Here is a 56,189-nt window from a genome sequence, read left to right as displayed (position 1 = left end):
AAACCAGGTCTGACCGTACTTCGCGCCCAGGCGCGATACGACTGCCTTTTTGATGATCTTCTGGCAGTCCGGAATCGAGTGCAGCGTGGAGTCCAGACTGTGACCCTTGACCGGAAATGCGCCGTCTGCCGAAATGAACTGCTCCCACGGGAGTGCTTTTACGCCCTCGAACAACTGGTCGAACGTTTTGGCTTTGAATGTGCCGATGCGGATGAGCACACGCTCGGCGCACCGCAGGTTCAGGTTCGCCCATGCAAGCGTGTTTTCGTCACCGGTGAACAGCACGCGGCCGTTTTCCGCGTGCACGTCGGTCAGCCTGCCGCCGAAGCGCAGCTCGTCCGCGACGATGCCCTCCAGCCCGAATAAAGTCGGACAGCATAATGTAAGTTCCATCGTGTTTCCTCCAAAAAGGCTCCCGCCGTCATAGCAGGAGCCGAAAGTCCTTTTTAACCTTTATATTGTATCGGTTTTTAAGGATTTTGTCAAGATTTGCGACGAGATAACGCGGTTTTCTGAATGCCGCTATTCGGAGCGTTATCGCTTGAGAAGCGATAACGCTCTTGCCTGCCCTGCATGGGCGCAAGAGGGAGACACCAAGGTTTGCCCGTAGGCCACTAAACCTTTTTCCCGCGCCGTGTGCGGATTAAAGCAGTGTTCGATTTGTGCAGGTAGAGCCAGCGCATTCATGTAGGCAAACAGATAGAATCGGCAATGGGTAAAGAGGGCGTTGTCCATTGCAAATTCCAAACAGGAGTGTTTCTATGAACACAGTGGGTATTGATGTTCCAAGCAGAAAGAGCACGGCTGCATCGCTTCGTTCTTTGGGCGAGGTTGTTCAGCTGCCGTTGGATGTTGTCCGCAACGCGGGAGGATTGGCTTCTCTCGCCGAGCACTTGAAGGCACTTGACAGCGAAACCCGCGTTGTGTTGGAACACGCATCGTAGTTCGTGAACGCATCGTCATCCGGCGGTTCCGGCCAACTCCACTGCTCGATCGGCTCATTGATATGCACGTCAAAGAACTTTGTTTCCGGTTCGCCGCACTCGCAGTTCGTTTCAAAGAAGTAATCCGGCATGAACTCTGTTCCGTGCCAGCCTTTACCTTCTCCAGTTTCGGCATTGTACTGCGTAAAGTACCAGCCGATACCCTCCGCTTCTCCTTCTTCCTGCTCAAAACGAACATATGGGAGATAGATCATTTTTTCATTTTTCACACCTTTTTCCTCCTTATTTGAGGCCTATTTTTACTGCGGACAAATAAAAAGTGCCGGTAATGAGAATTTCATTACCGACACTTTCGATAAGGAAGGCTCTTTAGGGTCTTCCTTTTCTTTTTATCAAGAACTACCCCAATTACAGGAGTTATCGCCTATGCCCAGCAATATACCATCAAAGTCCGATGAAAACGGCGCAGCCGAATTCATCAGTACCAGAAACTATGTGACTTGGATTACTATTCCCGCTTTTCGCACGAGGAACTGGAATCCAAGCACGCCGACATTCTGCATTTATACGAGGCCCTTAAGAAAGACACCCGCGTTTGGATTGCCTTATCGTTCGCCCTGATTCCGGTTAGTGCGTTTATCTTAAGGGACTTTTATCTGCTTCTCACCAATCCCACCTATGCCTTCTACACATCAAAAAATATGAACATCGCGGAGATTATAGCTCTTCTCATACATATCAGAGCCCTTCTGCTGCACGCAGCATTCATCGCATTTTCCGTTTCTGACGGTTTCTATCTCGGCTTTCTTCGCCGGCAGAAAGAGACGATCGAGGAGCTGCTTACCATCAACGAAGCCAAGTAAAGGATCTTCTCTATGCATTTCTGCATTTTTAAGCGCAACGAAACGCTGGACGTACTTCTGCTCCCCCACAAGGGAACAAACATGTACAGCTTCGTGAATCTTAGCAAAGGCCATATCTGCCCTTGCTTATTTCCCAGTATTGATGCCGCTATTGCTGACCTTGACGACCGGCAGAAACGTGGCTTAATCCTGAAATACGATGTTATTGCTTAAAATCAAAAGAAAACCTCTGCTCATTTTGAGCAGAGGTTTTCTTTTGCCGCAAGCCGCCCTTCGCCTGCGGATCCGATTCTTCATTTCTTTATCATTTTTCGGAACACACATTCCCTTGCCGATTCCTTTCCTTTGGGCAAAGAAAAAAGCACCAGCAATGAGAAAAGTCATTACTGGCACTTTTAACGTGTCATTTATTGATTTTTTATCGTTACGGTATCACTGCTCACGCATCTTTGCGAAGCACTCGCTGCAATATACCGGGCGGTCAGATTTCGGCTCGAACGGAACGCGAGCCTCGCCGCCACAAGCAGCACAGGTAGCGGTGAAGAACTCACGCGGACCGCGTGCAGCGTTCTTGCGCGCGTCACGGCAGCTCTTGCAGCGCTGCGGCTCGTTCTGGAAACCGCGCTCTGCGTAAAACTCCTGCTCGCCGGCGGTGAACACGAACTCCTTACCGCATTCCTTGCATACTAAAGTCTTGTCTTCGTACATGGTTTTTACCTCTCTTTGATACTGTTCCCTCGGGAAACTTGAAATATATGCGTACAGACACTGCGCCTGCTATCGCCTAAATAGGTTTAATGGCTGCCGATTTTCGCTTGATGCGTTGGACGGCATTATCCACAGATTTGATTGGTTTGTGCAGCGCTTCGGACATCTCTTCATACGATAAGCCGTCCAAAAACAACGTCAAAACCTGTGCCTCAAATTCAGACAAAAGCGAGTAGAGCTTCTTTTTCCGCTCTTCCCTCTCCTCATTGCCGATAACAAGCGATTCAGGATCACCATTCGGTGCAGTTACCCGGGTACGCGATTCCGCAAGGTCTTCAAACAGAGGTCGATCGATTGACATGGACTGATTGAGCGGGTCGTGCTTGAGCGACGCTGCCGCCTTCACTGCGGAATAAATCTTCCGCGTGATGCACAACCGTGCAAACGCTCCAAAGGGTATGCCCTTGCTCTCGTCGTACTCCCGGACGGCATTCAGCAGCCCGAGCATGCCCTCCTGCATCAGATCCTCTGCATCGGCGCCTGCCAGAAAGTAGGGCCGCGCACAGGTCTTGACCAGACGGGTATAACGACGGATCAGATTCTCCATCGCAGGTCCGTCTCCTTGCCGTGCCAGACGGCACAGCTTTTCATCCGGAATCCCGTTCGATGGCTGTATTTGATAATCATTTCTCATGTCAATAGCTATTATACGCGGTAGAATTGGAAATGTCAAGAAACGATTGTCATCTTTACCTATATCACACAAAAACACGCTTCTATTTTTGTGTAATTATGACAATATTGTTGACGTTTTACTCTACAGTTACCGACTTTGCCAGGTTGCGCGGCTTATCGACATCACAGTTGCGCTCCACTGCGATATAGTATGCCAAAAGCTGCATCGGAATAATCGAAAGCGAAGCGGAAAATTCATACAGGCACTTCGGCAGGCGCACGATGTGCTGGCAGACCGACTCATCCCCGGTGAAATCGTCCGTGGTGACGAGCACGACGCTTGCGCCGCGCGCTACAACCTCACGGATATTGGAGACTGTTTTCTCAAACAGTGCCGGCTGCGTTGCCAGAGCAACAACCAGAGTACCCTCCTCGATCAGAGAAATGGTGCCGTGCTTAAGCTCACCGGCAGCGTACGCCTCCGAATGAATATAGGAAATTTCCTTCAGCTTGAGCGAAGCCTCGAGCGCGGCGGCATAGTCCAGCCCGCGGCCAAGGAAGAACACGCTCGAGCGGTTTGCATACAGCGTAGCGATACGCTGCATATCCGACTGGCATTTCAGGGTCTGCTCGATGCACTCCGGCAGGCGCTGGAGCTCAGCGCAGAGCGCACGCTCGTCACCGATGGAGATGAGGCCGCGCACACGCGCGATCTTAACCGAGATGAGATACAGCGCGGAGAGCTGCGCGGAGTACGCCTTGGTGGTGGCGACCGAAATCTCCGGGCCGGCCCAGGTATACAGCACACCGTCTGCTTCGCGCGCAATCGTCGAGGAAACGACGTTTACGATCGCAATCGTGAACGCACCTGCCTGCTTGGCCAGACGCATGGCAGCCAGCGTATCCGCCGTCTCGCCGGACTGGCTGATAACGATGCACATATCCTTTTTACCGATGATCGGGTTCTCATAACGGAACTCGCTGGCAACCTCTGCCGTGCAGCGAATGCGGCACATCGCCTCAATCACGCGCTTGCCGACCATGCCTGCGTGCAGTGCAGAGCCGCAGCCGATGATATGGATATGCTCGATCTCACGCAGACGCTCGTCGGTCAGACCGTTGTCCTCGAATACAACCGCATCGTTTTTGATACGCGGCTTAACCGTATCGGCAACTGCCTTGGGCTGCTCCATGATCTCCTTGAGCATAAAGTGCTGGTAGCCGCCCTTTTCCGCTGCGGACATATCCCACGTTACGGTCATGATTTCCTTCTCTACCGTATCGCCGAACTCGTTCATGACAACTACGCTGTCCGGGCGAACGATTGCAACCTCGTTATCATCCAGAATAATGTAACGCTTGGTGCGATTGATAATAGCGGTAATATCGGATGCGATCATGTTCTCGCCCTCACCGATACCGATAACCAGCGGGTTGCCGCGGCGTGCAGCAACAATCTCCTGCGTGTTATCCATCGAGACTACGCCCAGTGCGTAAGAGCCGCGCAGACGCTGCACGGCCTGCAGAACGGTCTTTGCCAGATCCTCCTGCTTGCCGGTGTGCAGATAGTCCACGAGGTGCGCGACAGTCTCCGTATCGGTCTCGGACTTAAACTCGTAGCCGTGTGCCTCCAGACGCTCACGCAGCTCCTTGTAGTTCTCGATAATGCCGTTGTGTACAACTGCTACCTTGCCCTTGCCGCCCAGATGCGGATGTGAGTTGCGGTCGGACGGCTCACCGTGCGTTGCCCAGCGGGTGTGACCGATACCGCAGGTGCAGTACATGTCGCCGCCTTCCTCCTTGATCTTCTCCTCAAGGTTTGCAATGCGGCCGCGCGCCTTGACAACGCGCAGACCGTCCTCGTGAAGGCAGCCACACCGGCAGAGTCATAGCCACGGTATTCCAGACTGTACAGACCCTTGATGAGAATCGGAAGCGCGTTCTCGCGTCCGGTGAATCCAACGATTCCACACATAAAATAATACTCCTTTGCAACGGTAAATATAACATATCTTCCGCAACATTTCAGTATGAGCCTTAGGCAGCACGGAACAATGAAAGCTGCGGCTTCTTGCACGAACTCCGGTCGCGCTGCCGCGCCGCTTTGTGAAGATTTTACGTCCTGACTGCGTTGCGATTTTACGATAATACATCAAGCATTACCGCCAAACACGCCTTATTGGTCCGTAAAACTCTCTCACAAATCGCTCTTGTTTAATTATTCCGTATTGCCTTACCTCAATATATGCGGTGAATTTCTAATTTTGGGTATAAAAATAGTGCGTTACGCATAACTGCTCTGTCGATACGGTCGCCCGTATGTTTTAACAGCCTGCTGACGATCAACCCACTTGTGACCGAAGGGCACCCGCCGAATACTTTCGATTAACCCTTTCCTCGTCAACTGCGATACCGGCTGCACCGCAGTTCTGGCGCTTAGCATGTTATGGAATTGTGCGCAAATGCTCCCACCTCCCTATTCAGAATGAAGAAAGTGGGTGTGCAAACCACACCCACTCCCGTTGGCTCTTTTATATTATACAACAGACTCGATGACTTTGGCAACCTTTTTTGCCAAAGTATCTACCTGCTCACTGTTCGTGCCCTCTACCATGACGCGCACAAGCGCCTCCGTACCGGACGGGCGAACCAGGATTCGGCCGTTATTGCCCAGCTCTGCGGAAGCCGCATCGATAGCCGCCTTGACCTCGGGCAGCTGCTGCAGGGTAGCCTTCTTATCGTTCGGCACCTTGACATTGATCATCAGCTGCGGCCACGGCTCAACCTCAGCTGCGATCTCCGAGCACTTCTTGCCGCTCGCCTTGAGGATAGACATAAACTGCAGTGCAGTCAGCTCACCATCACCGGTGGACGCATACTCAAGAAAAATAACGTGTCCGGACTGCTCGCCGCCCAGAATGTAGCCCTTCTTGAGCATCATTTCGAGCACATAGCGGTCACCTACATTGGAGCACTCGATCTTCATGCCGTTCTTATCGGCGTAGGCGTGCAGACCCATGTTGGACAAAATGGTGGCAACAAATGCGCCGCCGCGCAGCTTGCCTTCCTTCTTCATGTGCGCCGCGCAGACTGCCATAATGCGGTCGCCGTCCAGCTCCTCGCCGGTCTCGTCTACGATCAGGCAGCGGTCAGCATCGCCGTCAAAGGCAACGCCAAGATCAAAATTGCCTGAGCGGACACGCTCCTTCAGCTGACCGAGATGGGTGGAGCCGCAGTTATCGTTGATGTTGATGCCGTCCGGCTCATAGAAGCGAATTTCCGCCTTGCACTCGACCAGACGCATAAGGCGCTCCACCGTCGTGGAGGAGGAGCCGTTTGCACAGTCCACCGCCACGCGCAGACCGGACAGGTCGCCCTTGATGGTATCTGCAAGGTGGTCGGTGTACTCGACTACCGGATCGATCTCGCTTTTGAGTACACGGCCGATCTTCTCGTGGGTCATCTTCGGAATAGACTCGAAATCGTCGATCAGGTCCTCAATTCTTGCCTCGGTTTCGTCCGGCAGCTTGTAGCCGTTGCCTGCAAAAATCTTGATGCCGTTGTACTCAAAGGAGTTGTGGCTTGCGGAAATGACAATACCCGCATCTGCCTTGTGCTTGATGGTGAGGAAAGCGACCGCCGGCGTCGGGATAACGCCGAGCAGCTCTACATCCGCGCCAACCGAGCAGATGCCCGCGACGAGCGCGTTCTCCAGCATATCCGAGGATACGCGGGTGTCCTTGCCGATCAGCAGCTTCGCCTTGCGGCCGTGTGCAGACTCCTGCGTAAGTGCGTATGCCGCTGCCGCGCCGATCTTGAATGCCAGCAGTGCATCAAGTTCCGAGTTCGCTACACCGCGAACGCCGTCTGTTCCAAAATATCTACCCAAATGAAACACCTAACTTTCTTGTATGATAAAGGCGGGGAAACGATTGCATTACAGCATTTGCTGTCCGTCCGCCGGTTCCAGATTTAAATGACGGTAAGCCTGCAGCGTCACGCAGCGTCCGCGCGGCGTGCGGCTGAGAAAGCCGATCTGCATGAGATACGGCTCATAAACATCTTCCAAGGTGATTGCTTCTTCGCCGATGGTCGCGGCCAGCGTGTCCAGTCCGACTGGACCGCCGCCGTAGTTCTGGATAATGCTTTTGAGCATTCTGCGGTCTACGTTATCCAGACCTAACTCATCAATCTCGAGTGCGCGAAGCGCAATGTCGGCACTTTTTCTGTCAATCGTACCGGTGCCGATTACCTGTGCGAAGTCTCGCACACGGCGCAGAAGCCGGTTGGCGATTCGCGGCGTACCACGGCTGCGCCGCGCAATCTCGAATGCGCCTCGTGCTCGCACGGTACATTAAGAATGCCTGCCGAGCGTTCAACAATGCCGCACAGCTCCTCCGGCGAATACAGCTCCAGACGGAGCATGACGCCGAAGCGGTCGCGCAGCGGGCTCGTCATCTGACCGGCACGCGTAGTCGCGCCGATGAGCGTAAATTTCGGCAGGTCGATACGGATCGAGCGCGCCGAAGGCCCCTTGCCGATGATGATATCGAGTGCATAGTCCTCCATCGCAGGATAGAGAATCTCCTCTACCGCACGGTCGAGACGATGGATCTCGTCAATAAACAAAATATCATTCTCTGAGAGATTTGTCAATAAAGCCGCCAAATCTCCCGCTTTTTCGATCGCCGGACCACTCGTAACACGGATATTCACGCCCATTTCTGCGGCAATGATGCCCGCGAGTGTGGTCTTGCCCAGACCCGGCGGACCGTACAGCAGCGTATGGTCGAGCGATTCACCGCGCATTTTCGCGGCCTGTATGTAAATGCTCAGGTTTTCCTTGGCTTTTTTCTGACCGATATAGTCCGCCATGGATTTCGGACGGAGCGAATTCTCGGTCTCGTCCTCGCTGAGCTGGCGGGTGGAGATGATGCGCTCATCATCCGTCATGCCGCCGGAAAATTCAATACTCAAAGGTACACTCTCCTACTTGATCAGGCTTTTATCGTCCAAAATCAGGACTTGACCAGCTTTTTCAAGCACTGACGGATGATCTCGTCCGCCTCCATGCCGGCAGCATCCAGACCCTCCATCGCGTGCAGCGCCTCTGCCTGCGTATAGCCGAGCACCATAAGCGCCGCGACTGCCTCCTGCGTGTGGTTGACACCGCCGGAAACGGCGGCTGCCGCCGCCGGAGACGCTGCAGATGCGGTCTCCAGCTGCTCCTTGCTCATCTTGTCGCGCAGCTCGAGTACAATGCGCTGTGCGATCTTCTTGCCGATGCCCGGCGCCTGCATGAGCATTTTTTCATCGCCGGTGATGATGCTGAGCGCCAGTCTGTCCGGCGGTGCGACCGACAGGATGGACAGCGCCGCCTTCGGGCCAACACCGTTAACGCTGGTCAGCATCAGGAAGCAGGATTTCTCCTCCTCGTCGATAAAACCGTACAGCTCAAACACGCCCTCACGGACATTGAGCCAGGTCAGCAGACGCGCTTTTTCGCCGGTTTTCAGCTTGCCGATGGTGTTCTGCGAAGCGTGGCAGGCATAGCCTACACCGCCGCAGTCGATCACCACAAGCCCCTGCTGGAGCACGGAAACCGTGCCGTCTACATAATAAAACATCTATTTAAACCTCATAATAAGCCTTCATAGCGCATGGCCTGCCGGGAATGCCCGTGGCAGATGGCCAGCGCAAGCGCATCCGCGGCATCGTCCGGACGCGGCAGCTTGGTGAGATGGAGAATGCTTTTTGTCATTTCCATCACCTGTTTTTTCTCCGCGCCGCCATAGCCGACAACGGACAGCTTCACCTGATTTGGTGTATAGGATACCGGATGCAGTCCCTTCTGGGCCAGCGCCAGCAGAATTACACCGCGCGCCTGCGCAACCTGAATGCCGGTTGTGACGTTTTTCGAGAAGAAAAGCTCCTCGATTGCCACCTCGTCCGGGTGAAATGTGTCCACCAGCGTACAGATATCATCGTAAATCTCACATAAGCGCAGGTGCATTGGTATTCCGGGAGCGGTTTTTGCCGCACCGTACTGCACCGGCGTAAATTTCATATTATCGAACCGCACCACGCCGTAGCCAATCGTGCCATAGCCCGGGTCGATGCCAAGAATCGTTATCATTTCTTTATAACCTCAAAATTATACCACGTTTGCACACATTGTGCAATAAATTTTAGTGGCAGGTGAATGAAAAATTGAGAATGGCGAATTAAGAACTGCGGTTACGCGCAAAGCGTGTTATTGAATTGCCGCCCTGTGGGCGGACACATTCATTCTCCATTTTCCATTTTCAATTCTTCTTCTGTTGGCATAACCGCGCCTTATGCTGCACGGTATACGCCGAGCATTCGGACGAAAATGTCAGATAATCCGCGAACTTTTCCTGCGGGATGTCAGCGAGCGTTTCCGCTGTCACACCGTCACGGGTAAGCTGATACAGGAACGACCCGATGAACGAATCGCCCGCTCCGGTGGTATCCGCGACCGTCACCGGCAGTGCTTCGGTCTCGGCGCTCGCGTTCGGCGTGTAGACTGCCGCGCCGTCCGCGCCGCGTGTCACAAGCAGCAGCCTGCAGCCCTGCGAAAACAGAAGTTCTGCCGCTTCCCTCTCGGTTTTGCAGCCGGTGCAGAATTCAACTTCATCATCCGACAGCTTCACGAGGTCTGCACACGGCAGAAATTCACGAATTGCTGCCTGACAGCTTTCCGGGCTGTCCCACAGCGGCAGGCGCACGTTCGGGTCGAACGAGAGAAACGCGCCTGCGTCCTTTGCCAGCCGGATGGCCTTGCGATGTGCCTGCTTGACAGGTGCATCCACCAGATCGACCGAGCAGAAGTGCAGCGCGGCACAGTCCGCGAAAATATCCGGCGTGATCTGTGCTTCATCGAGAAACAGGTCTGCCGAGGGATTGCGGTAGAAGGAAAACTCGCGGTTGCCGTTCTTATCAAGTGAAACAAACGCCAGCGCAGTATTCGCCCGTTCGGTGCGGAACACACTCGAGGTATCCACGCCGTTTGCGCGCAGCGTTTTGAGAATGTGCGTACCGAATGCGTCCTCTCCCACCTGTGAAATCATCTGCGCTCTGCCGCCGAGACGCGCCACTGCGGTTGCAACATTGGCCGGCGCACCGCCCGCGACACGCTCAAACTGCACGACCTCATCAAGTGCACAGCCGCGCTGCTGCGGTACGAAATCAATGAGCAGTTCGCCGATTGCCACTACTTTTTTCATCGTTCATTCCCCCAGAATATGTCGGTAAATCGCCTGTGCGACACCGTTTTCCATATTGCTGCCGGTGATAACGTCCGCTGCTTCGCAGATGCACGGCTCGCTGTTTGCCATGGCGACGCCCAGTCCCGCCATCTGCAGCATGGTCAGATCGTTTTCACTGTCACCGATAGCGATGACGTTGGCCAGCGTGCAGCCGAGGTGATGCGCCAGCCATTCCAGTCCGCGTCCCTTGTGCACACCCACGCGGTTGACCTCGACATTGCGCAGCTCTCCGCCATACATGACGGACGGTGCCAGCTCGAAAATGCCGTATTTATCGAGTGCAGCTGTCAGCGGCGCGATCGCATTCGGGTCATCGTGATAAAGAATCGCCTTGGTGAACGGGCGCGGCTCGCGCGCGAGCACCTCGCGCCACGCATTCCCGTCCTCGACAAAATGATAGCCCTCGTCGGCTTCGTCCATGACAACCCGTCCGCGTCGCTGCAGATTCTCGAGAAAATGCCGGAAGGCATGTCCGTAGTACAAATCCTGTGTGGTATACAGGCATGGGTCGGTGTCAATGGCGGCGCACTCGTCCAGAATAATGTCCACCATTTCTGTGCTCAGACCGTCGAAAAACGCCGGTTCCCTGTCGTCCGGATGCTGCACTGCCGCGCCGTTTGCGGTGACGAGCCAGTCTGGTGCGGCTTCCAGCTGTTCGCTGAAGCGGCGTACCTCGCGCACATTGCGGCCGGTGCACAGCACAATCTGCACGCCCGCCTGCTGCGCCATGCGTACCGCGCGGGCGTTCTCCGGCGTGATGCGGCTCTGCGCATCCAGCAGCGTTCCATCTAAATCCAATGCCAGAATTTTGTATTGATTCGTCATATTCATACTCGTTTCCTGTTCTCATTCGCGCAGCATGGCACGCCGCGCACGATAATCGGGTAAATAGCGCTCCACCAGCGCCCAGAACTGCGGTCCATGGTTTTTATGTGCAATGTGCGCCAGTTCATGCACCACCACATAGTCGATAGCGGGTTTGGGATAGTCCATCAGCCGCCATGAGAAGCAAATACTGTTTTTGCCGCTGCACGAGCCGAACCGTGTTCTCGCTGAGGTGATCTTCAGTCCGGTCGGGTACAGGTTCATCAGTTTTGCGTAATACTGTACCTTGGGCGGTAGCTCTATTTTCGCTCGGCGGATAAGCTCAGCCTGCCCGGCCTCATCCGGCTCCGGATGTGCCGCACGGCGGGACTGCTGATCGGCAAGTGCGCGGACTATCCAGTCCGCATGCTCCGCGACAAACCGTTCAATGCGGTATTTTGCCAGCCGCAGCGGCGCACGAACGATTACACGGCCTTCGCGCGTTACCTGCACAGCAAGCGTCTTGCGTTTGGAGCGAACCAGCTCATATTCGATCATATCACTGTCCCTTGCGCTCCAGATTGCGGTTGTAGAAGAACACCGCGACCGAAATGCCGCAGATCAGCAGATAGCCGAGGACGCTCCAACCGTCCGGCAGTTGGCCGAACAGGAAAAAGCCGAGGACAGCCGAGAAGATGACCTGCGTATAGTCGAACACCGAAATCTCCTTGGCCGGTGCGTTGGCATACGCGAGCGTTACGCCGAACTGTCCCAAAGCGGCTGACGCACCTGCGCCGATCAGGCAGAAGAACTGTCCCCATGTCATTGGGTGGTAGTCCGTGATCATAAACGGCACGCATACCAGCGTGGAGAACATCGAGAAGAAGAACACGATGCGGGCGCTCTTTTCGCCCTTCCGGCTGAGTGCGCGTACACAGGTGTAGGCCGCGCCTGCACCCATGCCGCCCAGCAGGCCGATAATTGCCGGGAAGGTTGCCGAGGAAAAACCCGGCTTGATAATCAGCATGCTGCTGCCGAATGCCGCAAGCACCGCCGCGTACTGAAATACGCTGGCCCGCTCCTTCAGCAGAATGAGCGAAAAGATGATAGCGAAAAACGGCGACATTTTATTAAGAATGTTTGCATCTGCCAGTACAAGATGGTCAATAGCGTAGTAATTGCAGAAAATGCCGAGTGTGCCGCAGGTTGCGCGTATGATGAGCAGCGGCAGGTTGCCCTTTTCCCACTTAAAACCAACCTTTTCGCGGCACAGCACCACGGCGGCCACTGCCACCGCGACCAAGTTGCGGAAAAAGGTTTTCTGCGTGAACGGCAGATCACCCGCCAGACGTATGAATGCCGCCATCATCGCAAAACCGAACGCGGACATAATGATAAAACCGATTGCCTTACTTTTTTTAGAAAGCACTGAAGTCTTCCTCCTTTTTGTTGTGAATTTTCTGACTGCTTCTATTGTAACACACAAACTGTTCCGCGTGGCAGAGAAATCGTCTGTTTTTCGCGTTTTGAAATTTTTCAAAAAAATTTGAAAAAAGGTGTTGACATTTGGTGTCCACATGGATATAATAATTCTTGTCGCTGACAGTGAGGCGACTCGATGAGAACAGAATGCGAGTGTGCTGGAACTGGTAGACAGGCACGTTTGAGGGGCGTGTGTCGATCGACGTACGGGTTCAAGTCCCGTCACTCGCACCACCTTCTTTCAACAACAAAATATGCGGATGTGGCGGAATGGCAGACGCGCTAGCTTCAGGTGCTAGTGTTCGCAAGGACGTGGGGGTTCAAGTCCCCCCATCCGCACCAAGAATTGTGCTGAAATCTTTGGGTTTCAGCTCTTTTTCTATACTTTTTAGAGTATTTAGTTTTGTGATGTAATTTGTGAAAAACTGCTGTCTAATACCGGCGTCTAATACTTTGCACGACCTGTGTTTTCGCACTAAATTCTTTGCGGTAGCATTAGCATTGTATTAGACAAGTTTCAGCGCCTTTCCCATCGCGGCAGCGGTTTCCTTTTTCGCCTCCTCGTCAGTGTGCGTGTAAATGTTCAGCGTAGTCATTGCATCAGCGTGACCGAGAAATTCCTGAATCTGTTTAATGTTCACTCCCTGTGCCAGAAGCAGACTTCCTGTGGTATGACGCAAGTCGTGGAAACGGATTTCCGGCAGGTCATACTTCACCAGCAGCTTCTTGAAATTGCGGGAAACATAACCAGGCAGGATAATGCGTCCATCCGGCCAAACACACACGAAGTCGGAGTCGTGATACTTGTCCCCGTATTCGCGCTTATTTGCCTCCTGCTGCGCTTTCAAGCACTTGAAGTATCCAATCACATCGTCCATTACGCTGAGCATACGGTGGCTCGTAAACGACTTAGTGTGCTCGTCAATGAGCAGCGTACGCATTTGAGTAACCGTATTGGAAATCATAATCGTGTGGTTCTTGAAATTGATGTCCCTCCAACGCAGGCCCAGTGCTTCACTACGCCGCATACCAAACAGCAGGCCCAGCATAATAACCGGTTCCAGCACTTCACCATGGATAACTTCCAGCAGCTTGTTGGCCTGCTCGACCGTGTACGCCTGTCCCTTAAACCGGTCTGGGCGCTTCCGCCGCGGTATACGAGCACGGTCACAGGGATTGACTGAAATCGTTCCCTTGTCCAGCTCCCTTTCGAGAGTGCCACGAATAATGATATTGTGCTTTTTAATCGTTTCTACGGACAATCCCTCCTTCAATTTTGCCTTGTAATAGTCTTCAATATCATCTATCGTTATTTCCGTAACCAGCTTGTTTTTCTTCTCGAAAAACGGTATAATGTGTGTATTGAGATTCAAAGTGTACAATTCGTAGGTGTTCGTGCGGATTTCATACTTCTTATATTCAACCCAAGCTATCAATGCCTCAACAAATTTGAGTTTTGTGACAAGAAACGAAGTCGATTTCGCATTTTGCGCTTCTAATTCGGTCAAAATACGGTGCAGTGCTGCATTTGCTTTCGTCTGGTTACGACCTTTCTCCGAGATTCCTGTTGGAATCCACTTTTGATGAAGTTTTCCGTTTTCGTCCTTTTGGTAAACTACGACGTAATACTTACCGTGCTTTTTCTGTAAGCTTCCTTTCATCGAGCATCACCTCCCTTGCGGAGTGATAAAGATGCAAATTTGTTCATATAAAGTCATTTCCGTATGGAAAAGGGTTCGTGATTTATAATTCTGAGGTGCTATATTTCGTGCGTTGTTTTCAATTAAAATTCCATACTTGTAGAGTGTATTGAGGGATTTTGCCCTCGGATATATATAGTATGGTCGAAAGCCACCTTAAGAAGTGATTAGATAGAAACAGGAGCGCTGTTGCGCTCCTGTTTTCTTATGCCCTCACGCCTTAGAACGGTCTATATTCGTTCAGATTGCCCTCGAGATACATTCCCTTGAGCGTGTAATGCAGACGAAACAGCGCATCAATAAAGGCATCAGGGTGTGGATGACTGACCTTGTCTGCCATCTCGTCAATATCCTGCATCGGGCTAAGACACGGCGGGAAATTGCCGTCCAAGAGCGCGTGCAGGCAACACTCGGTATCACGATGGAGCGGCAGAGCGAGCTTTTGAAAATCCTGAACAGAAACGTGCTCAAACAGTTCTTTCAGCATGACAATCATGTGGTTCAAATCCTCCATCTTGTTTTCGCCGAGGATAATGTCCGGTGTCATGAAGAACAGCTTACCATCAAAGCAGTTCGCAAGGAACAGAACGCAGTTTGGAGCGCCATTGGGCCAAGGATACTGAAAAAACATGAACCAATCGAAAATGCGCTTTTCCTTTTCGGTCATCTGGCTTTCGAAATCCAGCAGATTGAACTCCAGTTCGTCCAAAGTCGTGCAATAATCCAGGTGGAAACGGTCCCCCAGTTCCCATGCAAGCTGCTGCACCCGAAGTACCAAATCTCCGGTGACGGCGAACCGTTCTGGCTCACCAAGGTTTTTCACTTCCTCGCGGAAGCGCATAACAGTTGTTTCTAATTCGGACTGTGGAACATCCAGCATATTTTCGAACAGGGACTGTACCGTTTCAATAGCAAAATCATTCATAATCGTAACCTCCAAGACCGTTAAAACAGTTTTCCGTCAGCGTAAATTTTCATCAGCAGATGGTGCAATCTGAACAATTCCTGCACCAAATCATTGTGCCGTCCGCGATAAAGGACTGCCATTTCGAGTTCATCAATGTGGGAAAGCGGGTCAAGTTCGCGCGATACACGACCGGTCAAAAGTGCATAAAGGTAACCCTCAATATTGCAGTGCATGGGTACGGCAATCTTCTGGAAGTCGGCAATCGTTAACGTGTGAAACAGGTGCATAAGCATCACGATGCCCTTGTTGACCTCTTCCGGCGTGTGGCGAGTAACAACTACATTCGGTGTGAGGAAGAACAGTTCATCCTTGAAGCAGTCAATCAGAAGCAAACGCGCTTCCGGCGCTCCATCACGCCACGGGTACATCAGAAAGTCGTAAATCTGAAAGGTGCGGCGGTCGCTCTCGTTCATACGTTCAACCATCGTTGCCAGCTGCAGTCACGGTCTGCCTTGTTGAAATACTCGATGCGCAGGTCGTTGGTGATGCGCTCGATTTCACAGCAGATGTCGTTTTCAAGTACGTCGGTCAGCTCTTTCAGCTCGGACTTGCTGAGTTCCATCGCATGGTTACGGAAGTGCTGAACGGTATCGTTCAAATAAACGGTGTCTCGGTCTGGATTTTACGAAAAGCATCCTGAAAAGTTGTAATGTTGTTCATAGAAAAACCTCCTCAATCAGCAAAAACAGCGAACTGGCGATAGAATTTCTCGTCAGCAGACAACTCAGCGATGATGTACGACAGAACTTCGTCTGCCTCACCACCGATGCCCTTGCTCCACTCGCGATAATCGTTCGAGCGCTGGTTGACAGCATAAGCGAAAACCTTGGTCGGCGCGACACCGGATGCCAGATCGTGCAGCGCGGCGTAGACCAGATGCACGAACCCAGACAGGCGCGGCATGGTTTCCAGCGTTTCGCGGAACAGCGGGTGGTTGGGGGGAACGATAACCACACGCAAACCGTTGCGGCTTACCAACTCGAACTCGGCTTTCGGGTCGATGCAGAGCAGCAGCACTGTGCCAATCGCTCCGTTGCCGAAATCCTTCTGCGTTTCAAGAATGCACGCTGTAAGCGGCTTCAAACGCCTCGGCAGGCGGTACGGGTAGACGATAACAGTCACCTGCTCTCCGGTCGTGGTTTTGCCAATTCCACCAACTAAATGCTGCGAATTCATAAAGAATCCTCCTTTGAAATTGTATTTGAAAACAAAACAGCGTGTAGGTGTGCCTACACGCTGTCTAACAATTTCGACTGGAGGAAAATCCGAGTTCGCTTGCAATATTGCCGAAAAAAAGGTATACTAATTCTGCGGTGCGGAGTTTTCCGTTGTGTAGGTGCTGTAGCCACCTGTGCAGGTACAAGAGAGCGCCAACTCTTTTGTACTGCCGCGTTATTTTATTTTCTGTAAACATTATAGCTATATGTATACATATATTCAAGCGCAATATTTCACAAAATCAAATCGAATAATTTGTACATTTTTATATGTATACACATATGCAAGAATTACAGCAATTATAGTATAATGAAAACACTTTCTCAAAGGAGAATAGCTATGGGGCTTACCGATGCACAAATTCGAGCAGCGAAAAAATATCAAAATAAGTTTGATGATATAAAGTTACGTGTTCCCAAAGGAGAGCGCGAAATGCTGCAAAAACACGCACAATCCAGAGGTGAATCGTTGAACGCTTTCCTTTATCGAGCTGCAAAAGAAACTGTTGCACGCGATAATACAGAAGAAAAAGAGCAATAAAATTAGGCGCAATGTTTTTTGAAATTTTCAAAGCTTATTGATTTTTCCAACGATTGTAGCAGCTACAATCATTGACAACAGAAAATTCCCATGTCATCCAGTTCTGATTTTAGCAATCTTTTATCAATTTTATTTTATATACTTATACGAAATTTATCATCTTCTCTTATATAATTTGACGACATTTTCTACACCTCAAAAATTACGAAAAACCGCATTTTTGCAACCAAACCCCGTATGTGATTTCGACCCTTGATTTTATGATTTCGGGAAAACCGTAATGATTACGGGGTCTGGACTGAAAAAATCGTATATTTTTCGATTTTGCGTCTTTTTCTCGTTTTTTGATGCAATGATTTTGATGTTTCTTATACGGTTTTTGTTCGATTTTTTCTGGTTACGGTTTTTTTCGCCTGTTTTCTGGCTGCAACTTTTTCGTTCTTTTCACTTTTACTGTAAATAATTTCATATTATACGCTAACAGCACCGAAATCTCCGGATTTTCGGTGCTGTTGTGTTTTTGACGACTATCAGTTCTCACATAATCTTTATTGTAGACAGTTATTGATGAAAAGGAGGCTTTGGTTGTTTCAAGTAATTGTTTCCGGCGGTTACGAAAACCGCACGATATGCACCTTGAAACAGCGTCCATGGTTGTGTTTTCGATGAAAAACGCAATCACAATCAAAGTTGGGACGTGTGCAATCGAAACGGAATTGGTGAACACCGGCGGCTCGGATGAGCGCACGGCATGACAAATATTTACTGTCGTTCACCAATCTACTGCTGCAATTATAGGTCGTAAATAACACATCGAACGCGAATGGCTTAAAGGTTATATTGCACGAAAAAGTGCAATATAACCGATTAAGCAGGTGCTCAATCGGTTTTTTCAAATATCACCAGAGCATCACTGGCTTTTCCACGGCAATGATTGTAGCCTCTCACGAATTTTTTCTTCATATAGATGTAGGGTTGTTCGAAAATTGATTTATTTCCCAACTAATTCGCCCACATAGGTTTATCATCTTTCCCACTGATTCAAATATCAGCGAACAAAAAAGATGTCTCTCGGGCGAGAGTTGAACGTCATGGCGGGTTGAAATTCCCGGTGCGGAGGCACAAAAATCATGGGATAACTATACCCATTTGCAAAGCAATTTTTGTATAGGAGGATTTTATGGGCAACAGGAATAACAACGGAAGCCTTTTTCATCAGCTTATCAACGCGCCGGAATTGATGGAGCGACAGGATTTATCTCAGCCGGTATCATTTCAAACGCGAGAGAATTATTGCAACTGGTGTCACAAGGCAGCTGCTGTTTTCAAGAGCTACGGTATCCAGAATTTAAGTGAAATCGGCAAGGACGAAATCCAGCGCTACGAGAACCAACTCGAAGCCGAGGGCAAATCCGCTTCAACAATTCACAATTATCTGGTGCCAATCTGCAAGGCCACAGGTATCGCAATCAAAGACATTCGTAAGCCAATTCGTGCTTCGAGTGAATTTAAGCGCAGCGCTGGCAAAGGCCGTGGTTACGGTGGTAAACCGGCGGAGTTGAACAAATATCTCGGTCTGCGCGAAGGCGATCTGAAACGGCTGCGCGGCGATTCGCTTATATACAAAAACGGGCATTGCTATGTCATTGTCGATAAGGGCAAGGGTGGCAAATATCAAGAACAGCGTGTCTGCGACAAAGATGTTGCAGATGTGCAGAAGTTTTTCGACGGCTCACATCGCAAGCTGTTTATCGCTGGGGATTTTGGCCGCAACTTCGACTATCATGCCAGCGTCGGGAGTACGCAATGAATATTTGTGCGTACTACACCGAGCAGGCCAAGGACCCAAAATTTCGCAAGGAGCTTTACAAAGAGATTGCGACGCAGTGGCATCAGCTCAACAAGAAGCATCGCGGGCACCTCGAGCCATTGAGTTCCTTCGACCAGCCATATGTCCTGCGTGGCAAGAACAAGGATTTAGCCATCAAGCAGGGGCGGCCGTGGATTCTCGACCGGCTGGCCTTGCGGGCCACGAGCGTTCTCCACCTCGCACATTGGCGAGATAATGTTACGGTGCAAAGCTATTTGGCGCGACGGTAATTGTTTTTCAGACCAGTTTACAGAAAAGGGTACACATAATTCTATACGCAGATTCTGTTACACATTGCTAATATAGAAACTATCCGTTATGCCTAAGCGAAAGGTATCCCTGTATAGTATTCGCGCACTACTTCTAGAAAATTTTCACACTATATAGTAGCGTTGGAAAAGTGAAGAAATCATAGAAACGGCAGCAGAAAGGTATGGAATGCGGCTTTCAACATTTAACTATCGAGCAGAAATTCACCCAAGCGCTAAATCAGCGTAAACAATACGCTTTTCCCAAAGGTGCGCTTGAAGGTCCTGCTTGTATAGATTAGCAGTATTTAGCGCATCGGCAATTTGAAATAAATACACGAACCACATCTATGATAAAGCTCCAACGCTAATCAGTGCAAATTCGAGCATTTTCTGAGTCTCCCCTTATAATTTACACACTTCTATGATATAATATTCAAGTCGAATTCTGAAACTATCTTTTTTAGATTTAAGCAAGTAAGATCCCAATGAAGGCGAATTACAAATTATGGTATTCACAGATGCAGATATATAAAAGAAGAACTTATTTGCTACAACTATCATCAGTTGGATCTTACGCAACTGTCCAAGGGAGAAACCGTGAACGTAGAAAATTCTATCTTGATGAAACTCTTCAAAGCATTGAACTGCATATCAGAGATAGCATGAACCTTATTCTGGAGGAGGAAAACGGTAATGAGCAGTAGTGTCACTATTATAGAGCATGCTAGTCCACATACGATTAAGAAGTTTGAATTAATCGAAAAGTATGTAGAGGCGTGGGCACATAAATTACTTCAAAATCCCTACTGCTCTGGACTTGTCTTTATTGACTGTATGTCTAACAGCGGAGAATATATTGATGATGACGGAAAGCAGGTGTTCGGTACACCAGTCCGTGTTGCCAAGTACCTTCGGAATGTTGCAGGGCAGTATCCGTATAAACAGATCGACCTGTTTTTTAGCGATCTGTATGCCGCTAGAACAGACCATTTAAAAAACTTAATGCCGAATGAAAGCCACAATTTTCATGTTCACATTACGACTGAAGATGGAAATGAACTGGCTGAGCGTTTAGGCCAAGCAATGTCTAGCAAGAAGCACTACCTCCTTGTTTACGATCCGTACGAGGCCACCATTAACTGGAATGCAATCACACCGTTCATCAATAACTGGAGTGAGGTTATCCTTAATCACATGGTTTCAGATTCTATGAGAGCCGTAAAGATGGTTAAAAAAGATAAGGCTCGAAATAAATACGAGCAGACATATTTGACAGATTTGGAAAACCTTATACCTTACGGAAGTGATAAAAAGGCATACGAGAAACGCATAGAGGACATCATTAAAGCCCTACATCATAATAACAGCTACCAGTACTATATTGCTGCTTTTCCATTCTTTAACGAGAAAAATGCAATTGTTTACAATCTGATTCATTGCACGAGCAACATTAAAGGATTCAGATTGTATAAACAGTCTGCGTGGCAGACTTTTGGTGGTAAATCGTCAACGAAGAATACGCATGGCTTAGAAAATCAATTGATGCTGGACTTTGAGAATATAAGCAGCCCCAAGACCCCTACCGATGAATTTTGTTTTTATGTAAAAGACATCGCCGAATACCTCCAAAAGTCTTTCAACGGAAAAACAAATATCCCGCTAAATGATGTATGGGCACTTCTCGACAGTCATCCGGTTTTTCCTTATGATGGATTTAGACCTCAGATAAAGAACGAGTTGAAACAAAACCACGGTGCCAGCGTAAGTCGAAGCACCATAAGTTTTGCTGATAGGAGCTGACCCAGTGAAAAAAGTAAAAGGTTACATCGAAAGAAAAACCATGCTCTACAAAACCAGTGTAGAGTATGGCGACTATACGATGAATCATATTCAAGGCTGCGCCCATGGCTGCAAATATCCCTGTTATGCTTTCATGATGAAGAAGCGTTTCGGGCAAATAAAATCCTATGAGGATTGGTTGGAGCCCTATTTAGTATCAAATACGCTTGAGTTGCTGGACAAGGAAATCCCTCGGTTAAAGAAGAAAATCAAATCTGTCCAGCTGTGTTTTTCAACAGACCCGTTTATGTACCAGTATCCTGAAATACAGAATATGAGTTTGGCATCGATCAAGAAGCTCAACAACTCAGGGATAAAGTGTTCTGTTCTTACAAAGGGGATTTTGCCAATTGAACTCGCAGAGCTCTCAAAGGACAACGAGTATGGTATCACCTTAATTACTACAAATGAAGAGTTTAGAAAATATATGGAGCCCGGCGCTGCATCTTTACAAGATCGGCTCAACGCATTAAGAGCTCTACATGATGCCGGATGCATTACATGGGTAAGCATTGAGCCTTTTCCTACTCCAAACATTGCCAAGCAAGATTTGTTGTCATTGCTGGAAGCAGTGAGCTTTGTTGACCGGATTATATTCGGCCGGATGAACTACAGCACCGAGGTTACTGCTTATACACAACATAAGCAGTTCTTCAACGACAGAGCTAAAGATGTAATAGCATTCTGTAATAAACATTATATCGATTACCACATCAAGAATGGAACGATAACTGAATAAATATGTACACAAAAGAACCTACCGTGTATTTGTAAGCTGCGAGAAATAACTAAACAAAAAACAATGCAATAAAGCGGTCCCTACACCTGTGGAGGAAAGTGTACATCGATCGCCAGATCGAGCGCGTAGGCAAAGCGGTCCCTACACTCGTGGAGGAAAGCTATAATATGCTGAGGTTTAGAAACCCCGGAACGCAGTATTTAACACAGATTTAAGTAATAAAGCAACTTCTACAATATACCACATGATCAAACAATAGCAGTTCTCTTTTGCGGTAAGTATTTAAAAAGCCATTAAATTGCAAATATAGTCAAAGAGTTTTCTCTTTGTAGCAATATCACAAACAGAATTGAGTAAAATCAATAAAACATTGAATAAACGCAATCTGCGTGGTATAATAAGAAAAACAAGTTGGAGGAGAGGTTATGGGAATAAGTTATAGACCATTGTGGATACAATTAGCGGATAAAGGGTTGCAGAAAACAGATGTTATTAAAAGAGCAAATTTGACCACAAATGTAATGGCAAGTATGGGAAAAAATCAAACTATTTCCTTTAAAAATTTAGAAAAAATATGTACTGCACTTGACTGTTCTCCCAATGATGTTTTCGAATTTGTAAACGAAGAGAGCGAGGGTTAAAATGAAACCCATAATCAAATATAGAGGTGGAAAATCGAAAGAAATCCCCCAAATATTGCCATATATACCTCAATTCACAGGTAGATATATAGAGCCTTTCTTCGGTGGCGGAGCATTGTTTTTTTACCTTGAACCGCATAACGCAATTATAAATGATATAAATTCTAATTTAATTACTTTCTATAAGGATGTAAAATGCAACTATCCTCAAATTAAAGAAGAATTGTCAGAAATAGAAACGATTTATAAAAAGAATAGGTCTGCTTTTGATAAAATTAAGGCATTGAAGCCTAATGATAGAGTAGATGATGCCAACGAGGAATTATATTACAAGATTAGAGATATGTACAACGGATTATCTGATAGATCGTTTTCCTTTGGCACAATATATTATTTCATCAACAAAACCGCCTATTCTGGAATGATACGATATAATTCAAATGGACATTTTAATGTCCCATATGGCAGATATAAAAATTTCAATACTTCGCTTTTAACAGAAGCACATCATAATTTATTAGAAAACACTGAAATATTTAATCGAAGTTATGAAGATATATTTGCAATTGCTGAAGAAAATGATTTTATCTTTTTAGACCCGCCATATGATTGCGTTTTTAGTGATTATGGCAACAAAAATATGAAAGATGGGTTCGGAGAGGAAAGACACAGAAAGTTAGCGGAAGATTTTAGGAATCTTAACTGTAAGGCTTTAATGGTTATCGGTAAAACACAATTAACTGAAGAACTTTATGGTGATTTGGTTGTTGCAGAGTATGAAAAATCTTATGCTGTAAATATAAGAAATCGCTTCAAATCAGAATCACAACACATTTTGGTTGCAAATTATGGGAGAAAATAATGGCAAGTTTGAATAATAGCAGAATGTTGTTCTTCACAACATCTCCGAGAACACCATTCAAAATGATACCTGAAATTGAATTGCTAGGCAACAATTTCAGTGGACAGAAATGGAGCAAGTACACACAAGTAAATTTTATTGAATTATTATCGCAAGAAGGTTTTTTTAACGGAAAAGGTTCAAAAAATAATTTGGATTTTAGTGCAAGAGATAGAATAAATCGTGCTCCAAAAGCGTTAGGATTTGTAAGTCTTAATCCAACAATTGAATTGACTGAGGTTGGAAAACTGTTTGTAACATCAAAACGAAAAGAAGAAATCCTGCTTAGGCAGTTGCTTAAATTTCAGTTTCCGTCTCCGTTTCATACTCAACCAACACAGGGAAATACGGACTTTTGGATTAAGCCATATTTAGAAATTCTTAGATTGATACATCACTTTGGAACATTGAGTTTTGATGAAGTAATGTTATTCGGTTTGCAAATGACTTCATATAAGATGTTCGATGACATAGTGAAAAAAGTTGAGGATTTTCGTATTGAAAAGATAAAATATCAGGGCAGATATAAGCAATTAAAGGCGAATATCCAAGAAGATATAATTCTGCAATTATTTGATGAAGAAATAAATAGTGGACAAATAAAGACACGAGAATCTAACGAAAAGTCAATAAAAAAGTTTGTTTCAACCAAATCCAGTAATATGCGGGATTATACTGATGCCTGTTTCCGCTATTTGCGTTCAACTGGAGTTGTTAATGTATCTCAAAGAGGTCGCTCTCTTTCGATTGTAGCCGAAAAAATGCCAGATGTTGAATTTATTCTGGCCACGGTTGACAGAAATCCTATTTTCATTAATGACGAAGAAAAGTATACGGAAATATTATATAATTCGGCGCTTCCAGCCTTGTATACTGATAATGAAGAAGTACTAATACAGAAATTAGCAGAATATACAAGTATACCGAGTTCGCAAATTCATAAGTTGTCTTTCAACGAAAAAAAGAGCGTTTATTCGAAGCTGTTGAAGATAAAAAACAAAGTATTTTGAATCAACAAATTGTTAATATCAAGAATTATAAACACTTTGATGATATTATGAATACATTTGATGATATAGAGAAAAAGAATGTTTTGGATATACCATTGATGTTAGAATGGAATACTTGGAGAGCAATGACAATGCTTGATGGTGGTTCTATAAAGGCTAATTTGAAATTTGATGATAATGGTGTGCCTATGTCAACAGCACAAGGAAATATGGCTGATATATTCTGCGATTACGAGGAATATGGATTGACGGTAGAAGTCACTACTGCCAGCGGACAAAAACAATATGAAATGGAATCGGAGCCTGTTTCTCGTCATTTAGCCAAATATAAAAAAGAAACAGGAAAAGATGCATATTGTTTATTCATAGCACCTAAAATCAACGCGGCTTGCATTGCACACTTCTTTATGTTACATAAAATGAATATCGCATTTTATGGTGGCAAATCAGTAATAGTTCCTGTTGATATAAATACATTCAAGAAAATGCTGACAGACTCATACAAAGCTACTTATCAGCCAAATCCAGCGCAAGTGAAATCGCTATTCGATTATTCATTGGAAGTTGCTGAAAAAGCTGATAATGAAGTAGAGTGGTATACAAAGATAACAGAAAAAGCACTAAATTGGCTTAGTGCATAATAATTTGGCAAAAGACGAGTGAAAAATCTCGTCTTTTTGTTCCCTAAAACGGAAATGGTTCATATTGTCAAGGTAATTCAGATAGCGTATAATTAAGTTCGCAAAAGCAAACAGAAAATAGACAAGCCATCAGGGCTCCTGTAAAATGATAGTTGTCGAAAAAATCATCATGTAAAGGAGAGACCCTAATGGCTCACAAAAAGAATACCACAAATCTGACAGAATTGCTACTGCAATGTGTGACGCAGCCAGATCCGATGTTGAGTATGCTGGACCAACAATGTGATCGAGCGGCTGAACCGGGAGATCCGCCGCAGTCCCCGCGTGGTGGAGACATTCCCCGATGACAACTCCGCCCTGATGCTGGTCTGCGCCCGACTTCGCCACATGGCAGGCACCCAGTGGGGCAACAAGAAATACATGAACATGGAGTACTTGGAGGCGGCTCTGTACGATGCCTCTATTGCCGGCTGACTTCACTCAGCCGGAGCCTGCAAACAAATTTGCGCATAAATCTTAACGGGACCGTAGCGTAAGTAATGATTGTCATAGTTGTCTAATATGTGTCTAATAGATTGTATTTTCGAGCAAAATTTTCCTTTGTCAAGCAGCTTTTCTACCAGAATATACCGATTTTCTATTAGATTTTTCTCGAATTTTTTAGTATTGTAAATTTTGATTTTATGGCAAATTAGCAGCTATTCAGCACAAAAATCAAGTTTTCGACTCGTATTATTCATTTTACAGCTGGTTATATGCACAAAAATCGTATCTTCAGGTGCTAGTGTTCGCAAGGACGTGGGGGTTCAAGTCCCCCCATCCGCACCAAGTTAAAGAGCTTCAAACTTATGTTTGAAGCTCTTTTTCTGTACTTTTTACGGTGTTTAGTTTTGTGATGTAATTCGTGAAAAACCAGTGTCTACCACTGCTGTCTACCAAAATCGCGGCGCTTCATTTTAGTGCTGATTTTAGTGCAGGTTCAGCACCTTTTTAACGAGTTTTAGGATGACAGGATATTGTTTCAGGACATATGCTACCAATCAGCAGCAAAAGCACAATTTCCGCATCACCCAAAGAGCTGAAACCCAAAGATTTCAGCTCTTTCCCACATTTTCAATTACGCCCTGCCTCCTCAGCCACCTCAGCCAGTGCCGTACTCGATACCGAAGCCGCTTGCTTCGGCACTGTCCACCCGGGATACAGCGCCGAGAACTCCGGTACCGGCTCTACTGTGCCGTCGCTGTGCTGAATGGCTGCCGCACCGTTCACCGTCCACGCCTGACCGCCGTAAATGGCCTTCTCGCGTGCGGCTTCCGTGCCGGTATTCGCCGCACCGGCGCTCATCATTAGCGCAGAGACCGCCATGCAGCCTGCCAGCGCGGCGCTCAGTATTTTTCGAAATCTGTTCATCATTTAACCCTCCCCGTTTGCTCTCTAATCACTATCCATACCTTACCGGTTTCATTTCAACATACCATCGGACTCACCTCAAAAAAGCAGTTATCTCAGCAGATAACCCATGCACATTGCATTTGTCATGGTCTATCTGTAAGATAACTGCTTTTCACCGAAATTGCAACCGGCTATTCCTGCTTAGTCGTTATTCGTTCCTGCTTTGCACGTTAAGGAGCAAAATATCGCAGATGAACCGGTCGTTCTGCTCGTAAAACCGAATCAGTCCCTGATTACGTTCCACCGCCTGCCGCATATTCTGAACGCCGAAGCCGTGGCGATACCGGATATTTTTCGTGGTACGCAGTGCCGGATTGTCCGACAGCACCGGATGTGCGATATCATTGGCAATCACAATCGAGCTGTATGCTCCCTGCGGCTGAATATGAATATCCACCACCTTGCGCTGACTGTCTTTTGCGGCACGAATCGCGTTGTCCAGCGCATTGCCGAGAATAATGGTAATATCCTCCGGCGAAATACCCGCTAGCGGGGTTGTGATAATAGCGCTCAGCCGAACGCCTGCCCGTTCCGCGGCTGCGCTTTTGCTGTTGATGATCGCATCCAGCACCTTATTGCCCGAAAACATGATCAGCTTGTTGACAGTATTCTGCTGCTGCAGAAGCTGTCTTGTGTACTGCTCGATACCCTCGACATCCCGTTCTTCCGCCATGGATAAAATGCAGAGCAGATGATTTTTGAGGTCATGCCGCAGCGCACGAACCGTGTCATACATGTTCTCAATGTCCTTGGCGTTTTCCTGCAGGCATTCGTTCTGCAGCGCGAGCAGCGCCATTTCGGTCTGGATTTTGCTGACCTGCCCCAATCGAACAAACAGGAAATAAATCAGGATATTCAGCGCCAATACGATGCACACCGCATAAAATACAATATTTTGAATATGCGGTTCCTGTATCGCCGCGTACATCATCAGCGTAATCGTGATAATGGATAACGTTGGAATCGCTGCCAACGGGATAAAATCCAGCCATTTGATTCGACCGTTTTCCTTCACCCGCAGGATAATCCGCGTGATTACAAAAAACAGCAGTTTGGTTATCAAAATCGAAATAATGCGAACCGAATTAAACCGACTGAGCAGCAAGGCAACATTATTTCCGGATAATTTTGCGACAAGCAGTGCCGTAAAAGTTGCAATAATAGCCACAAGGCCCATCGTAAATGCAGAAACAAATATTTTCTGCAGGATTGGCCCGCGCAGCAAAATGCAGCAAAACGCAATGTTGATCAGTATCTGTATCGAGCTTGCATAGCCTTCATACAGCTGCCCCCAGGAGAAAAAGGCTACACTGCCGAAGGATAGCACACCAAAGAGTGCCGTCCATATATATTTCGCCGGGCAGGCCATGCGGTATCCGAAATACTGCACTAAGAAGCTCAAAATAAGGGTTACCTCTACGGCGTTAATTGCCATTTCAAACCAGAAATTCATGGGCGCAGACTCCTCATATACGCCATGAAGGCGGTCTGTGTTTCCTCTGCTTTGGCGCGGCTGACCGGCAGGACCGTCCCGTCCGTCAAGGTGACGCTTGTCCGGCTGCAGATTTGAACAAACCGGCAGTTCAGCAGATAGCCAACGTGGCAGCGCACGAAAAAGTATTTGCTGAGTGCCGTTTCGATATCGCTCATACGTGCCTTGAACCGCAGGGATTTCTCATTGTAATGTACAACGATATAATGTCCCTGGCTCTCAAAATACGCAATCTCCGTGATTGGAATGCGGGTGCTGCTGCCGTTCATCGTAACCGTGTAGTGAATCTGACGGCTGTTGAGAATCTGCAGCATTTTCTCGATTACCTGCGGCAGCTCCTCCAAATGCGTTTTGCGGAGAAACCAGAACGGCTGAAACGCAAACGACTGATACACCAGATCTTCCATGCCGGACAGGAAAATGATAAGAGGCTTCGACGGCATGGCTGACAGCTCTTCCGCGACCGAAAAGCCGTCTTTTTCGGGCATATCAATGTCTAAAAACAGTACATCCGTCGGCCTGCGTGTAATCTCGCGCAAGGCTTCCACGCCCGTGTGCGCGGACACGATCTCCGGTGTGATTCCGTATTTTTTGAAAACAGTCAGCAGGCGTTTTTCAAAGATCTGCGTGAATGCGGTATCGTCATCGCACAGTATAATGCGCATGAGTGCTCCTCCCTGTTGTGTTCTGAACTAACTATATCATAAAGCAGCACAGCAGACAATATTTCACAAAGCGTTCTGTCTCCTGCTGCCCCGCTTCTATTATACCGCAGATTGATGGACATTCGGCTACAGAGCAGGAACGCAAAGTGACTAAGTGGGAACGTGCTATTGATTTTCCCCTTGAAAACGGGTATCGTGCATAACATAACCCGATAGGAATCAGGTGAACGATCTATGACGGCACAGGACAAGGAACTGTTTTCCCAATTATACGACCGGAATTACAAGCGGCTGCTGTATGCGGCCATCCGCATTGCACACAACCCGTTTACAGCAGAGGAGCTGACGAACGAGGCGTTTACCATCCTGCTGACGCATTTTGACCAGGTGCGCCAGCACCCGAATCTGCCCGGCTGGCTGCACACCGTGCTGACCAATCTCGCGCTTGATGAGTACAAACGGCAGAGCCGGTATGTGCAGGTGCCGCTGGACAGCGTTCAGAATCTTGGCTGCGAACCGGCGTCCCTTTCTATGCTCGACCTGCTGCCGAACGAATTATCCTGCACGGATAAGGAGATTCTGTATCTGCGGTATCAGCTGAATCTGAACTGTGTGGACATTGCCGAATATCTGCATATCAGTCACGAGGCCAGCCGTGCGCGCTTAAGCCGCGCCAGACAGCATTACGCTCACCTGCTTGCGAAGGAAAGGCTGATGTGAACTCCCATCCTGCCGAATAGTTCCGCTGTGTGTATAATACGGGCAGCAGAACTGCACGATAAAGGAAAAGTCAGCCGTTTCCGGCTGACTTCAGTCTGTCGATAAAGTCAATCTATCGTTTTTACTTTTCGTGCGGCAGCACGCATAAAATAGAATTTGCACAGCAAATTCATAATTCCCGGGGGCGTGTACCTCGGGAATTATACAAGGGACGAAAAATTGTGCCCGTAGGGCGCGGTTTTTCGTCAAGATTCGATTGAAAGCGTGGTTTCAATCGAGAGGCTGCTCGAAAAACGGAGTTTTTCGACAGCCTCAAGTCAGCCATTTTCGGCTGACTTTCCCTTTATATATCATCCTTCTTGCGCTTCTGCTCCTATTTCCGCGAGGATTTGACAAGCCGCTCTAGCGTTTCCACCATCTCCGAGCCTTCCAGCGGCTTTGCAATATGCATATCCATGCCCGCAGCAAAGGCAAGCTGACGGTCCTCTGCGAAAGCGTTTGCTGTCATGGCGATGATTGGAATGGTTCTCGCATCCGGACGCTTCATCGCGCGAATACGCCGCGTCGCTTCCAGACCGTCCATCACCGGCATCATCACATCCATTAAAATCGCATCAATTTCTCCGGGCCTGGAATCGGCAAAAATGCGTACCGCCTCCTCACCATTCACTGCCTTGATGATGGAGGCTTCTTCCACATTGAGTACAAACTCAGCAATCTCCATATTCATCCTGTTATCTTCCGCAACCAGCACATGCAGTCCGGCAATAGAACTGGTCTGCAGCAGACGTTTCGGCTTGTTTTGCTTCTCCGGTGCATGGCAGATGCGGAATGACAGCGACAGCGTAAACGTCGTGCCTACGCCCTGTCTGCTGACAAAGGACAGCGTGCCGCCCATTTTCTCCGCCAGACTTTTCGCAATCGGCATACCCAGACCGGTACCGCCATATTCCGATCGAGCAAAATTCCGTTCCTGTGCAAATGGCTCAAATACGTGCTTCTGAAACTCCTCGCTCATGCCGATACCGGTATCCGCACAGGTGAATTCAATCTGTGCAGTCTCCGGATCCGCACTCGGCTTTTCGCGGCATCCCAGCCTGACTTCGCCCCCTGCGTGGTTGTACTTGACCGCATTGCTGATGATATTCATCAGCAGCCGACGCAGGTGCAGCGGACTGCCGAGCAGGCAGCGGTGCTCAACCGGATAGCCATCCGTTATTATCGTAATGCCCCGCTCCCGCGCCTGCTTATCCACCACCACGCCAACACTGTCCAGCAGTTCCTTGAGGTCAAACTCGCGTTCCTCCAGCATGATCTCGCCGGATTCCAGCTTGCCCATGTCCAGCACCTCATTTACCAGCTCGAGCAGCAGACCGGAGGCATCCCATATTTTCTTCCGGCACTCGGTTTGCTTGTCCGGATCGTCCTTGTAGTAATTCGCAATCTCAATCATACCGCGAATGCCGTTGATCGGCGTGCGGATATCGTGGCTCATGCGCTGCAGGAACTCGGTCTTAGCGCGGTTGGCCTGCTCGGCCTTTTTGGCGGATTCCATCAGTTGCCCGCGGAATTCCCGCTCGCGCCGGTCCTGCTCGGCCAGATATTCCCGCGCGGAACGCCTGCGGAACATTTGAATCACGGTCAGCATGACCAGATAGATGATCAGCGCCGCCATCATATTTTTGACCATATCAGTCGCTACCATACGGTCGGATACATAGGCGTAGATATAGTAGTCGCGGCTGCGGTCCAGACCACCGAAATAGGCATTGCCATCGCACTTGAAATGTCCGACCGCGGCGGACGACAGTTTTGACTTGATCTGCTGCAGAATCCGGCTGTCCTCCACCTTGGTATCAGCCAGTTCTTCGTCGTTGGACGCGATAATGCGGTCGCCGTTTGTCACCACAATCACACCGTCGTCCTTGGTATTATAGCCCGCAAGCAAGCCCTGTATGGTCAGCGTATAATTGCGTGCATACTCCGCAGTGGTGTGATAGTATACAACGATCACACCGGGCACATCTGTACGGCCGTACGCCGAAATATCCACATAGGAGCCGTCCGGCAGGTCAATCCGAGAAGCATAGGTCTTCTGCGGATACCTGACCACATCGAGCACTGTATTCCGCTCTATATACTCCTGCAGTGTTAGAAAATTCAGCAGATCACCGTTATACTCGCACTGCACTCTTCCATCTGTGTCCAGCAGAATAATGCCGGTCAGCCGCTGTTCCTGCGCATAGAACCGAAGCCGGTCTTCATCTACAGCCGAGCCCTCATAGCCGATATTGCGGTTTACCTGCTGTGCGTTGTCCATGATACGCATCAGACTTTTGGTAACAGCCGCAGCATTGTAGCGTGTATAGGTCGTGCACTGCTCCTTCACATAATCTATCGTATTGCCGAGCTGTTCCCGTGTCTGCGCGCTCTCCGCACGCACCGTGCGAAAGCCGACCAATATGACCAGCACGGCGCCGATTGCAGCCGCAATCCGTTCGTACCGGCGCGTGGCTTTGCCCTTTTTAACCTGCAGCACAGTCCACCTCCAAATATTTATCCGGATCGGACAGATACCTGCCTATGATCGTTCGAGTCGTACCGTCTGCACGCATTTCCTCGAAAACCCGGGAAAGCTGTTCGTTCAGTCCACGCGCATCGTTTTTTGCAAACGCCACACCAATTCCTGTCGTGAGAATACTTTCGTCCAGAATACGGTAATCCACATCATAATCCTTCATATACTGCCGAATAGCGGTTTCGTGCGCCGCGATTGCATCCACATAGCCCTTGCCGAGAGAGGTGTAGAGCAGTTCGCGATCTTCCAGACTGTATACTTCACGCACAAGCGGAATGCGGCTGTCCGTTCGCTCGAGGAAAATACTTTCCGGCTTGGTAGTGGACTGCACGGCAATGGTCCTGCCCTCCAGATCGCTCAGCCGGTAAATATCGCTGCTGCGGTTGACCGCAACCACCTGGCGGCTGATCATATACGGTTCGGTCCAGTTGTATTCATCCTCGCGTCCATCAATGGAAAAGCATCCCCAGATACAGTCAATATCACCATGTTCAACCAGTTTCTTCTTTTCTTCCCAGTCAATACCGACGAAGGATACCGCATACCCCAGCCGTCCGAAGGATTCCTTAGCCAGATCCACATCTATGCCCGCCGGATTGCCATTTTCATCGGTATAATTAAACGGCGGATAGTTGTCACTGCCCACCTTGATCGTTATCGGTGTTTCCGTCTGGTGCTCCTGCATATCCTCGGCAGCCGTACATCCGCACAACAGCACACCTGCCAGCGCTGCCGCAAATACACCGAAAATCCGTCTTTTGAGTCTCATGGCTTCCCCTGCTTTGCTTTTTATCCTTATTATACCATTTTAAATCTATGAATGCCAGAGAGAGTATAACATTTTATTCCAGTATTTTTCGACAATTTTTTCACTTTATGTCGATTTTTTCGTACCCAAATCCGCCAGCAACACCTTCATCTGCCCGCCGCAAACCATACCTTCCTGTGCAGCAATGTCGTTGCTCATGTCGATGGTGACGCACTTGTGCTCGCCGGTCCCAATCAAGTAGTACGCCTGCCGCATAACGGCGCTCTCACTGCAGCCGCCGCCGATGGTGCCTGCGGTAGCCGTATTGGCATCGACCACCATGTACGAGCCGGATTTTACCGGCGTGGAACCGCTGGTCTCGTACACGAGCATGAGCGTTTTGGGAATATCACCGCGTGCAGCGGTTTCCAGCAGCGGCAGGTCGATGTCCTCTGCGGTGAGAATGCTACTCTTGGAACGGCGATCGGTCGTGCGGCGGCGTTCCGCGATCAGCTCTGCCACGATAGAAATCGCAATCTCCTTGACGGTCAGCGCACCAATGTCCAGACCGATGGGCGTATGAATGCGGTCGAGATCTGCCCGAGAGAAGCCTTCTTCCTCAAGCATGTTCAGCAGACCGACCGTGCGCCGCTTCGACCCGATCATGCCGAGATAGCGCGGCATGGTGCCGCGCAGAAGCTCCCGCAGGCAGTCCGCGTCATAACGATGCCCGCGCGTGATAACGGCAACGTAATCGCTCTCTCGGATGCCGATTTTCTCGATTGCCGCCGGAAACAGATCACATACGATCTGCTTTGCTTCCGGAAAGCGCGGATGATTGGCAAAAGACGGCCGGTCGTCCGCCACAACCAGCTCAAAACCGAGATCGGCCGCATAGCGGCAAAGCGGCTGCGCGATCGTGCCGCCGCCGAGCAGAATCAGGCGTTCCTGCGGCATGAAATTGCGCGTGTACTGTACGCCATCCGCGTCGATGGTCAGCGCCGCCGGAAGTCCCTTGCGAGCATTTTCCGCGGCAGCCTGCAGCTGTTCCAGCAAAGTCATCGTGCCGTCGCTCCTTCCGCGTGATAATCGCCGCTTTTGCCGCCGGTCTTGTGCAGCAGCAGCGTCTCATCAATACGCATACCGCGGTCCACCGCCTTGCACATGTCGTAGACGGTCAGCGCAGCAACAGTGGCTGCCGTAAGTGCTTCCATCTCAATGCCGGTCTTGTGCGAACAACGCAGCGTGCTGACAACGCGCACCTGCGTCTCCGAGACAGCCTCAATGGCGATGTCCACGCTCTCGATCGGGATCGGATGGCACATCGGGATCAGCTCTGCCGTCCGCTTGGCCGCCATAATGCCCGCGATACGCGCGCACGCGAACACATCGCCCTTGGGCACTGTTCCGTCAAGGATCATGCGCAGCGTCTCCGGCTGCATGGTCAGCACGGACTGCGCCACCGCTTCGCGCTGCGTGACCGGCTTCGCGCCGATGTTGACCATGTGCGCTGCACCGTTTTCATCCAAATGGGTCAGTTTCATGTTGTTCCTCCCGAAAATTTATTTTGTTCCGCAAACACAAAAAACACCGCTCAAAACGACGTTTAAGCGGTGTTTCATCTGGTCCGAGTGACAGGATTCGAACCTGCGGCATCCTGCTCCCAAAGCAGGCGCGCTACCAACTGCGCTACACCCGGATAGTATTGTGAGCGCCCCGTATTCCGAGGAACCGAGGCGCTTGATGGTGCCGGTGACCGGACTCGAACCGGTACGCTGTCGCCAGCGGTGGATTTTGAGTCCACTACGTCTACCAATTCCATCACACCGGCATAACATAGTTATTATATCGTAAATCGCACCGGTTGGCAAGAGGAATTTTTCGAAAAGGGTATTTTTCTTTCACTGCTGCAAAAGATAACAGCCATTCCCGTGGGAATGGCTGTTATCTTTTAAAACAAATGTGCAACGCCAATTACACCCTGAGAACCGAGCAGCATAATAAAGCCTGCAACAATTACGCCGCACAGAATCGAAGTCAGCGCCTTGGTTTTCGGCATTTTGAGCAGCGTTGCAATCAATGCACCCGACCATGCTCCGGTGCCCGGCAGCGGGATCGCCACAAAAAGGAACAGACCCAGCCGTTCATACCGGGTGACCTGACCGGTCTTTCCGAGCAGCTTTTCTCGGTACTTGGTGGCAAAGCCGGAAAGCGGGCCGAGCGAGCACACCCAGTCCAGCAGCTTTTCGCCGAAGAACAGCAAAAACGGGATCGGGATCATATTGCCGATCACAGCCAGCGGGATCAGCTCGATCGCCGGCACGCCTGCGACCGCGCCCAGCGGGACCGCACCGCGCAATTCTACCAGCGGAACCATGGAGATGAGCACAACCGCCAGTTCACGGCCTGCGCCCATCAGCCAGTTGAATAACGATGAAAACACGATTTTTTCCTCCTGACAAGTGTTCTATGGTAAACAGCGAATATTCACACAGATATACTTGTTAATGATACCCTATTCCGCATACAAACGCAAGCGCTGCAATCGTAAAATCTGTGTAAAATAATTTGACGCACCCCTCGCGAGCGGTTATACTGAATATATAAAGGAGGGGATCTCCATGCCGCGAGGACAAAAAGACGCTGCCTTTTACGACAGCGCGGCTCTGCTTGTGCTTTCTCTGCTTGAGGAGGCGGACAAGACCGGTTTTCAACTGCTGCATGAGGTGGAATGCCGCTCAGACTGCGCGTTTGCCATCCGCGAAAGCCGCCTGTATCCCCTGCTGCACGGACTTGAGGCACGCGGCGATGTCCGCTCCTGTGAACGGCAGACCGAGGACGGCACGCACCGTTTTTACCGGCTGACCCGTCAGGGCGTGAAAACGCTCACCTGCTGCCGGGAACAGTGGGAAACCTGCCGCAAGCCAATCGGAGGTGGCGCCTGTGTCACCAAATAAGCTGATTGTGCCGTACCTGCACCGCGTGTGCCGGCATCTCCTGTGGCCGCCTTACCGTGCCCGCGTTCGGCGGGAGCTGACCGACCATATTCTCAGCCGCGCGGAGGAGCTGCGCTGCCGCGGCAGTCTCACACAGGAGCAGGCTGTGCGTCAGGTGCTGCGCGCACTCGGTGATCCGGATGTGCTGGGAAAGGCTCTGCGGCAGGCGCGTCTGCCGCTTGCACGGGTAGTGTACAACGTGATTTCCGCCACTGTATGGATTGCCATTCTGCTCTGTGCGTTATATCTGACAATTTACCTGCTGTAAACAGCACAAAAGCGTTCTGTATGAGATTTACAGAACGCTCAGTTTGTAGTAAACCAATTTTATCCTATCGCGCGGTAGCGCGTGTTTCAATAGAATTTGCCATGCAAATTCCAAAAATCCGGGGACATGTGCCTCGGATTTTTGACTTCTGGAGGGAGAAAGTTTCTTTATAGGAACTTTCAGACGACTTTGGAATGGCCCACGGTCCGTTCCTGCTTGTCGGCGAAACTGTAGTTTCGCGACAGCCTCTTACAGAACGCTTTCTTTATTTTCTTGCGCTGTACAGCAGCCACAGCTTGCCGAGAGTCTGCACCAGGCACGCCACAAGGATGACGCCAAACGCCATCGCGCCCGCCTCCTCGATGAACAGCGTACCGTATCGAGCAAAGCCTGCCGTGTCGCCCTGCACGAGCGCAAGCGTCGTGTAATACAGGTCGCCGCCCGGAATCAGCGGCACCAGCATAGGCACGAGCAACGTGATGACAGGCGCTTTGAGCAACCGCGCGAGCACCTCGGCCAGTGTGGCCGTTGCCAGCGTAGAGACAAAAAACGCGGTCACGCGGTTATCATACCACTGCATCGCCAACAGATATACACCCCAGTTTACCGCAGCACCAAGCATGATCGTGATCAGGCGGCTGCCGTAAATATGAAACAGCAGTCCGAAGCCGAGCGCACCGATCATCGCCATGACAATCTGCAGAAGGATTTCACCCGTCATACGGCACCGCCCCCAGTCTGCATGAGCACGAGTGCGCAGCCTGCCGCGATGGCAAGCGCTCGCAAAACCGCTTCAAATGCGCTGAGCAGTCCGGTGATGGTGTCGCCCACGAAAATATCGCGCATGGAGTTGACGAACGGAATGCCCGGAATCAGCAGCATGATGTTGCCGATAATGATATAGTCCAGATTCTGTCCCATGCCGGTTTTTACCGTGAGAGTCGCTGCCGCGCACATCGCCGCCGAGCTGACCATGGTCAGCACGAGCGGCTGCAGCGAAATCCGATCACCGAGCACGCCGATGACATACAACAGCATGCTGCACAGCATGGCGGCAACGCCGTCTCTCCAGGTGCCGCCGAAGAACACAGCGAACGAGCCTGACGTGATCAGATACGCCAGCGGCAGCCGGCAGCGCAGCTTATCCGGTGCGGTGCGTATCGCCTCCAGACGTGCGTGCAATTCCTCCGGCGGAACAGGATTCACACATACCTCGCGCGACAGCTCGTTGACCGCCTCAATACAGCGCATATCGGTTCCGCGCCGCAGGATGCGGCGCGTCTGCGTGATCACCTGATCGTCTGCCGTCCGTACCGTTACTGCCATGCTGGCCGTGATGGTCAGCACATCCGCTCGTACAAAACCGTAGGCGCGTGCCAGACGGCGCATGGTGTCCTCTACGCGAGCTGCCTCAGCACCCGAGGTCAGCAGCAGCTCTCCCGCATCCAGCACAGCGGAAAGTGTCTGCTCCGGTCGATCCATCAAACCACGCTCCTCTCATTACAGCAGCGGCGCGAACAGACGCAGCACGCTTGCCATGATCGACCGAATCCACGGCACACGGCGCAGCCATTCGTCATCAATCCGGCGGCTGACATTGATGGTCTCCATAATGTCCTGCTTAACGGCGGCAACGACCGAGCTGTTGTAGAAGCAGGTCGCGCACTCGAAGTGCAGGAAGAATGAGCGGAAATCCATGTTGATTGTACCGACCACCGCCGTATCATCATCGGACACGATGGTTTTCGCGTGCAGAAAGCCCGGTCGGTACTCATAAATCTTGACGCCCGCTCGGTGCAGCTGCTGATAGTACGAACGTGTGATCATGTACACCAGCTTTTTATCCGGGATGCCCGGCGTCAGGATACGCACGTCCACGCCGGACTGCGCCGCAATGGTCAGCGCCGTAATCATCTCGTTGTCCAGTACAAGATACGGCGTGGTGATATAGACGTACTTTCGCGCGTTATGGATGATCTGCAGGTAGGTGGATTCACCGATATTGATGTCGTCGAGCGGTGAATCCGCAAACGGCTGCACATAGCCGTCTGCCGGCAGCTTGGCGGTCGGCAGATAGTTTTCGAGCGGCGGCATGTCCTCGCCGGTGACATACTCCCACATCTGCAGGAACAGGGCGGTCATATTGGCTGTTCCCTCACCCCGCAGCATGATGCCGGTGTCCTTCCAGTAGCCGAAGCGCACCTTTTTGTTGATATACTCATCTGCCAGATTGATACCGCCCATATAACCGACATTGCCGTCAATAATCGTCATCTTGCGATGGTTGCGGTAGTTGAGATAGGTGTTCAGCGTCGGGATAAAGCGGTTAAAGCGCACCGCGTGAATGCCGAGGCTCATCAGATAGCGGTCGTAGTTTTTCGGCAGCGTGCAGATCGAACCAACGTCGTCGTACAGCACGCGCACATCCAGTCCGGCGGCCGCCTTCTCCCGCAGGATGTCAAGGATAGTATCCCACATTATGCCTTCTTCGATGATGAAATACTCCAGAAAGATGAACTTCTGTGCGTGACGCAGCTCCTCGCACATGGAGTCGAACATTTCCTCGCCGACACGGAAATATTTCGTCTCCGTGTTGGTCCACACCGGCATGCCGTCCAGCGTCTCGATATAGCGGGCGCGTGCTGCATGACGCGGATGCTGCTCGATCAGCTCCTTTGTAGCAGGCGTGCGCATATAATCAGTGAAATCCGGCGGTTTCGGCTCGTACTGATGCTGGGTACGCGCCCGATTGAGCGGCGTATTGCCCCAGAACAGATAAAACAAGCCGCCGAACAGTGGCAGCAGCACAATAACCAACATCCATGTGATCTTGTACATCGGGTTGTCGTACTTACGCACCAGCCAGATGACAATGATAACGCTCAGCACGGTCAGTGCCGGTGTCAGCCAGTGATATTCCGTACTTGCCCAGCTTACGCCGAACATAACGATTGCAAGCTGAATCAGCAGCAGGAATCCGCCGACAACGCGTCGGTCGCCAAGCAGCTTGCCTACTTTTCTGCGCATCATAATCTCTCCCTTCCCTGCATAGCGCAGTCCTTCCATAGACTATAATCATATCGCACAAGGTATAAAAAGTCAACGCGTCTGCGTTGCTCTCCGATTAAATATGTGCTACACTAAAAGTAACATTTTTGTAAACCACCGTTAATCATACAGGAGGATCATCCATGCCCCATATTTCCGTGCCCGCCGCCGAACTGAACACGCGGCTCGACCGTCTGCGCTGTGCCATGACCGAGAAGGACCCTGCGTGGTCCATGCTTCTGCTTGACAACACGCTCGACATGTACTACTTCACCGGCACCATGCAGGATGGCGCACTTGTCGTGACACCCGATCAGGCTACGCTGTTCGTCCGCCGCTCGTTTGATGTTGCAAAGGACGAATCCGCCTTTGCAGACATCCGTCCGATGGGCAGCTTCCGCGGCATCAAGGAGGTCTATCCGGATATTCCGGAGACCGTCTACGTTGCCGCAAAGACCATGACGCTGCAAAAGCTTTCCATGCTGAACAAGCATCTGCCGTTTGCACCCAAGCCGATGGACGGTGTGCTCAGCGCGCTGCGCTCGGTCAAGAGCGCGTATGAACTCGACTGTATGCGCGAATCCGGCAGACTGCACCGCTATGTCATCGAGGAACTTGCTCCGGCGTTCCTGCGCGAAGGCGTCAGCGAAGCACGCCTGTGCAGCGAGATCTGCACCGCCATCGTGGACCGCGGCGGCATGGGTATCTCGCGCTACAATCAGCCGGCAGCCGAGGACGTGCTCGGCATTGCCAGCTTCAGCGAAAACAGCCTGTGTCCCACCGCGCTGGACAGTCCCTCCGGCTGTATCGGCACCTCGACCGCAATGAAGTCCATCGGCTCGTCTGAGCGCAAGCTGCACGAAGGCGACACCGTCCTGCTGGACATTCCGTGCGGCTGGCGCGGCTACCATACCGATAAGAGTATTACGTTCTACTACGGCGAGCTGGACAAGCATCCGCAGAGCGGCGTGATCCGTGCGGCGCACGAGCAGTGCATTGCGCTGGAGAACGAAACTGCATCTCTCCTTCGCGCCGGTGCCGTTCCGGCTGAGATTTACGAGAAGATCCTCTCTCTCGTCGATCCTGCGTTCCGCGAAGGCTTTATGAACGGCTGCAAGTTCCTCGGCCACTCCATCGGTCTGACAATGGACGAAACACCGGTTCTCGCCAAAGGCTTCTCGGCTCCGCTCGAGTCCGGCATGACGCTTGCCGTTGAGCCGAAGATCGCGATTCCGGGTGTCGGCCTCATCGGCTGCGAAAACACCTATGAGATCACCGCAGACGGTCCTGCGCAGTCGCTCACCGGCGCATGCGACACGCTGTTCGAGGTACTCAATCAGTAATCTATACAAAAATATCCGCTCTCTGTTTGTACAAAGAGCGGATGTTCTCTTTTCACTCCTCTTTTGCATCCGGCATAGAATGGCGCAAAGGAGGTTTTTGCTTATGAATCAATCGACGACTCTCGCCGTCGTCGGCGGTGATGTGCGTCAGGCGTATTTAGCCGAGCTGCTGCACGAAGCAGGCCACACCGTGCGCACATTTGCACTCGAGCGCCGTCCCGCCGCAGGCTGCACGGCTGTAAGCGACCTGCAGGCGTGCCTTGACGATGCACGCGCGGTCATTCTGCCTATGCCGGTGCAGATGGGAGACGGCAGCCTGAACGCGCCGCTTGCCAATGCACAGCACACGATCGGCGATGTACTCGATACCATTCCCGCCGGAACACTGACGCTGGCCGGTGCCGTGCCTTTTTCCGTACACGCCCGCGCGGTGCAGAACGGACTGACACTCATCGACTACTTATCCCGCGAGGAGCTGGCGATCCGCAACGCGGTACCTGCCGCATTTGCAAAAAGCACAGGCTGTCCGGTTACAGGCGGCAGGCTTCCTGCCGGAGATACTCCACGAGAGCCGCACAGAATTCGCGGTTGCTCGGCGGCTCCTTATCCTGTGCACGCGCTTCACCGAAATACCTGGCAAGCACGGCTTTATCACACTTATCCCATGCGCGGTGAACGGCGTAGCGCATATTGCGCTCCACATTACTGCCTTCGCTGTTCAGCTGCTGCGCGACACTGTGATAAATGATCTTGGTAATGCTGGCACCGTTGGTCTCCCGATACAGGCACACGGTCAGCAATGCACACTGATAGCCGATCGTCTGCTCGCGCATACCCAGCTCACGCAGGATCTGGGCCAGCCGCTGCTCCACCGTGTCTCCCCGACTGGTACAGGTGACCGCCAGCTTGATGCGCTCATACAGTGCATCCGCGCAGATTGGCTTACGCAGCAGCACGTTAATGTGCAGCAGGCTGCACTCCACATAGGTCTGACCGCCGATGAACGAGCTGAGCAGGATAATGCTCGTATCCCACATCTTATTCTGTCTCATCCATGACGCAACGGCAAAGCCGTCTGCATACGGCAGGTCGGTATCCAGCACGACCATATCCGGCGTTTTTTGTCGAATCATTTCCCACGCCTTCGTGCCGTTCGACGTACTGCCGACAAGCTCCAGCTCATTGCTCGCCTGCATAAGCTGTTTTGTCTGTTTCAGCAGAGACTCGTCCGCACACGCCAGTAAAATACGCATTTTGCCTTGTTTGATCTTCATTTACTGCTTTCCCCGGCTTTCTCTATCTTATGCCGATTTACGGATTACATCTTATTTTTACATATTCAGCGCGTCCGCGCAAGCGGATATCCCTGCTTTTTCCCGCATATTTATCGACAATTTTCGACAAGACCGCGTTTTTTCTGTCGAATGTCCGGTTTTCTCTCTGTCGGGCAGGGATTCCGCGCTTCTTGGTGAAACCGCATAATCTCTCTATCAAAACCATGTTTTGCTGCTTTTACACTTGCATAAACGGCAAAAATACGCTATACTATCGTTTGTGCCGTTCGGCACTTTGCTTCCGGATATGGAATGACAGTTCGAAACCATCCTGTCGTAAAACAAAACTAGGGACAACGAAACAGAAAAATTTTAAGGCAATACCGCATAATTGAACAAGAGTGATTTGCGAGTAAATTTTGCGTACTGACGAGGCACAGTTTTGCGGTAATACTTGATGTATTACCGTGAAACTTCGGCAGCGCGGACGGAACTCGCGCAAGGAACCGAAGCCAAAGTCAGGTCACAAAATTTCCGCAAAGCACCGTAGTCTTAATTGTGCGGTGTTGCCTTAGGTTTCCAATCAACGTTGTTGTGTGCATTATTTGGAGGTGAACGAAATATGGTAAAAGAAAACATGAGCAAGGTTCAAAAACTGACCGTTTCTGCTATGGTGATGGCACTTTACGTTGTTGTGCTGTACTTTACGCAGAGCTTCTCTTTCGGTGCGTACCAGATCCGCATTGCGACGGCTCTGTATGCGCTCGCTTACCTGTTTCCGTTCCTGGTTTTGCCGCTTGGTTTCGCTAATTTCATTGCCAACTTTCTGTTTGGCGGACTCGGTCTGCTGGACTGGTTCGGAGGCTGCTTCGTCGGTATCATCGTTACCGCGATCATCGTGCTCATCCGCCGCAAGGGCTGGAGCCGCTGGCTGATGATCCTCCCGATCATCCTTGTGCCCGGTCTCGGCGTATCGAGCTATCTGAGCTATCTGCTGCACGTTCCGTATTCTGTACTTGCCACCAGCCTGTGCATCGGTCAGTCCGTACCTGCGGTCTGCGGTGTCGTTCTGGTGAACGTACTGCAGCGCGCACTGTATCCCAAGGCAACTAAGGCTAGTTAATGTAAGGAGAATGCAACCATGACCGGAAGAAATAAAGAAGAACTGAACGGCGTCACGCTGCTCGGCAGCCAGAAGAACAAGTATCCCTCGGACTACGCGCCCGAAATGCTGGAGACTTTCCCGAACAAGCATCCGGACAACGACTATTTTGTCAAATTCAACTGCCCGGAGTTCACCAGCCTGTGCCCGATGACCGGCCAGCCGGACTTTGCTACCATTTATATCTCCTATGTGCCCGGCGAGCGCATGGTAGAGAGCAAGTCGCTCAAGCTGTATCTGTTCAGCTTCCGCAACCACGGCGATTTTCACGAGGACTGCGTAAACATCATTATGAAGGATCTCATCCGTCTGATGGACCCGAAGTACATTGAGGTCTGGGGCAAATTTACGCCGCGCGGCGGCATCTCGATCGACCCGTACTGCAACTACGGCAAGCCCGGCACCCGCTGGGAGGAGGTTGCATTCGAGCGTCTCACCCACCACGATCTGTACCCGGAGAAGGTGGACAACCGATGAGCGAAAAGGCAATGGTCCTGTGCAGCGGCGGCGTGGACAGCACGACCTGTCTTGCGCTTGCCATCGAGAAGCACGGCAAGGAGAATGTGTGTGCGCTGTCCATTTACTACGGTCAGAAGCACGTTAAGGAGATCCAGGCTGCAAAGGCGGTTCTCGAATACTACGGCATCGAGGGCACGTCTCTCGACCTGACGCCGGTGTTCGCGTACAGCGACTGCTCGCTGCTTTCCCACTCGACTGAGGACATCCCCGAGGAATCCTACGCCGAGCAGCTCGCGCAGCGCGGCGGCAAGCCGGTTACGACCTATGTGCCGTTCCGCAACGGTCTGTTCCTGTCGGCAGCGGCAAGCGTTGCGCTGTCCAAGAACTGCAGCGTGATTTACTACGGTGCACATCACGACGATGCCGCCGGCAATGCCTATCCCGACTGCAGCGAGGAATTCGTAAATGCGATGAACCACTCCATCGTACTCGGCTCGGGCGGTGATGTCCGCATCGAGGCTCCGTTCGTGCGTTGGAACAAGGCGCAGATCGTTGCCGAAGGTCTGCGGCTGCAGGTTCCCTATCAGCTGACGTGGAGCTGCTACGAGGGCGGTGACAAGCCGTGCGGCAAGTGCGGCACCTGTCTGGACCGCATCCGCGCGTTCGAGGCCAACGGCGTGACCGACCCCGCAATGAGGTAAAACAAAAGACTGCTGTTTCATCGGAGACAGCAGTCTTTTTCTATCCATCTTGACTTTTTCCTATAAGAATGCTATGATTATAGCCGTTAACCTTATTTTGAGGAGTCCATGCTATGATTTATCTCGATTATGCCGCCCATGCACCCGCGGACCCTGCGGTGCTGGAGCGATTCTGCGATATAGAACGCCGGTTTCCGGCCAACCCGAACTCGGTACACGCGGCGGGCAAAGCCGCCCGCGAGGAAATGGCGCGCGTCACCGAGCAGATTGCGGCGCTGACCGGCGCGTCCCCTGCCGAGGTCATCTTTACCTCGGGTGCGACCGAGGCGAACAACCTCGCCATCAAGGGCATCGCACAGGCGTCACGGCATATCGGCAAGCATATCATCTCCACACCGCTCGAGCATTCCTCGGTCAGCGGTAGCCTGACCGCTCTGCAGGAGCGCGGCTGGGAGATCGACCTGCTCTCCATCGGACGGGACGGCACGGTTGACCCGGAGGAAGTGCGCGAGCTTCTGCGTCCGGATACCGTTCTCGTTGCCATCTGCGCGGTGGACAGCGAGCTTGGCACCATTCAGCCGGTAAACGAAATCGCAGCGCTGCTGGCTGACCATCCGAACTGCCGTCTGCACGTTGACGCAACGCAGGCCATCGGCCGTATTCCGGTGGACTTTTCCGGCATCGACACGCTGAGCTTTGCGCCGCACAAGTTTGGCGGCATCTGCGGCAGCGGCGTGCTGCTCAAGCGCAGCCGTATGCCGCTCGAACCGCAAATGAACGGCGGTGCCAGCACGACGCTGTACCGCAGCGGCACGCCCGCACTCGGTCTGGCGGCTTCGTCCGCACTGGCACTGCAGCTGGCATGCGATGAGCGTGAGAGCCGCTGTGCGGTCGTTCAGCGCCACAGCGAACGGCTTCGGAAGGCACTTGCGGCGTATCCCGCGGTGCATATCAACAGCCCGGAGCACGCCGTGCCGCATATCCTCAATCTGAGCGTCAAGAATGTGAAAGGCACCGTATTTCAGCGCGCGCTGTCCGAAAAAGGCGTGTGCGTATCGGTCAAATCCGCCTGCTCGGCGGACGGACTTCCCTCCCGGGCGGTGTTCGCTGTCAGCCGCGACCGGCGCAATGCGCTGTCCTCGTGGCGCATCAGCCTGAGCCACCTCACCACAGATGCGGAAATCCACGAATTTCTGGCCGTTTTCGACGCGTGCTATCACGAGTTAGTCAAGTAATACAGGGAGCATCATTATGAAACGAGATTTACAGCCGCACGAGCTGATCGAGCGTAGTATCATCAAAAAATTTCGCAAGACCATCTGGAACCCGTTTACACTGGCGATCCGTCAGTATCAGCTGATTCAGCCGGGCGACAAAATTGCCGTGTGCATTTCGGGCGGCAAGGATTCCATGCTGATGGCCAAGCTGATGCAGCTGCTCCAGCGGTACAGCGAGGTGCCGTTCGAGGTGGTTTTCCTCGTTATGGACCCCGGCTACAACGAGATCAACCGCAATAAAATTGAGAGCAACGCCGCACTGCTGCATATCCCGATCACCGTGTTCGAGACCGATGTTTTCGCGGTTGCCAACAACAGTGAGAAGAACCCGTGCTACCTGTGTGCGCGGATGCGCCGCGGCTATCTGTACAGCAAGGCGCAGGAGCTTGGCTGCAACAAGATCGCGCTCGGCCACCACTTCAACGATGTCATTGAAACGACCGTGATGAGTATGTTCTATGGCTCGCAGATGCAGGCCATGCTGCCCAAGCTGCACAGCACCAACTTTGCAGGCATGGAGCTGATTCGTCCGCTGTACTGCATTCACGAGGAGGATATCCTCGCGTGGAAGCAGTATAACGACCTCGAATTTATCCAGTGCGCGTGCCGCTTCACCGAAAACTGTACGATGTGCGACAACGGCGGAGGCGGTTCCAAGCGACAGGAGGTCAAGATTCTGCTGCGCCATCTGCGCCGCGACAACCCGAATATTGAGCGCAGCATTTTCAACAGTATCCACTCGGTAAATCTGGATATGATGCCCGGTTACAAGACCGGCGGCGTGCTTCACTCGTTCCTCGATGATTACGACGAACGCGGAAAGAAAAGCGAATAGTGTTCAGCCGTCCGTGCGTTGCACGGACGGCTTTTCTCTGCCCGAAAGGTCGAAATACAGCGGTTCGGACACGCCGTGCAGATGTACAGTCAAGCCCTCCCCCGTTACAGTGATATGATCGAGCAGCGCACTGTAAACCGTGTTACTGTACAGCTTTTTCCGTAAAATCGTACAGAATCGCTGCCTTTCAGCGCGTGTGATATCAGGTATCGCGCGTAAGGTCTGCCGCAATACCACCTCTATATCGATTGGCAAATCCTGCGTGATTTGCTTCATGCAGTCCAGCAAAATTCGATTCCCAACTGCCGGAGCCGCACACGCTGCCACGCCGTGCTGCACCCGTTTCCCGCACACCCATCGCAGACCACCGTCCGCCTGTGCGCCCCTGCGCGGCACAAACCGACTGCCGCACCGTCCGCAGACCACTTTTCCGGAGCACCAGTACCGCGCGGAGGGTCGGCTGCCGGCTTTGCGGGTTGCCTGCCGGCGGTCGAGTTCCCGCCGCACAGCTTCGAACATCGAGCGCGGCACAATCGCCTCGTGATGATCCCGCAGGTAGACCTGCGGCGACTGCCCTTCATTTTTCACCTTGCGGTGATCAAGGAAATCCGGCGTGCAGCTTTTGCGCTGCAGAAGATCGCCGCAGTATTTCTCGTTGCGGAGCAGCCGCAGCACCATCGTAGACGACCACGATTTTCCTTTTCCGCTTGGCGGCGGAATGCCCCCGGCGGTCAGCTCCCGTGCGATGATGTAAGTGCCTTTGCCGTCCATCAAGAAACGGCGGTACACCTCGCGGACGACTGCCGCCTGCTCGGGATTCACTGTCAATTCCCCACCCCGCAGGGAAAACCCGTAGATATTATCGCATCCGAACACCACACCACGCTCCATCGAGCGCTGCTGCCCCCACTTGACGCGCTCAGAGATTTTGCGGCTCTCCTCCTGCGCTACGCTTGCCATTATGGTAAGCCGGAATTCACCGTCATTCTGGCGGGTGTCGATATGATCTCCAATGAATACAATACCGACTCCCTGACGGCGCAGCAGCCGCGTGTACGCGAGCGTGTCAACCGTATTTCGGGCAAAGCGTGAGACCTCTTTAGTTAAAATCAGGTCAATTTCCCCTTCTGCTGCCGCTGCCAGCATGCGCCGAAAGGCAGGCCGGTCGGACGAGGTGCCGGACAGACCCTCGTCCGCATAAACCTCCACAAGCTCCCAGTCCGGCTGGCGGCTGATGTACTCCGAAAAATACCGCCGCTGATTCTCCAGCGAGTTTCTCTGGTCCTCCTGCGAGGTGGAAACGCGGCAATAGGCGGCCACGCGCAGCATGTCAGCGGCCTGCGCACAGCAGCTCGAGCACCAGCTCCAGACGCTCGGGCGGCAGCACGCCTTCCGCGTGCAAAGCGCGGAGCAGACCCTCGATCATGCCGCGCGAAACAGCAGCCTGCTCCTGTTCGGTCAATTTCATGGCTATCCCTCCTTCGCTTGCAGTCTATGCGAAGGCAAACCCGTTTATGCGCCAAACCGCTAACGCCTTCCCTACCTGCGAGGGAGCACTTCAGCTCGCGATGGAGCAAACTGCGTTCACGCTGCAAAATGCACGCTGTCTGGTGATTGGTGCTGGACGGATCGGCATGCTTCTTGCACGCAAATTGTACGCTCTCGATGCACAGGTCACAGTCTCCGCACGCTGTACGCGTGATTTTGCACGCATCGCCGCCGCAGGACTGCACGCACTGGATACACGCAGGCTCGCCGGTCACCTTGCCGGTTTTGACCTGATTTTCAACACCGTACCCGCTCCGATCCTGACAACCGAGGTACTATCCGACATGAAACCGCCCTGCTTCATCATTGATCTTGCATCTCTGCCGGGCGGTGTTGCCGCCGATACCCTGCTTCCGGATGGCTGCCGCGTGCTGCACGCGCTGTCTCTTCCGGGCAAGGTAGCACCGCTCAGCGCTGCACGCGCGATATTCGATACCGTGGACACCATTCTGCACGAGGAGGGCATCTTATGAGCAAACTCCGCATTGGCTTTGTACTGACCGGTTCGTTCTGTACCTTTTCCAAGGTCATGCCGGTTATACAAGCACTCATCGAGCGCGGCGACACGGTCACGCCGATTCTGTCCGACAGCGCCGGTACACTCGACACCCGCTTTGGCACAGCCGCGCACTGGCGCGAGGAGCTGACCACACTCGCCGGCATCTCCCCTATCGACAGCATTGTTTCCGCCGAGCCGATTGGACCGAAGGCGCTGTTTGATATACTAATCGTTGCTCCATGCACGGGCAATACGCTCGCCAGACTGGCGCACGGTCTGACGGACACGCCTGCAACCATGGCGGTCAAAAGCCATCTGCGCGGAGAACGTCCAGTCGTGCTGGCGGTCTCCACCAATGACGGTCTGTCCGGCAGCGCCGCAAATCTCGGCACGCTGCTTAATCGCCGGCATTACTATTTCGTACCGCTGCGGCAGGATGCACCGCATAACAAGCCGCGCTCGCTTGTCGCAGACATGACGCTGATTCCCGCCGCCATTGACGCGGCCATGAACGGCAGACAGCTTCAGCCCATCCTGCTTGCACCCAACGTATAAAAATCCCGCAGAGCTGACACTGAATCGTGACAAGTAATTATTGTGCCGCAAAGAACGGTGTGACCGTGAAAGTCACGCCGTTTTTTCTATGATCCCGGGCTCTGCCGATACGGAGATTGCCACCTCGTCCATGAAATTGAATAAGTTTGCTTTTGATAAACAGCAAAAGACAACCGCCCCTTCCTTTCGGAAATGGGCGGTTGTCTTTGCGTTTGTGATCCTTGCACACCTGAATCCGCCGGCTATCCGCAATACGACTGCATTCGTTCCTTATCACGGTTAAGCCAGCATTCTGCAGGACTTTTCTTATGATTCTTTGCCTTCCGGCTCCTTGCCGGTGGCAAATGTGATCGCACGGCTGCAGTTGGTAATCTGCACATTGTGCAATGCACCGCCGAACTCGCCGTCCAGCGTCCACGTTACCTCGTCATCGGACGAAAAACTGATTTTTGACGTGCGGAAGTACGCGAAGCGGTTAGATTCGACATTATGCGTCAGCAGGTCATTCGCCAGCCACTGCAGCTCCATCGGATTTTCGACCGGGTAAATGAGCAGCACCTCGTACAGTCCGTCATCCAGCGCCACGCCATCCGGCGGATGGTCTTAAAGCCGCCGACCGACACCGTGTTTGTCACCATACCGTAGATGAAATCATCCTCCATCTGCGTTTCCGCGCTGTTCACGCGGATGTGGTAGGTTTTGATGTTGGTCAGCGCCTTAATGCCCTCGATGATATACGCAGCACGCCCGAAAATGTTCTTGGTCTGCTGCGGTGTCTCGTAAGAGACCTCGGTAAACGCGCCGAACGCCGCAACATAGTTAAAATAGCGATCGTTGAAGCGGCCGATGTCCAGCGCCTGCAGCGTATCGCCTGCCGCAATAACCGCCGCCTCAGCGGGCACCTTGGAAATGCCCAGACTGAACGCGAAGTCGTTTGTCGTACCGGCAGGCACATAACCGAGAACCGGACGGGTCTCCGCCTGCATAAGACCGGTAATCACCTCATTCAGCGTACCGTCACCGCCTGCACACACAATGCGATCGAACTCGCCCGCACGCTCCCGCGCAACACGCGTTGCATCCTGCGCACCCTGCGTGATATAAATCGTCACATCATATCCTGCCTGCTGAAATGCGGTTACGCAGCCGATGATCTTTCCGCTCATTGCACCGCGTCCCGCATGCGGATTGAGTATCCACAGCATTCTCTTCATGTTTCATCACCTTCCGGTTTTGTTCATAAATAAAATGTAGTATCGACACAGCCGAGCCGCATCGCTATTCTCAATCCATCAATCATTCACTCTTTTATCCCCGCGTATACGGTCTATTATATACTAACTATATTATTATATATCTCAGGAGAGCAAATTGCAAACAGCATTTGCGTAAGCCACCGGATCATCCACCGGCATACCCTCGATGAGCAGCGCCTGCGTGTACAGGATATCCGCATAGGTGCTTACCTTATCCGAGCCTTCTGCCTGCAGCGCACACAGCTTCTTAAAGATCGGGTGCTCGGCATTCAGCTCCAGAACACGCTCTGCGTGTACGCTCTGACCGCCGTTGACAGCAGCCTGCTGGTTGAGCACCTTCTCCATCTCGAGCGTTACCGGGCCTTCGGCACGCAGGCAGCACGGATGGCTCTTGAGACGGCTGGTCAGCTCGACCTTCTTAACCTTGCCCTCGAGCGCCTTGCCGAGCGCTTCGAGGACATCCTTATTGTCCTCACTCAGCTTTTTGATCTCCTCCTTCTCGTCCTCGCTGTCCAGACCGAGGTCTGCATCCGCGATGGACTTGAATTCCTTATCGTTGTACTTAGCGAGCATCTTGACGCAGAACTCATCAATGCTGTCATCCATACACAGCACCTCGTAGCCCTTGTCGGACAGCGTTTCCATAACCGGCAGCAGCTTGATCTTGTCGATGGTCTCGCCGCAAGCATAGTAGATATACTTCTGGTCTTCCTTCATGCGGGAAGCGTACTCCGCGAGCGATACCAGCTTGTCCTCCGTGGAGGAATGGTACATCAACAGATCCTGCAGCAGCTCCTTGTGCGCGCCGTACTCAACATAAGCGCCGTACTTGATCTGACGGCCGAACGCTGCCCAGAACTTCTCATAATCCTCGCGCTTATCCTTCTGCATTTTGAGCAGCTCGCTCTTGATCTTCTTCTCAAGGCTCTGCGCAATGGCCTTCAAATGACGGTCGTGCTGCAGCATCTCACGGGAGATGTTGAGCGACAGATCTGCCGTATCGACCATGCCGTGTACAAAGCTGAAATGATCGGGCAGCAGATCCGCGCATTTGTCCATGATGAGTACGCCGTTGGAATACAGCTGCAGACCCTTCTCATAATCCTTAGTGTAGTAGTCCATCGGCGCGTGAGACGGGATGAACAGCATTGCCGTGTACGTTACCGCACCTTCCACACTGGAATGGATGTGGCACAGCGGCGGCTGATAATCGTAGAACTTCTGCGTATAGAAGCTGTTGTAATCCTCGTCCTTCAGTTCCTTCTTGGACTTCTTCCAGATCGGGACCATGGAATTGAGGGTCTCATTCTCGGTGTACTCCTCCCACTCCGGCTTGTAGTCGTCACCTGCGTCCGCCGGCTTCTCCTTCATGCGGGAGCGCGTCATATCCATCTTGATCGGGTAGCGAATATAATCGGAATACTTCTTTACCAAACCCTGAATGCGGTACGGCTCGAGGAATTCATCGTAATTCTCGTTCTCCGTATTATCCTTGATGGTCAGCACGATCTTCGTGCCGTTTTCTGCCTTTTCGCACGGTGCAACCGTGTAGCCGTCCGCACCGTCGGATTCCCAGCGGTTGGCCTCGTTGCTGCCTGCCGCACGGGATACGACCTCAACATGCTTTGCGACCATAAATGCCGCATAGAAGCCAACGCCGAACTGACCGATGATGTCGATGTCGTCCTGCTTTTCGTTTTCGTTCTTGAACGCCAGCGAACCGGAATGCGCGATCGTACCGAGGTTGTTCTCCATTTCCTCGGCAGTCATGCCGCAGCCGTGGTCCTCGATGATAAAGCGGCGGTTTGCCTTGTCGAGCGTCAGCTCAATCGGCAGACTGTCGCGGGTGATACCGGTCTTGCCTTCCTTCATTGCATTATAGTAGAGCTTATCCGTTGCGTCGGATGCGTTGGAGATCAGCTCACGCAGGAAAATCTCCTTGTGCGTATAAATAGAGTTGATCATCAAATCGAGCAGGCGCTTGGATTCTGCCTTAAACTGCTTGGTTGCCATGATTACATACACCTCTGTGTTTGTTGTTCGGTGTTAGCACTCTCAATCGCCGAGTGCCAACATTGATATAATAAGCCTATTGCGCAAAAAAATCAAGTAGGGTTTGTAAAATTCATGGTTTGTTCAAAATCGAAATTGAGAATTGGATATGCCCGAACCGTGCAGGCGGTTCACCCTATTCGGGCGGAGAATTTTTCCGTGAACCACGGCGGGGAGTGCCGCTGCGCGCGGCAGGCGCACAAGAGGGTAGACAACCTGCGGTTTCCACCCTCTTGTGAATCTCCCCTTTTCCCTTAGAGGGCACGGCGGTAACGGTAGAAGGAGACCGCTGCGAAAAAAAGAGTGCGGCAGAGGATTTTTCGTTCCGCGTTGTATCCGCCTATTCGTAGTGTCGGATACCGTACTGCTACATCCAATTTGGGTCTACGCAGGCGCGGCACAACAGTGCCGCGCAACACGATTACGGGTGCATATCGCCTATATCCGTAGGATTTGGATAATCTGCACAAGCAAAAAATTTGCGCGGCACGGGTATGCCGCGCCTGCGTGGAGTAAGCCGCCTGTGTAGCAGTACGGTATCTGGCACTGCGAATAGGTAGAGGAATGGACGCGCAATGCGCGCCCCTACGGAACGGTAACCCGACTGCCGTACTCCTTTTCGGAGCGGTCTCCTCTCTACCATTACCGCCGTACTATCAAACAAAGGAAAGGTAGGAGTTCAAAGAGGAAGGGAAACCATGGGTGTCCCTTCCTTTTTGTCCCCGCGGCGGACGCCGCACGTCCTCACCGCCGCAGCGGCGGAATCCTCGCCCGGAAATGGCGAACCACCTTCGCAGTTCGGGCACACCGGAAAACCTGTGTCTGCGACCGGTGCAGCCCGAATAGGACGAACTGTCTGCGCGATAGGACGCTCCCTATCCATTCTCAATTTTGACACACCCCCTTTCCTATGCTATACTAAAGGTAAGAAAACAATTTTGGAGTGATAGCATGGTACATCTTGGCAACGATTGGGACGAGATCCTTGCCGGTGAGTTTGAGCAGGATTATTACAAGCGCATTCGCTACTGGCTGAAAAAGGAATACGCCGAGCAGACCATCTATCCGGCGGCAGAGAACATCTTTAACGCTCTGCGGTACACGCCGTATTCCAAGGTCAAGGCCGTCATCCTCGGGCAGGACCCATATCACGGTCCCGGACAGGCGCACGGACTTTGCTTCTCGGTTCAGCCGGGTGTTCAGCCGCCTCCGAGCCTGCAGAACATCTTCAAGGAGCTGCAGAGTGATCTCGGCATTGTACCTCCCAAGGACGGCACGCTCACCAAGTGGGCGGAGCGCGGTGTGCTCATGCTGAACACGACTCTGACCGTACGCCGCGGGCAGGCGAACAGCCATAAAAACCTCGGCTGGACGACCTTCACCGACCATATAATCGAAAAGCTGAACGAACATGAGCAGCCGATCGTCTTTCTGCTCTGGGGCGGCAATGCCCGCAGCAAAAAGAAGCTCATCACCGCACCGCAGCACCTTGTGCTCGAAAGCGTGCATCCCTCTCCTCTGTCGGCGTACAATGGCTTTTTCGGCTGCAAGCACTTCTCCAAATGCAATGCGTTTCTCGAAGCGCACGGCATCGACCCCATCGACTGGGATCTCAATCATTAAATCGTGAGCTTCCGCACCATTTTCCGGGTGCGGAAGTTTTTTTGACTTTTTTCAAAATCCCTATTGACAAACAGGAGTTTCGGTTGTATATTTAATTCATACAAAACACATATGATTAAAGTGAATTAAGGAGAGTGATCTCAATGATGATCCGGCGAATGTGTCGATGTTGCATCGACTGAGTTTTCCCATCATTCCTTATTAACATCACATTCTAATTTTTCTTAATTTTGAAAGGCGGTTTATCCCATGTCTGATATTAAAAAGAGCTTCTCCGACCTGATCGGCAACACCCCGCTGTACGCGGCTGAAAAGTTTGCAGCTAAGGCTGGCGCTAACGCACAGGTTCTCGCAAAGCTGGAGTACTTTAATCCGGCCGGTTCCGTTAAGGATCGTATCGCAAACGCTATGATCAACGAGGCTGAGAAGTCCGGCGCACTCAAGCCGGGCGCAACCATTATCGAGCCGACCTCCGGCAACACCGGTATCGGTCTGGCAGCAGTTGCAGCTTCCCGCGGCTACCGCATCATCCTCACCATGCCGGAAACCATGAGCGTTGAACGCCGCAACATGCTGAAGGCATACGGCGCTGAGCTGGTTCTGACCGAAGGCACGAAGGGCATGTCCGGTGCGATTGCAAAGGCAAACGAGCTGGCTAAGGAGACCCCGAACAGCTTCATCCCCGGTCAGTTCGTAAACCCGGCAAACCCGGCTGCACACTACGCAACCACCGGCCCCGAGATCTGGGAGCAGTCCGGTCACAAGGTTGACATCTTCGTTGCAGGCGTAGGCACCGGCGGCACCGTAACCGGCACCGGCAAGTACCTGAAGGATCAGGACCCGAATGTCAAGGTAGTAGCTGTTGAGCCGGATACCTCCCCGGTACTGTCCACCGGCAAGGGCGGCCCGCATAAGATTCAGGGTATCGGCGCCGGCTTCGTTCCGGATGTACTCGATACCAAGGTTTACGACGAAGTTATTCGTGTAGCAAACGAGGATGCATTTGAAACCTCTCGCCAGTTCGCTCACAGCGAGGGTCTGTTCGTAGGTATTTCCTCCGGTGCTGCTCTGTGGGCTGCTGTTGAGCTGTCCAAGCGTCCGGAGAACGCCGGCAAGGTTATCGTAGCTCTGCTGCCTGATACCGGTGACCGTTACCTGTCCACCCCGCTGGTTTCTGAGTAATTTTAATTCTCAAATCCTGCAATTCTCTCCAAAAATTCATTCATCTCCAAATGTATAAAAAAGACACCTCTGCATAGCGGAGGTGTCTTTTTTATGGAAAATGGAGAATTGAAAATGAAAAATGAACGTAACGTTTCTCCAGTTTCCGCCCACGCATTTAACAATGAAAAACCACCCTGCGAAAGCAGGATGGTTGCAGTCTGTCAAAAAAGTATTATTTTAATTTTTACGCTTCGTGCGGCAGCACGCATAAAATAGAATTTGCGAAGCAAATTCATAAATTCCGGGAGCATGTATCTCGGAATTTATACAAGGGAAGAAAAAATGTGCCCGTAGGGCGCGGTTTTTCTTCAGTATTCGCTCGAAAGCGTGGTTTCGAGCGAGAGGCTGCTCGGAAAACGTTAGTTTTTCGACAGCCTCAAACCACCCTGCGAAAGCAGGGTGGTTTCGTTATACCTTGGAATAATAAATCGCAGTAACCGCACCATCCTCGATGGAGGGATAGCAATATCGGTAGGTACTGCCGGTACTCGTCGGCGCATTCAGCTGATGGTACGGCTGGCTGACGTCGATAGCTACGCAATCTGCAGCCGCCGGGATGCTCACTGTACCCTCACCGTCTGCAAAGGTGAACACGCCGTTCGTGTACGTTACCGTGCGGTCGATCGCGCGTTTGCCGCTCAGCGAAACGTAGCTAACGCCGCCGACTCGTCGGAAATCCGTATACTCCATCAGACCGGTATACGTCACCGAAGGATCATAGTTCTCGATCACAACATCGCAGTAATTCTGCGTGCCGATACACAGATTGACCAGATCGCCGCGGCTCTGATACACAACGCCGCTGCCCTGCACGGTCAAATGCGTTGCCCGATAGAGCATCACCGCCATCTCCGCACGCGTTACCTTGGAAAGCGGATTGATTTTCCCTTTCGAGCCGCCGATCACCTTAGCACCGACCAGTGCGCTGACCGAAGGCTTCGCGTAATTGGAAATCCTGCTCGCATCCGAGAAGCTGCTCACCGAACCGGTGCCCAGCTTGAGCGCCGTGCGGTCAATCGTGCGTTTGAGGAACACCATTGCGTCCTGACGGGTCATGCTCTGCTGCGGCTGAAACGCACCGGTCGCGGTGCCCGCCGCTATGCCGAAGGCTTTCGCCGCGATAACCGCCTTACTGTAATAGGCGCTGCTCGGCACATCGACAAACGAGCCGTTCGAATTGACCTGACCGTTGTCGAGCGCTTCACTCATGCCATAGGCGCGGTCGAGCATAACGATGAAGTCCGCTCGGGTAATGGCGTTGCCCGGATAAAACAGATGGGTTCCGCCGCCCTTGATCACGCCTGCAACGGCAAGCGTATCAACCTCGCTGGA

The 56,189-nt window shown here is 51.5% G+C and carries 59 protein-coding genes, 4 tRNA genes and 4 pseudogenes (2 of these 67 running past the window's edge); 28 read left to right on the top strand and 39 right to left on the bottom strand.

The annotated features are described in order from the left end of the window. Together DXB00_RS03920 and DXB00_RS03915 are read right to left on the bottom strand one after the other, a co-directional pair. Window positions 1-393, bottom strand: the 5' end (the start) of a protein-coding gene (locus DXB00_RS03920) for a THUMP domain-containing class I SAM-dependent RNA methyltransferase (protein WP_118729454.1). It extends 792 nt beyond the left edge of the window; the window shows 393 of its 1,185 coding nt (coding positions 1-393); it begins with the start codon at window positions 391-393; its stop codon lies beyond the left edge, outside the window. Between the two features lie 442 nt (window positions 394-835). Then, window positions 836-1,213, bottom strand: coding sequence for a hypothetical protein (locus DXB00_RS03915; RefSeq protein WP_118729453.1), 378 nt, complete (start codon window positions 1,211-1,213; stop codon window positions 836-838). A gap of 231 nt (window positions 1,214-1,444) precedes the next feature. Between DXB00_RS03915 and DXB00_RS03910 the strand changes: the two genes are divergently transcribed. Next, a complete protein-coding gene (locus tag DXB00_RS03910) occupies window positions 1,445-1,807 on the top strand; it encodes a hypothetical protein (RefSeq protein ID WP_118729452.1) in 363 nt (120 codons plus the stop codon). A gap of 183 nt (window positions 1,808-1,990) precedes the next feature. On the opposite strand, the gene DXB00_RS16150 is transcribed toward DXB00_RS03910, so the two are convergent. From DXB00_RS16150 to DXB00_RS03850, 12 genes and pseudogenes are all read right to left on the bottom strand, one after another. Then, window positions 1,991-2,191 carry a hypothetical protein gene (locus tag DXB00_RS16150; RefSeq protein ID WP_147358086.1) on the bottom strand — a complete coding sequence of 67 codons (201 nt, stop codon included), beginning with the start codon at window positions 2,189-2,191 and terminating at the stop codon, window positions 1,991-1,993. A gap of 48 nt (window positions 2,192-2,239) precedes the next feature. Then, window positions 2,240-2,515, bottom strand: coding sequence for a zinc-ribbon domain containing protein (locus DXB00_RS03900; protein ID WP_117490422.1), 276 nt, complete (start codon window positions 2,513-2,515; stop codon window positions 2,240-2,242). 76 nt (window positions 2,516-2,591) lie between these two features. After that, window positions 2,592-3,122 (bottom strand): sigma-70 family RNA polymerase sigma factor, encoded by a 531-nt coding sequence (locus tag DXB00_RS03895; RefSeq protein WP_243022659.1) that lies wholly within the window; start codon window positions 3,120-3,122, stop codon window positions 2,592-2,594. 205 nt (window positions 3,123-3,327) lie between these two features. Further along, a pseudogene (glmS, locus tag DXB00_RS03890) lies at window positions 3,328-5,165 on the bottom strand (glutamine--fructose-6-phosphate transaminase (isomerizing)). A gap of 561 nt (window positions 5,166-5,726) precedes the next feature. Continuing rightward, complete coding sequence (gene glmM, locus DXB00_RS03885) at window positions 5,727-7,079, bottom strand: phosphoglucosamine mutase (protein WP_110436909.1); 1,353 nt, start codon at window positions 7,077-7,079, stop codon at window positions 5,727-5,729. A 48-nt stretch (window positions 7,080-7,127) separates the two neighbouring features. Further along, window positions 7,128-8,143: pseudogene (gene ruvB / locus DXB00_RS03880) on the bottom strand (Holliday junction branch migration DNA helicase RuvB). Window positions 8,144-8,208: 65 nt separating this feature from the next. Beyond that, a complete protein-coding gene (gene ruvA / locus DXB00_RS03875; protein WP_118729450.1) occupies window positions 8,209-8,817 on the bottom strand; it encodes a Holliday junction branch migration protein RuvA in 609 nt (202 codons plus the stop codon). Window positions 8,818-8,828: 11 nt separating this feature from the next. Beyond that, complete coding sequence (gene ruvC / locus DXB00_RS03870; RefSeq protein ID WP_337764176.1) at window positions 8,829-9,326, bottom strand: crossover junction endodeoxyribonuclease RuvC; 498 nt, start codon at window positions 9,324-9,326, stop codon at window positions 8,829-8,831. Between the two features lie 169 nt (window positions 9,327-9,495). Further along, a complete protein-coding gene (locus DXB00_RS03865) occupies window positions 9,496-10,437 on the bottom strand; it encodes a carbohydrate kinase family protein (RefSeq protein ID WP_199697255.1) in 942 nt (313 codons plus the stop codon). Between the two features lie 3 nt (window positions 10,438-10,440). After that, on the bottom strand, window positions 10,441-11,304 hold the full coding sequence (locus DXB00_RS03860) for a Cof-type HAD-IIB family hydrolase (protein WP_158578307.1): 864 nt from the start codon (window positions 11,302-11,304) through the stop codon (window positions 10,441-10,443). Window positions 11,305-11,325: 21 nt separating this feature from the next. After that, the gene (locus tag DXB00_RS03855; protein WP_118729447.1) at window positions 11,326-11,841 is read right to left on the bottom strand and encodes a M48 family metallopeptidase; all 516 of its coding nucleotides are present in this window, start codon (window positions 11,839-11,841) and stop codon (window positions 11,326-11,328) included. A 1-nt stretch (window position 11,842) separates the two neighbouring features. Beyond that, window positions 11,843-12,712 carry a DMT family transporter gene (locus DXB00_RS03850; protein ID WP_256372134.1) on the bottom strand — a complete coding sequence of 290 codons (870 nt, stop codon included), beginning with the start codon at window positions 12,710-12,712 and terminating at the stop codon, window positions 11,843-11,845. A gap of 202 nt (window positions 12,713-12,914) precedes the next feature. On the opposite strand from DXB00_RS03850, the gene DXB00_RS03845 reads away from it, so the two are divergent. Together DXB00_RS03845 and DXB00_RS03840 are read left to right on the top strand one after the other, a co-directional pair. Then, window positions 12,915-12,999, top strand: a tRNA-Leu gene (locus DXB00_RS03845). 22 nt (window positions 13,000-13,021) lie between these two features. Then, a tRNA-Leu gene (locus tag DXB00_RS03840) sits at window positions 13,022-13,107 on the top strand. Between the two features lie 164 nt (window positions 13,108-13,271). On the opposite strand, the gene DXB00_RS03835 is transcribed toward DXB00_RS03840, so the two are convergent. The 5 genes from DXB00_RS03835 to DXB00_RS03815 form a co-directional block, all read right to left on the bottom strand. Further along, complete coding sequence (locus DXB00_RS03835; protein ID WP_119214554.1) at window positions 13,272-14,426, bottom strand: tyrosine-type recombinase/integrase; 1,155 nt, start codon at window positions 14,424-14,426, stop codon at window positions 13,272-13,274. Between the two features lie 259 nt (window positions 14,427-14,685). After that, window positions 14,686-15,390, bottom strand: coding sequence for a hypothetical protein (locus DXB00_RS03830; protein ID WP_119214553.1), 705 nt, complete (start codon window positions 15,388-15,390; stop codon window positions 14,686-14,688). 20 nt (window positions 15,391-15,410) lie between these two features. Then, window positions 15,411-15,857 (bottom strand): hypothetical protein, encoded by a 447-nt coding sequence (locus tag DXB00_RS03825; RefSeq protein WP_147359184.1) that lies wholly within the window; start codon window positions 15,855-15,857, stop codon window positions 15,411-15,413. Continuing rightward, complete coding sequence (locus tag DXB00_RS03820) at window positions 15,842-16,030, bottom strand: hypothetical protein (RefSeq protein ID WP_119214551.1); 189 nt, start codon at window positions 16,028-16,030, stop codon at window positions 15,842-15,844. Before DXB00_RS03820 ends, DXB00_RS03825 begins: the two co-directional genes overlap by 16 nt. A 74-nt stretch (window positions 16,031-16,104) precedes the next feature. Then, on the bottom strand, window positions 16,105-16,608 hold the full coding sequence (locus tag DXB00_RS03815) for a hypothetical protein (protein ID WP_119214550.1): 504 nt from the start codon (window positions 16,606-16,608) through the stop codon (window positions 16,105-16,107). A 381-nt stretch (window positions 16,609-16,989) separates the two neighbouring features. On the opposite strand from DXB00_RS03815, the gene DXB00_RS03810 reads away from it, so the two are divergent. From DXB00_RS03810 to DXB00_RS03770, 10 genes and pseudogenes are all read left to right on the top strand, one after another. Next, window positions 16,990-17,190 (top strand): hypothetical protein, encoded by a 201-nt coding sequence (locus DXB00_RS03810; RefSeq protein WP_119214549.1) that lies wholly within the window; start codon window positions 16,990-16,992, stop codon window positions 17,188-17,190. 1,180 nt (window positions 17,191-18,370) lie between these two features. Then, on the top strand, window positions 18,371-19,000 hold the full coding sequence (locus DXB00_RS03805) for a hypothetical protein (RefSeq protein WP_119214548.1): 630 nt from the start codon (window positions 18,371-18,373) through the stop codon (window positions 18,998-19,000). Next, window positions 18,997-19,290 carry a hypothetical protein gene (locus DXB00_RS03800; protein ID WP_119214547.1) on the top strand — a complete coding sequence of 98 codons (294 nt, stop codon included), beginning with the start codon at window positions 18,997-18,999 and terminating at the stop codon, window positions 19,288-19,290. Before DXB00_RS03805 ends, DXB00_RS03800 begins: the two co-directional genes overlap by 4 nt. A gap of 714 nt (window positions 19,291-20,004) precedes the next feature. After that, window positions 20,005-21,111, top strand: coding sequence for a three-Cys-motif partner protein TcmP (gene tcmP / locus DXB00_RS03795; protein ID WP_119214546.1), 1,107 nt, complete (start codon window positions 20,005-20,007; stop codon window positions 21,109-21,111). A 4-nt stretch (window positions 21,112-21,115) separates the two neighbouring features. Further along, window positions 21,116-21,889: a radical SAM protein gene (locus DXB00_RS03790; RefSeq protein ID WP_119214545.1), complete on the top strand. Its 774-nt coding sequence runs from the start codon at window positions 21,116-21,118 to the stop codon at window positions 21,887-21,889. A 425-nt stretch (window positions 21,890-22,314) separates the two neighbouring features. Next, window positions 22,315-22,530, top strand: a complete 216-nt coding sequence (locus tag DXB00_RS03785) for a helix-turn-helix domain-containing protein (protein WP_119214544.1) — start codon at window positions 22,315-22,317, stop codon at window positions 22,528-22,530. Between the two features lies 1 nt (window position 22,531). Then, entirely contained in the window at window positions 22,532-23,392 is an 861-nt protein-coding gene (locus DXB00_RS03780; protein ID WP_119214543.1) for a DNA adenine methylase, read from the top strand. Then, window positions 23,392-24,441, top strand: coding sequence for an AlwI family type II restriction endonuclease (locus DXB00_RS17645; RefSeq protein ID WP_199697253.1), 1,050 nt, complete (start codon window positions 23,392-23,394; stop codon window positions 24,439-24,441). Before DXB00_RS03780 ends, DXB00_RS17645 begins: the two co-directional genes overlap by 1 nt. Continuing rightward, the gene (locus DXB00_RS17640) at window positions 24,438-25,082 is read left to right on the top strand and encodes an AlwI family type II restriction endonuclease (protein ID WP_199697251.1); all 645 of its coding nucleotides are present in this window, start codon (window positions 24,438-24,440) and stop codon (window positions 25,080-25,082) included. Before DXB00_RS17645 ends, DXB00_RS17640 begins: the two co-directional genes overlap by 4 nt. Window positions 25,083-25,355: 273 nt before the next feature. Further along, window positions 25,356-25,556: pseudogene (locus tag DXB00_RS03770) on the top strand (transposase); the annotation flags it as partial. Between the two features lie 639 nt (window positions 25,557-26,195). Here DXB00_RS03770 and DXB00_RS03765 read toward each other — a convergent pair. The 3 genes from DXB00_RS03765 to DXB00_RS03755 form a co-directional block, all read right to left on the bottom strand. Next, a complete protein-coding gene (locus DXB00_RS03765; RefSeq protein ID WP_147359183.1) occupies window positions 26,196-26,495 on the bottom strand; it encodes a hypothetical protein in 300 nt (99 codons plus the stop codon). A gap of 187 nt (window positions 26,496-26,682) precedes the next feature. After that, complete coding sequence (locus DXB00_RS03760) at window positions 26,683-27,987, bottom strand: sensor histidine kinase (RefSeq protein WP_119214541.1); 1,305 nt, start codon at window positions 27,985-27,987, stop codon at window positions 26,683-26,685. After that, complete coding sequence (locus DXB00_RS03755; protein WP_119214540.1) at window positions 27,984-28,691, bottom strand: LytR/AlgR family response regulator transcription factor; 708 nt, start codon at window positions 28,689-28,691, stop codon at window positions 27,984-27,986. Before DXB00_RS03755 ends, DXB00_RS03760 begins: the two co-directional genes overlap by 4 nt. Window positions 28,692-28,925: 234 nt before the next feature. On the opposite strand from DXB00_RS03755, the gene DXB00_RS03750 reads away from it, so the two are divergent. Further along, window positions 28,926-29,411 (top strand): RNA polymerase sigma factor, encoded by a 486-nt coding sequence (locus DXB00_RS03750; RefSeq protein ID WP_119214539.1) that lies wholly within the window; start codon window positions 28,926-28,928, stop codon window positions 29,409-29,411. Window positions 29,412-29,784: 373 nt separating this feature from the next. Here DXB00_RS03750 and DXB00_RS03745 read toward each other — a convergent pair whose 3' ends face one another. From DXB00_RS03745 to DXB00_RS03715, 7 genes are all read right to left on the bottom strand, one after another. Next, window positions 29,785-31,950 (bottom strand): ATP-binding response regulator, encoded by a 2,166-nt coding sequence (locus tag DXB00_RS03745; protein WP_118729441.1) that lies wholly within the window; start codon window positions 31,948-31,950, stop codon window positions 29,785-29,787. Continuing rightward, window positions 31,937-32,758: a substrate-binding periplasmic protein gene (locus DXB00_RS03740; protein ID WP_118729440.1), complete on the bottom strand. Its 822-nt coding sequence runs from the start codon at window positions 32,756-32,758 to the stop codon at window positions 31,937-31,939. Before DXB00_RS03740 ends, DXB00_RS03745 begins: the two co-directional genes overlap by 14 nt. A gap of 105 nt (window positions 32,759-32,863) precedes the next feature. After that, the gene (locus tag DXB00_RS03735; RefSeq protein ID WP_118729439.1) at window positions 32,864-33,799 is read right to left on the bottom strand and encodes an XdhC family protein; all 936 of its coding nucleotides are present in this window, start codon (window positions 33,797-33,799) and stop codon (window positions 32,864-32,866) included. Then, window positions 33,796-34,281 (bottom strand): cyclic pyranopterin monophosphate synthase MoaC, encoded by a 486-nt coding sequence (moaC, locus tag DXB00_RS03730; RefSeq protein WP_118479657.1) that lies wholly within the window; start codon window positions 34,279-34,281, stop codon window positions 33,796-33,798. The genes DXB00_RS03735 and moaC overlap by 4 nt, the downstream gene beginning before the upstream one ends. 79 nt (window positions 34,282-34,360) lie before the next feature. Further along, window positions 34,361-34,436 (bottom strand) — tRNA-Pro (locus DXB00_RS03725). Between the two features lie 45 nt (window positions 34,437-34,481). Beyond that, window positions 34,482-34,568, bottom strand: a tRNA-Leu gene (locus DXB00_RS03720). A gap of 120 nt (window positions 34,569-34,688) precedes the next feature. Beyond that, window positions 34,689-35,180 (bottom strand): COG2426 family protein, encoded by a 492-nt coding sequence (locus DXB00_RS03715; RefSeq protein WP_227109541.1) that lies wholly within the window; start codon window positions 35,178-35,180, stop codon window positions 34,689-34,691. 178 nt (window positions 35,181-35,358) lie between these two features. Here DXB00_RS03715 and DXB00_RS03710 point away from each other — a divergent pair, with 178 nt between their 5' ends. Further along, window positions 35,359-35,694, top strand: coding sequence for a PadR family transcriptional regulator (locus DXB00_RS03710; RefSeq protein ID WP_119214538.1), 336 nt, complete (start codon window positions 35,359-35,361; stop codon window positions 35,692-35,694). After that, the gene (locus tag DXB00_RS03705; RefSeq protein ID WP_117490556.1) at window positions 35,681-36,001 is read left to right on the top strand and encodes a permease prefix domain 1-containing protein; all 321 of its coding nucleotides are present in this window, start codon (window positions 35,681-35,683) and stop codon (window positions 35,999-36,001) included. Before DXB00_RS03710 ends, DXB00_RS03705 begins: the two co-directional genes overlap by 14 nt. 265 nt (window positions 36,002-36,266) lie before the next feature. On the opposite strand, the gene DXB00_RS03700 is transcribed toward DXB00_RS03705, so the two are convergent. From DXB00_RS03700 to cls, 3 genes are read right to left on the bottom strand one after another with little or no spacing between them, the layout of a single operon-like run. After that, window positions 36,267-36,722, bottom strand: coding sequence for a threonine/serine exporter family protein (locus tag DXB00_RS03700; RefSeq protein ID WP_117490558.1), 456 nt, complete (start codon window positions 36,720-36,722; stop codon window positions 36,267-36,269). Further along, window positions 36,719-37,483 (bottom strand): threonine/serine exporter family protein, encoded by a 765-nt coding sequence (locus tag DXB00_RS03695; protein ID WP_117490560.1) that lies wholly within the window; start codon window positions 37,481-37,483, stop codon window positions 36,719-36,721. Before DXB00_RS03695 ends, DXB00_RS03700 begins: the two co-directional genes overlap by 4 nt. 18 nt (window positions 37,484-37,501) lie before the next feature. Further along, window positions 37,502-39,031, bottom strand: coding sequence for a cardiolipin synthase (gene cls / locus DXB00_RS03690; RefSeq protein WP_243107150.1), 1,530 nt, complete (start codon window positions 39,029-39,031; stop codon window positions 37,502-37,504). Window positions 39,032-39,192: 161 nt separating this feature from the next. On the opposite strand from cls, the gene DXB00_RS03685 reads away from it, so the two are divergent. Then, on the top strand, window positions 39,193-40,392 hold the full coding sequence (locus DXB00_RS03685) for a M24 family metallopeptidase (RefSeq protein WP_119214536.1): 1,200 nt from the start codon (window positions 39,193-39,195) through the stop codon (window positions 40,390-40,392). Then, a pseudogene (locus DXB00_RS18110) lies at window positions 40,316-40,795 on the top strand (dipicolinate synthase subunit A N-terminal domain-containing protein); the annotation flags it as partial. The gene DXB00_RS03685 and the pseudogene DXB00_RS18110, both read left to right, overlap by 77 nt. A 127-nt stretch (window positions 40,796-40,922) precedes the next feature. Here the strand turns inward: DXB00_RS18110 and DXB00_RS03675 are convergent. Further along, the gene (locus DXB00_RS03675; protein ID WP_118729433.1) at window positions 40,923-41,666 is read right to left on the bottom strand and encodes a sporulation initiation factor Spo0A C-terminal domain-containing protein; all 744 of its coding nucleotides are present in this window, start codon (window positions 41,664-41,666) and stop codon (window positions 40,923-40,925) included. A 622-nt stretch (window positions 41,667-42,288) separates the two neighbouring features. Here DXB00_RS03675 and DXB00_RS03670 point away from each other — a divergent pair. The 5 genes from DXB00_RS03670 (at window position 42,289) to DXB00_RS03650 (ending at window position 46,100) form a co-directional block, all read left to right on the top strand. Beyond that, window positions 42,289-42,789, top strand: coding sequence for a QueT transporter family protein (locus tag DXB00_RS03670; protein WP_199677276.1), 501 nt, complete (start codon window positions 42,289-42,291; stop codon window positions 42,787-42,789). An 18-nt stretch (window positions 42,790-42,807) separates the two neighbouring features. Continuing rightward, complete coding sequence (gene queF / locus DXB00_RS03665) at window positions 42,808-43,305, top strand: preQ(1) synthase (RefSeq protein ID WP_118285179.1); 498 nt, start codon at window positions 42,808-42,810, stop codon at window positions 43,303-43,305. After that, window positions 43,302-43,988, top strand: a complete 687-nt coding sequence (gene queC / locus DXB00_RS03660) for a 7-cyano-7-deazaguanine synthase QueC (protein WP_118285180.1) — start codon at window positions 43,302-43,304, stop codon at window positions 43,986-43,988. The genes queF and queC overlap by 4 nt, the downstream gene beginning before the upstream one ends. 113 nt (window positions 43,989-44,101) lie before the next feature. Beyond that, the gene (locus tag DXB00_RS03655; RefSeq protein WP_118729432.1) at window positions 44,102-45,223 is read left to right on the top strand and encodes a cysteine desulfurase family protein; all 1,122 of its coding nucleotides are present in this window, start codon (window positions 44,102-44,104) and stop codon (window positions 45,221-45,223) included. 16 nt (window positions 45,224-45,239) lie between these two features. Continuing rightward, entirely contained in the window at window positions 45,240-46,100 is an 861-nt protein-coding gene (locus tag DXB00_RS03650) for a tRNA 2-thiocytidine biosynthesis TtcA family protein (protein WP_118729431.1), read from the top strand. Between the two features lie 3 nt (window positions 46,101-46,103). Here DXB00_RS03650 and DXB00_RS03645 read toward each other — a convergent pair whose 3' ends face one another. After that, a complete protein-coding gene (locus tag DXB00_RS03645) occupies window positions 46,104-47,429 on the bottom strand; it encodes a recombinase family protein (protein WP_118729430.1) in 1,326 nt (441 codons plus the stop codon). Between the two features lies 1 nt (window position 47,430). Beyond that, window positions 47,431-47,568 carry a hypothetical protein gene (locus DXB00_RS16265; RefSeq protein ID WP_158574396.1) on the bottom strand — a complete coding sequence of 46 codons (138 nt, stop codon included), beginning with the start codon at window positions 47,566-47,568 and terminating at the stop codon, window positions 47,431-47,433. Between the two features lie 46 nt (window positions 47,569-47,614). Between DXB00_RS16265 and DXB00_RS03640 the strand changes: the two genes are divergently transcribed. Both DXB00_RS03640 and DXB00_RS03635 read left to right on the top strand, forming a co-directional pair. After that, on the top strand, window positions 47,615-48,121 hold the full coding sequence (locus DXB00_RS03640) for an NAD(P)-dependent oxidoreductase (RefSeq protein WP_158581251.1): 507 nt from the start codon (window positions 47,615-47,617) through the stop codon (window positions 48,119-48,121). Next, window positions 48,118-48,702, top strand: coding sequence for a dipicolinate synthase subunit B (locus DXB00_RS03635; RefSeq protein WP_118729428.1), 585 nt, complete (start codon window positions 48,118-48,120; stop codon window positions 48,700-48,702). Before DXB00_RS03640 ends, DXB00_RS03635 begins: the two co-directional genes overlap by 4 nt. 306 nt (window positions 48,703-49,008) lie before the next feature. On the opposite strand, the gene DXB00_RS16985 is transcribed toward DXB00_RS03635, so the two are convergent. The 3 genes from DXB00_RS16985 to htpG all read right to left on the bottom strand — a co-directional run bounded on the left by DXB00_RS16985 (window position 49,009) and on the right by htpG (window position 51,971). Continuing rightward, entirely contained in the window at window positions 49,009-49,230 is a 222-nt protein-coding gene (locus DXB00_RS16985; RefSeq protein WP_242989720.1) for a hypothetical protein, read from the bottom strand. After that, window positions 49,197-49,916, bottom strand: a complete 720-nt coding sequence (locus tag DXB00_RS03625; protein WP_243107149.1) for a diacylglycerol/lipid kinase family protein — start codon at window positions 49,914-49,916, stop codon at window positions 49,197-49,199. Before DXB00_RS03625 ends, DXB00_RS16985 begins: the two co-directional genes overlap by 34 nt. A gap of 144 nt (window positions 49,917-50,060) precedes the next feature. Continuing rightward, a complete protein-coding gene (gene htpG / locus DXB00_RS03620) occupies window positions 50,061-51,971 on the bottom strand; it encodes a molecular chaperone HtpG (protein WP_118729425.1) in 1,911 nt (636 codons plus the stop codon). 990 nt (window positions 51,972-52,961) lie between these two features. Here htpG and ung point away from each other — a divergent pair. The 3 genes from ung to DXB00_RS16260 all read left to right on the top strand — a co-directional run bounded on the left by ung (window position 52,962) and on the right by DXB00_RS16260 (window position 55,073). Beyond that, window positions 52,962-53,633 (top strand): uracil-DNA glycosylase, encoded by a 672-nt coding sequence (ung, locus tag DXB00_RS03615; RefSeq protein ID WP_110436950.1) that lies wholly within the window; start codon window positions 52,962-52,964, stop codon window positions 53,631-53,633. Window positions 53,634-53,882: 249 nt separating this feature from the next. After that, on the top strand, window positions 53,883-54,815 hold the full coding sequence (gene cysK, locus DXB00_RS03610) for a cysteine synthase A (protein WP_110436951.1): 933 nt from the start codon (window positions 53,883-53,885) through the stop codon (window positions 54,813-54,815). A 93-nt stretch (window positions 54,816-54,908) separates the two neighbouring features. After that, complete coding sequence (locus DXB00_RS16260; protein WP_158581250.1) at window positions 54,909-55,073, top strand: hypothetical protein; 165 nt, start codon at window positions 54,909-54,911, stop codon at window positions 55,071-55,073. Between the two features lie 192 nt (window positions 55,074-55,265). On the opposite strand, the gene DXB00_RS03605 is transcribed toward DXB00_RS16260, so the two are convergent. Beyond that, window positions 55,266-56,189: the 3' portion of an S-layer homology domain-containing protein gene (locus DXB00_RS03605; RefSeq protein WP_119214535.1), read on the bottom strand. 168 nt of this gene lie beyond the right edge of the window; the window shows 924 of its 1,092 coding nt (coding positions 169-1,092); its start codon lies off the right edge, out of view — the gene reads right to left on this strand; it ends in the stop codon at window positions 55,266-55,268.

Source organism: Butyricicoccus sp. OF10-2, assembly GCF_003481925.1.
GTDB classification, from domain to species: Bacteria; Bacillota; Clostridia; order Oscillospirales; family Butyricicoccaceae; genus Agathobaculum; species Agathobaculum butyriciproducens.
Note: the sequence above shows the minus strand (reverse complement) of the source record. Positions and strands in the feature narration are given on the sequence as shown.

Coding starts and splice junctions, on each gene's coding strand:
- DXB00_RS16150 (WP_147358086.1), bottom strand. CDS start 2,191: ATGACTTTTCTCATTGCTGGTGCTTTTTTCTTTGCCCAAAGGAAAGGA.
- DXB00_RS03900 (WP_117490422.1), bottom strand. CDS start 2,515: ATGTACGAAGACAAGACTTTAGTATGCAAGGAATGCGGTAAGGAGTTC.
- DXB00_RS03895 (WP_243022659.1), bottom strand. CDS start 3,122: ATGGAGAATCTGATCCGTCGTTATACCCGTCTGGTCAAGACCTGTGCG.
- ruvA (WP_118729450.1), bottom strand. CDS start 8,817: ATGTTTTATTATGTAGACGGCACGGTTTCCGTGCTCCAGCAGGGGCTT.
- ruvC (WP_337764176.1), bottom strand. CDS start 9,326: ATGATAACGATTCTTGGCATCGACCCGGGCTATGGCACGATTGGCTAC.
- DXB00_RS03865 (WP_199697255.1), bottom strand. CDS start 10,437: ATGAAAAAAGTAGTGGCAATCGGCGAACTGCTCATTGATTTCGTACCG.
- DXB00_RS03860 (WP_158578307.1), bottom strand. CDS start 11,304: ATGACGAATCAATACAAAATTCTGGCATTGGATTTAGATGGAACGCTG.
- DXB00_RS03855 (WP_118729447.1), bottom strand. CDS start 11,841: ATGATCGAATATGAGCTGGTTCGCTCCAAACGCAAGACGCTTGCTGTG.
- DXB00_RS03835 (WP_119214554.1), bottom strand. CDS start 14,426: ATGAAAGGAAGCTTACAGAAAAAGCACGGTAAGTATTACGTCGTAGTT.
- DXB00_RS03830 (WP_119214553.1), bottom strand. CDS start 15,390: ATGAATGATTTTGCTATTGAAACGGTACAGTCCCTGTTCGAAAATATG.
- DXB00_RS03825 (WP_147359184.1), bottom strand. CDS start 15,857: ATGGTTGAACGTATGAACGAGAGCGACCGCCGCACCTTTCAGATTTAC.
- DXB00_RS03815 (WP_119214550.1), bottom strand. CDS start 16,608: ATGAATTCGCAGCATTTAGTTGGTGGAATTGGCAAAACCACGACCGGA.
- DXB00_RS03810 (WP_119214549.1), top strand. CDS start 16,990: ATGGGGCTTACCGATGCACAAATTCGAGCAGCGAAAAAATATCAAAAT.
- DXB00_RS03805 (WP_119214548.1), top strand. CDS start 18,371: ATGGGCAACAGGAATAACAACGGAAGCCTTTTTCATCAGCTTATCAAC.
- DXB00_RS03800 (WP_119214547.1), top strand. CDS start 18,997: ATGAATATTTGTGCGTACTACACCGAGCAGGCCAAGGACCCAAAATTT.
- tcmP (WP_119214546.1), top strand. CDS start 20,005: ATGAGCAGTAGTGTCACTATTATAGAGCATGCTAGTCCACATACGATT.
- DXB00_RS03785 (WP_119214544.1), top strand. CDS start 22,315: ATGGGAATAAGTTATAGACCATTGTGGATACAATTAGCGGATAAAGGG.
- DXB00_RS03780 (WP_119214543.1), top strand. CDS start 22,532: ATGAAACCCATAATCAAATATAGAGGTGGAAAATCGAAAGAAATCCCC.
- DXB00_RS17645 (WP_199697253.1), top strand. CDS start 23,392: ATGGCAAGTTTGAATAATAGCAGAATGTTGTTCTTCACAACATCTCCG.
- DXB00_RS03765 (WP_147359183.1), bottom strand. CDS start 26,495: ATGATGAACAGATTTCGAAAAATACTGAGCGCCGCGCTGGCAGGCTGC.
- DXB00_RS03760 (WP_119214541.1), bottom strand. CDS start 27,987: ATGAATTTCTGGTTTGAAATGGCAATTAACGCCGTAGAGGTAACCCTT.
- DXB00_RS03755 (WP_119214540.1), bottom strand. CDS start 28,691: ATGCGCATTATACTGTGCGATGACGATACCGCATTCACGCAGATCTTT.
- DXB00_RS03750 (WP_119214539.1), top strand. CDS start 28,926: ATGACGGCACAGGACAAGGAACTGTTTTCCCAATTATACGACCGGAAT.
- DXB00_RS03740 (WP_118729440.1), bottom strand. CDS start 32,758: ATGAGACTCAAAAGACGGATTTTCGGTGTATTTGCGGCAGCGCTGGCA.
- DXB00_RS03735 (WP_118729439.1), bottom strand. CDS start 33,799: ATGACTTTGCTGGAACAGCTGCAGGCTGCCGCGGAAAATGCTCGCAAG.
- moaC (WP_118479657.1), bottom strand. CDS start 34,281: ATGAAACTGACCCATTTGGATGAAAACGGTGCAGCGCACATGGTCAAC.
- DXB00_RS03710 (WP_119214538.1), top strand. CDS start 35,359: ATGCCGCGAGGACAAAAAGACGCTGCCTTTTACGACAGCGCGGCTCTG.
- DXB00_RS03700 (WP_117490558.1), bottom strand. CDS start 36,722: ATGACGGGTGAAATCCTTCTGCAGATTGTCATGGCGATGATCGGTGCG.
- DXB00_RS03695 (WP_117490560.1), bottom strand. CDS start 37,483: ATGGATCGACCGGAGCAGACACTTTCCGCTGTGCTGGATGCGGGAGAG.
- cls (WP_243107150.1), bottom strand. CDS start 39,031: ATGATGCGCAGAAAAGTAGGCAAGCTGCTTGGCGACCGACGCGTTGTC.
- DXB00_RS03685 (WP_119214536.1), top strand. CDS start 39,193: ATGCCCCATATTTCCGTGCCCGCCGCCGAACTGAACACGCGGCTCGAC.
- DXB00_RS03675 (WP_118729433.1), bottom strand. CDS start 41,666: ATGAAGATCAAACAAGGCAAAATGCGTATTTTACTGGCGTGTGCGGAC.
- DXB00_RS03670 (WP_199677276.1), top strand. CDS start 42,289: ATGGTAAAAGAAAACATGAGCAAGGTTCAAAAACTGACCGTTTCTGCT.
- queF (WP_118285179.1), top strand. CDS start 42,808: ATGACCGGAAGAAATAAAGAAGAACTGAACGGCGTCACGCTGCTCGGC.
- queC (WP_118285180.1), top strand. CDS start 43,302: ATGAGCGAAAAGGCAATGGTCCTGTGCAGCGGCGGCGTGGACAGCACG.
- DXB00_RS03655 (WP_118729432.1), top strand. CDS start 44,102: ATGATTTATCTCGATTATGCCGCCCATGCACCCGCGGACCCTGCGGTG.
- DXB00_RS03650 (WP_118729431.1), top strand. CDS start 45,240: ATGAAACGAGATTTACAGCCGCACGAGCTGATCGAGCGTAGTATCATC.
- DXB00_RS03645 (WP_118729430.1), bottom strand. CDS start 47,429: ATGCTGCGCGTGGCCGCCTATTGCCGCGTTTCCACCTCGCAGGAGGAC.
- DXB00_RS16265 (WP_158574396.1), bottom strand. CDS start 47,568: ATGAAATTGACCGAACAGGAGCAGGCTGCTGTTTCGCGCGGCATGATC.
- DXB00_RS03640 (WP_158581251.1), top strand. CDS start 47,615: ATGCGCCAAACCGCTAACGCCTTCCCTACCTGCGAGGGAGCACTTCAG.
- DXB00_RS03635 (WP_118729428.1), top strand. CDS start 48,118: ATGAGCAAACTCCGCATTGGCTTTGTACTGACCGGTTCGTTCTGTACC.
- DXB00_RS16985 (WP_242989720.1), bottom strand. CDS start 49,230: ATGGAGCTGCAGTGGCTGGCGAATGACCTGCTGACGCATAATGTCGAA.
- DXB00_RS03625 (WP_243107149.1), bottom strand. CDS start 49,916: ATGAAGAGAATGCTGTGGATACTCAATCCGCATGCGGGACGCGGTGCA.
- htpG (WP_118729425.1), bottom strand. CDS start 51,971: ATGGCAACCAAGCAGTTTAAGGCAGAATCCAAGCGCCTGCTCGATTTG.
- ung (WP_110436950.1), top strand. CDS start 52,962: ATGGTACATCTTGGCAACGATTGGGACGAGATCCTTGCCGGTGAGTTT.
- cysK (WP_110436951.1), top strand. CDS start 53,883: ATGTCTGATATTAAAAAGAGCTTCTCCGACCTGATCGGCAACACCCCG.
- DXB00_RS16260 (WP_158581250.1), top strand. CDS start 54,909: ATGGAAAATGGAGAATTGAAAATGAAAAATGAACGTAACGTTTCTCCA.